Origin of the sequence: Pseudomonas sp. GD04015, from assembly GCF_029837675.1 — a bacterium.
Taxonomy (GTDB): domain Bacteria; phylum Pseudomonadota; class Gammaproteobacteria; order Pseudomonadales; family Pseudomonadaceae; genus Aquipseudomonas; species Aquipseudomonas paralcaligenes.
Map to the genome: position 1 here is coordinate 1 of NZ_JAOEEE010000033.1, position 56,734 is coordinate 56,734.

Consider the following 56,734-nt stretch of genomic DNA (forward strand, 5'->3'; position numbering starts at 1 on the left):
CCGGGCTCCAAACAGGCCACGATAGAACTCGCACCGTAAGATTAGGGGGAGGGATTATCCCCCCTTCGATTAGACGTACGGTGATAGTCCGCTGCCCCAAACGCTAGCGGAGAACTGCTAGCAGCCAGTCGCAGGCTGGTGGACAAGTAAACGTTGTCCACTCTACGTCTGACGCGCGATCTAGCTCAGCGTCTGGCCAACTGCGTCGGGCCGTCGTCGAAGCGTGACACCGCGACGAGCAGCGCCTGGATCGAGGCAATGACGATGTTCGCGTGGCTGCCGGCACCGAAGCGCGAGCCAGCCACGCCCGGCCAGGCCACCTCGACCAGCGCCAGGGCCTGGGCTCCAGCGCCACCACCCAAACTGCGCTCCTCGTAGCTGTCGACTCGGATGGGCAGGCCTAAGGCGGCCACCGCCGCGTCGATCGGGCCGTTGCCCACGCCCTGCAGATTCTGTTTGCGGCCGTTGGGCAGCGCGATCTCCAGCACCACACCCTGGTCGGCACCGTCCTCGAACAGCTGGTGGCCGATATAGACCAGATTGCCACCGGGGCGTGCCGGCGCCAGATAGGTGCGCTGGAACAGTTCCCAGAGCTCGGTACTGGTCAACTCTGTCTCGCTGCTATCCGCCATTTTCTGCACGATGGCGCTGAACTCCACCTGCATCCGCCGCGGCATCAACACGTCGTGGTCACGCTGCAGCAGGTAGGCGATGCCGCCTTTGCCCGACTGGCTGTTGACCCGCACGATGCTGTCATAGGTGCGTCCCAGGTCCTTGGGATCGATCGGCAGGTAGGGCACCTCCCAGAAACCCTCCGGGTCCTGTGCGGCGAAACCCTTGGCGATGGCGTCTTGGTGCGAGCCAGAGAAGGCGGTGAACACCAAGTCGCCGACATAGGGATGGCGCGGGTGGATCGGCAACCCGGTGCAAGCCTCGGCGACCCGTGCCACGCCGGCGATGTCGGAGAAGTCCAGGCACGGATCGACGCCCTGGGTGTAGAGGTTCAACGCCAGGGTCACCAGGTCGAGGTTGCCGCTGCGCTCACCATTGCCGAACAGGCAGCCTTCCACGCGCTGGGCGCCGGCCAGCAGCGCCTGCTCGGCGCAGGCCACGCCGGTGCCGCGATCGTTGTGCGGGTGAACCGAAAGCACCACGTGCTCACGGCGCTCCAGGCGTTCGTGCATCCACTCGATCTGGTCTGCGAAGACGTTCGGCGTCGCCACTTCCACAGTGGTCGGCAGGTTGACGATGATCGGCCGGCCGGGGCCGGCGTCCCAGGTGCGGATGGCTGCGTTACACATGCGCAGCGACACCTCCAGCTCGGCCATGCAGAAAGTTTCCGGGGAGTACTGCAGCACCCACTCGGTCTGCGGGTGCGCGGCCACCTTGTCCTTAAGCAACTGCACGTGACGCACCACCAACTGCTCCACTTCGTCCACCGAGAAGCCGAACACCACGCGCCGCCAAACAGGTGCGATGGCGTTGTACAGGTGCACGATCACCCTCCGCGCGCCGGCCACGGCGCGCACGGTCTCGTCGATCAGGTCCTCGCGCAGTTGGGTCATGACCATGGGCGTGACGTCATCGGGAATGCCGCGCTCGTCGATCAGCTGGCGGATGATCTCGAAGTCGGTGCGCGAGGCGGCCGGGAAGCCCATCTCGATCTCCTTAAAGCCCAGCCGCACCAGCTCGTCGAACAGGCGCAGCTTGCGCTCTCGGTTCATCGGCTCGAAGAGCGCCTGGTTGCCGTCGCGCAGGTCGGTGGACAGCCACACCGGCGCCTGAGCGATGCGGCGCGAAGGCCAGCGGCGATCAGGCAGGTCGATGCAGGGAAAGGGACGGTACTTGGTTTGCGGATTACGGAGCATGGGTCGGACCTCGAGCGGGAAAACGGACGATGCCGATCTCCCCTGCCCGCCATGGCGGGCTGTTCAAGGCCGGGATCTGGGGGAGATCGCAAGTCGCCGCCGCACGCGCGGCGACAGACCCCGGCCGGGGCTCAGGGCGAGTAGCGTTAGCGAGGGAAGTGGAGCGTTCATGGCGGGGTTCCGGTGAGACATGTGCCCAGCATAGGCAGCCGCGCACCTGGATATTCACGGCAAATGGTCCGTCGTTATCGCCAAATGGTCATTCCTGCGACTAAGCTGGCCAGCCACACACTCTGGACCCGCCCATGGTCGACCACAACCACCTGCCCTACGAATCCCTGACCATGCCGGTCACCGGCGTCGCAGTCGACTACCCCAGCGGCCATCAAGTGCCCGCCCACAGCCATCCGCGCGCGCAGTTGATCTATGCCATCTCCGGGGTGCTGGTGGTGGAGACCCCGGCGGGCCGGTGGGTCATACCGCCGACCCGTGGCGTTTGGCTGCAGGCCGGCGTCGAGCACTCCCTGCGCATACGCGGCACGGCGTGCATGCGCAGCTTGTTCGTCAACCCCGACGCCATCGACGGCCTGCCCACGGGCAACTGTGTGATCGACGTGTCGCCACTGCTGCGCGAACTCATCCAGGCCGCTACCCAGGTGCCGGCACAGTACAGCGCGGACAGCCGGAACGGCCGCCTGATGCGTTTCCTCCTCGACGAACTGCGCAGCAGCCTGCCGGTGCTGCCCTTTCACCTGCCCTGGCCGGACGACGAACGCATAGCTCGGGTCTGCCGCGCCCTGGCGCAGAACCCGGCGCAGCAAGGCGGCGCCGAGCACTGGGCGGAACAATTAGCTATGAGCCCGAAGACCTTCCACCGGCGCTTCCTTCGCAGCACCGGCATCACCTTCGGCCGCTGGCGGCAACAGGCGCGCCTGCTGCTCTCGCTGGAAGCCCTGGCCGAAGGCCTGCCGGTGCTGCAAGTGGCCCTGCAGCATGGCTACGACAGCCAGAGCGCCTTCGCTGCGGCTTTCCGCCGGCAGTTCGGCGTTCCGCCTTCGAGCTTCTACAGCTGAATGAACGCCTGAACGCAGCGCAGAGACTCTGGATATTGTTGGGTGTCGCCCTGAATCGCCCGTGATTTTGTAAATACTCGATGACCACTTCTGGCCGGCAGTTGCCACTCACATACGACTGCATTGGCTGGAGCGGTCGCTGGAGAGAGGCGCTTATCGGTCAACGACATGAACGGAAGTGGCCGTGGAGCAACCTCGCTTCTGAGCTAGCGTTCTAGCTTCCGCTCTGCCAAATAAGCCAGCACGGCATCGTGCTCTCCGGCGAATTCGATGCGCGCAGATTTACTCTCACGCTGGTAGACATACATTGGGTCGTAGTACTCACGCAGCAGCCCCTCGATCCAGCCACGGTGCGTGTCCACGTCACCACAACTTCGCTGCTCGTCCAGCGCCTGCTGTAGGATGGCCTGCAGGCGTTGGTAGCGCTCGCCGCCCAGGCGCTTCTGGATATTGCTCATGCTCTGCAGCATGCGCTGGGCGAACAGGGCGAAACCGCCCTCCTCGCCATGCTCGCGGGCGAACTCGGCGGCCAGGTCGATCACGTAGTCCTTGAGAATGCGCTCAACGCGGCCCTCGAAACTGTCCTCCAGCCACACCATCGGGCACTCCTGCATGCCCTGATGCAGCGCCAGCGGCAGAGAGCAGGTGCCGATCAGGCGGCTCTCGTCCTCCAGTACGAACTGCTGCTGTCCGCGCGCGCGGCGCTTGAGCAGGTCGATAGCCAGGCGGTTCTCGAAGTCGATCTGCGACGGCTGGCCGGTGGCGCGTTTGCCGAAGCTGGAGCCGCGGTGGTTGGCGTGGCCCTCCAGGTCGACACTGTTGTCCAGGGCGGCCACCACTTCGGTCTTGCCGGTACCGGTCATGCCGCCGACCACCACGAAGTCGCACTCGGCCACAGCGCTGTCCAGCGTCTCGATCAGGAAGGTGCGCATGGCCTTATAGCCGCCGATCACCCGTGGGTAGTCGACCCCGGCTTCCTTCAGCCACTGCTGCACGATCTGCGAGCGCAGGCCGCCACGGAAGCAGTACAGGTAGCCGTTCGGATTAGCCCTGGCGAAGGCGGCCCAGGCCTCGATGCGCTCGGCCTTGGTCTTGCCGGAAACCAGCTGGTGGCCCAGCTCGATGGCCGCCTGCTGGCCGTGCTGCTTGTAGCAGGTGCCGACCTTCTGCCGCTCGATGTCGGTCATCAGCGGTAGGCTGACGGCGTTGGGAAAGGCGCCCTTGGCGAATTCGACCGGGGCGCGCATGTCCATCATCGGCACATCGTGGAGAAAGAGTTCGCGGTAGTCGGTGGTGTTGCCGCGCATCACAGCACCTCTACCGCGTGGCTCTGTCGCTCGACCAGTTGGCCGATGGGTGCCAGGTCCAGGCCCAGTTCAGAGGCGACGGAGAGGAACTCGACCTCGCCCTCCGACGCCACGGCCACCAGCAGGCCGCCGCTGGTCTGCGGGTCGCACAGCAGGTCGCGCTGCGCCTCGGAGATCGGCGCGATCTTGTCGCCGTAGCTGTCGAAGTTGCGCAGGGTGCCGCCGGGCACGCAGCCTTCGGTCAGGTAGTAATCGACGCCCGGCAGGCGCGGCACGGCGGCATAGTCCAGCTGGGCGGTCAGGCCGGAACCCTCGGCCATCTCCACCAGGTGGCCGAGCAGGCCGAAGCCGGTGACATCGGTCATGGCGTGTACACCGGCCAGCTTGCCGAAACGCGCGCCCGGCTTGTTCAGGGTGCACATCCAGTCGCGCGCCAGGCCAACGTCCTCGGCGCGCAGCCTGGCCTTCTTCTCGGCGGTGGTGAGGATGCCGATGCCCAGCGGCTTGGTCAGGTACAGCTTGCAGCCAGCGGTGGCGGTGTCGTTGCGCTTCATGTGCTTTTTCTCGACCACGCCAGTCACGGCCAGACCGAAGATCGGCTCCGGCGTATCGATCGAGTGGCCGCCCGCCAGCGGGATGCCGGCAGCGTCGCACACGGCGCGGCCACCACGGATCACTTCGCGGGCCACCTCCGGCGGCAGCAGGTTCACCGGCCAGCCGAGGATGGCGATGGCCATCAGTGGATCGCCACCCATAGCGTAGATGTCGCTGATCGCGTTGGTCGCGGCGATGCGGCCGAAGTCGAACGGGTCGTCGACGATTGGCATGAAGAAGTCGGTGGTCGAGACCACCCCGCGCTCGTCGTCCAGGGCGTACACCGCCGCATCGTCGCGCGAGGCGTTGCCGACCCACAGCCGCGGATCGAGGTTCTGCGCGCCGCTGCCAGCGAGGATCACCTCCAGCACCTTGGGGGAAATCTTGCAGCCGCAGCCGGCGCCATGGCTGTACTGGGTCAAACGGATCGGCTCGGTCATCGGCAAGGCTCTCGGCAAATCGGAAAACAGGTCGCGGATTCTAGCAAAGCTGCTCTTTGCCCCGGCCGTCCCTATAATCGCCGGCTTTCTACTACCCTGACGGAGCCCGGACACAGCCTCGGCTGGCCGGCCCCTTCGAACCTTTTCCGCCATTGAACCGGAGAATCTTCATGCTCAAGCACGTCCTGGCCCTGACCGCCGGCCTGACCCTGTCCCTCTCCGCCCTGACCAGCCAGGCCGCCGACGTACTGAAGGTCAGCGCCATTCCCGACGAGGCCCCCACCGAGCTGCTGCGCAAGTTCAAGCCGCTGGGCGCCTACCTGGAGCAACAGCTGGGCATGAAGGTCAAGTTCGTCCCGGTCGCCGATTACCCGGCGGTGGTCGAGGCGCTGGCCACCGACCGTCTGGACATGGCCTGGCTGGGCGGCTTCACCTTCGTCCAGGTCCGCCTGAAGACCGGCAACGCCATCCCGCTGGTACAGCGCGAGCAGGATGCCCAGTTCACCAGCAAGTTCATCACCGCCAACCCGGACGTGAAGTCGCTGGCCGACCTCAAGGGCAGGACCTTCGCCTTCGGTTCCATCTCCTCCACCTCCGGTAGCCTGATGCCGCGTTACTTCATGCTGCAGGACGGCATCAAGCCGGAAACCTACTTCAGCCGCATCGGCTACTCCGGCGCGCATGACGCCACCGCCGCCTGGGTACAGGCCGGCAAGGTCGATGGCGGCGTGCTCAACGCCAGTGTGTGGGACAAGCTGGTCGCCGCCGGCAAGGTCGATACCGACAAGGTCAAGGTCTTCGCCACCACACCGGCCTACTACGACTACAACTGGACCGTGCGCGGTACCCTCGACCCGGCCCTGGCCGAGAAAATCAAGCAGGCATTCCTCGCCCTCGACCCGGCCAACCCCGAGCACAAGGCGATCCTCGACCTGCAGGCCGCCTCGCGCTTCATCGATACCAAGCCGGAAAACTACAAGGGTATCGAGGACGCCGCCCGCGCCGCCGACCTGCTGAAATGAGCCTGCGCCTATCCGGCGCTGAGCTGCAGCACGGTAATGGCGTCCACGCCCTGCGCGGCGTGGACCTGGCCATCGCGGCCGGCGAACGGGTCGCCGTCATCGGCCCGTCCGGCGCCGGCAAGTCCAGCCTGCTCAATCTGCTCGCCGCTGCCCTGCGCCCCTCTGCCGGCATGGTCGAACTGCTCGACGCACAACCCTGGCAACTCGCCGCGGGCGCACGCCAGCGCCTGCGTAGGCGCATCGGCCTGATCCACCAGGCACCGCCCCTGCCGCCGCGGCAGCGGGTGGTCACCGCCGTGCTGGCCGGCAAACTCGGTCAGTGGGGGCTGGGCAAGAGCTTGCTCAATCTGCTGCACCCCATCGATATCCCCGGTGCCAGGGAAGTGCTCACCCGCCTGGATCTTGCCGACAAACTGTTCGCCCAGTGCCAGCAGCTCTCCGGCGGCCAGTTGCAGCGCGTCGGCATCGCCCGTGCGCTGTACCAGGACCCTGAACTGCTGCTGGCCGACGAGCCGGTATCGGCGATGGACCCAGTGCTGGCCGACCACACCCTCAGTGTGCTCTGCCGCCACGCCGAGGCGCGCGGCGTGACCCTGGTCGCCAGCCTGCACGCGGTGGACCTGGCCCTCGCCCATTTCCCGCGCATCGTCGGCGTGCGCGAAGGGCGCATCGCCTTCGACCGCCCGGCCAGCGAGGTCACCCAGGACCTGCTCGACGCCCTCTACGTCAACGAGCAGCTGGTGTCACCACAGGCACCGTCGGCGACCCTGGTCCTGCAGATCCCGCGATGCTGAACGCACTTACTGTAGGAGCGGCCTTGGCCACGAATCTCGCGGCCAAGGCCGCTCCCACAAAGCAGTCCCACCCCAGGGCAGCTTTATGCTGAGCCGCGACACTCGCGACCCCGCCGCCCTGCCCCGGCTGCTGCTCACCGTGCTGGCAGTGGCCCTGTTGTGGCCGGGCATCCGCCTCGCCGAGTTGGACCCGGGCGTGCTGCTGCGGGCCGACAGCCAGAGCGAGATGGGCCGCTTCGTCACCGCCTTCTGGCCCCCGGCGCACACGCCCGACTTCTTCCATCTATTGCTGGAGGCCACCCTGCAGACCCTGGCCATCGCTACCGCCGGCATGGCCCTGGCGCTGTTGGTAGCGATCCCCGCCGGCCTAGCCGCCAGTCGCGCCCTGTCTCTGTCGGCGGCGTCCCGCGGCGGCCGCCCGAGCGTCCTCGGCCAGGCCCTGCGCTGGCCGGTGCGCGGCCTGCTGATCTTCCTGCGCAGCGTGCCGGAGATCGTCTGGGCGCTGCTGTTCGTCCGCGCCGTCGGCCTCGGCCCAACCGCCGGGGTGCTGGCCATCGCCATCACCTACGCCGGCATGCTCGGCAAGGTCTACGCGGAAATCCTCGAATCGGTGGACCAGCGCCCGATGCACGCCCTGCTGCAGGGTGGCAGCAGCCGGCTCGCCGCCTTCGTCTACGGCCTGTTGCCCAACGCCGCCGCCGAGCTGACCTCCTACACCGTGTACCGCTGGGAATGCGCGATCCGCGCCTCGGTGGTGATGGGTTTCGTCGGCGCCGGCGGCCTGGGCCAGCAGCTCGACCTGTCGCTGCGCATGTTCGCCGGCGGCGAGGTGGCCAGCATGCTGCTGACCTTCCTCCTGCTGGTTCTGCTGGCCGATGCGCTCAGCCGCGTGCTGCGCGGGAGGCTGGCATGAGGCGCCTGGCCGACATCGCTCTGCTGCTGGCAATCCTCTCCGCCGCGGTCTCCTCCTTCGCCTACCTGGACATGGACCTGGCCGCTCTGGGCCAGGCCGACAACCTGCGGCAGATGGGCGCCTACGCTGCGCGTTTCCTGCAGCCGGACCTGAGCGGCGGCCACCTGCTGGCCATCGGCCGCGGTGCCCTGGAAACCCTGGCCATGTCCGCCCTCGGCACCCTGCTCGCCGCCGCACTCGGCCTGTTCCTGGCCCTGCCGGCCGCAGGGCGCTTCGGCGGTGTCGCCCAGGCCCTGGTGCGCCTGCTCCTCAACGGCCTGCGGGCGATTCCCGAGCTGGTGTGGGCGGCGCTGATGGTGCTGGCCGCCGGGCTCGGCCCTAACGCCGGCACCCTGGCCCTGGCGCTGCATACGGCGGGCGTGCTCGGCCGGCTGTTCGCCGAGGCGCTGGAAAACACTCCGGCGGCGCCGGCCGAGGCCATCCGCCTGCAGGGCGGTGGCCAAGTCGCGGCATTCTGCTACGGAACCCTGCCCAACCTCTGGCCGCAGCTGCTGGCGTACACGCTGTACCGCTGGGAGAACAACATCCGCATGGCCAGCGTGCTCGGCTTCGTCGGCGCCGGCGGCCTGGGGCAGATGCTCTACGTCAGCCTCAGCCTGTTCCAGGAGGCGCAGGCCAGCACGGTGATCCTGGCGATGCTGGCGCTGGTATTCGGTGTAGATGCACTGAGCGGCTGGACGCGCCAGCGGTGGGTTCGCGTCTAGCAAAGCCGCCACAGATGAACACCAGCGGCTGGCAAAAAGCCGGCCTTTGGGACAGCGACTTCTCATAGCCCCCAAATCGTTCATCTTTTGGCATTGCTATGCAAAAAACCAAGGCAGCTCCGACTTATGAACGAATCAGACTTCAATGTTGACCGCGCCCTTTAGAAGCAAAAATCACGGAGGGGCTTTTTCAACAGAATCGGCCAATAGCGCTCATCAAGCGTCTAGGAAAACCACGGCGATTCAGAGACTAAGCGAGCCTCACCTGAACGTGTCAACAAGCCTAAGCTATGAGCGCAGTATTACCTTCAGTTCTATCTTCCACCGCTTCGTTAGATGCTCCGAGCAAAAGTGAATGTAAGCATCAATTGCGGTGTAACTACTAAGTAAGCAGTAGCTCTCTTCAAAAATCTGAATTCTGGCCCCTTGCCACCATAGAAGTGGACACTATTCCTTAGCCCAATGGCGAGGGAGCACACGCGATGATGGACTGGATGGTCATCTATAAAACAGCCGAAGGCGTCGAAAGCAGAGTTGAATTGCGAGCAGCCACTGTTCCAAACCTCAGAGCCGTGGCTTGGCATGTGATCATGAACGCATACCACCAAAAACCGCCTCGCCCGCTAGGGAATCTCTCAGCGGAACAGTGGCTGGAAGCGTGTGAGATAGAACTTGTTGACCTCGTGCTGCTTAGGCAGAAGAGCAGGAGCAGCTTCAGCTGAAAGCCAAGCGGCGCATTCTTCTCTCCTACTTCCAACCGCTCTACGAACACCTCAAACGCCACGACGGAGCGCAAGGCTCCGGCTGTCTGCTCGGATACCCATCGTGGCGTTACGAGTGCCTACCGCGGCCACAATCAGAGATCGCTCGAAAAAAAGCAGTGACCATTTTCATGGTGACCGCTCAAGCTATTGCCTTCAACTTCGAGAGGCAATTGGAGGTCACTGTTCAGGACTGGAGCCGGAACTCACCTGGCACCGTAGATAGTCCAATGAAGGAGCCTCAGCATGACAAATGATTACGAGATACGTGAGCGTGCCTATGCGCTGTGGGAGAAGAACGGCCGCCCTGAGGGCTTTGCTGATGAGTTCTGGCAACAGGCCCGGGAGCAACTGCAAGCTGAACGACATCAAAAAGATGATCCCGAGTCTTTCAGCGGAGGAATGGAGTCCAGTGTCACGCCACCGAAGCCCAAAAGCCCCCGACGCAGCCGTAAATGATCTATCGGCGAGAGCCGCCTAGTAATCAGCTCTCGCCCGCTTGCGCGCCAAGCTTTCCACTGCGCGAGTAACGGTCCTGCAATCGGTCGCATCGAGAGTGCTGTCGCTACCTAGCACTCGAACTATGACGAGCGCCCAGTAGTCACTCTTTAAGCTTGGCTTGCACGCGCAGCAGGCCTTCATCACACGCACTAGCGGCACCATGAACCGAGAGGATTATCCATGAGCGAACAAAATGTCACTGGCTGGGAACGAGCGTTATCGCTGGCCGTCGGAATCGCAGGGGTTGGAAATGGCTTCAAGCGCGGCGGAGTCAGCGGATTTCTAGAAATAGCGGCCTCGCTACTCGCGGTGAAGCGCGGCCTAACCGGGCACTGCGCCATGAAGAGCTCGTTGGCGCGAGTCTCAAGCCACCCAACCCCGACTACCTCTGGTCCGCAAGGCAACATGGACAACGAGCTGGGTGTACCGGGCGGCGCATATAACGTAAGGCCTGCCCAGCTTAATGCACCATCCGAATCACCGTTAGGATGATATCGCGGAAAGCGGGGTGTCTGGCTTCCGGCCCTGGGAAATCTAGCAGTAGCAGTTTTGGCTTTCCCGAGAAGATAGGCAGTAGCTCCGATGAAAACTGCGCAGGGGATAGGTTAAGAAGCGCCACATGTCGGCTAGGGATTTCCTACTGCGCATTTTGGTGAGTGGCATGTGCCCAAATAGGCAATTGAGGCTGGCGTCAGAGCCTTCCGAAATGGCCTCGACTCGATTCTTAAGAAAGGAGGCCTATGTTGGGCCTCCCTCCATACAGTCCACTTAGCTACGCCCCCGCCGGTGGCTGTTTTGACCTCCTTTGCGGCCTGCTTCAGAGGCCTTTGCACGGTCATTGGCAGAATTGCCCCCGCTGCTCTGACCACCTTTCTTGCCAACTTCGGAAGCCTTTTGCCGATCATTCGCGAAATTGCCAGGGTTGTTGCTCATCTTGGAATCTCCTATCGAACAGGCACGATTGCCTGTCTCAATCACGCCTCGCTAGGAAAACCTCGATGAATGGTCGCTTGTGTCTCCGTAAAGCGGCTTCCGAAAGGTCTTAGATCAAACAGCACTTGCTTGATCTGCCATCGGCCATAGTTGGCGGCTCTTAGGTGGGCTGCAGCATTCGAGGCATGTAGCGCGCCGCCGTTCGGATCGATTTCGCCTGAACCACGGGCCGGGGATGCGGCCACAACAGAAACACCCCCGTGGAGGAACCTCGACATGCTCGGCGAATTCACTCTTCTGTTCATCGCCCTCGGCGTCATCATCATCCTGCTCGACCTGTGGGCCATCGTCAGCGTGTACCGCAGCGACAAGGGCGTGGAGAGCAAGGCCCTGTGGTCGCTGGGCATCGCGCTGTTCCCGCTGCTCGGCCTGGTCCTGTGGGGCATCTTCGGCCCGCGTGGCATGGCCCATCCGCCGTCCTCGCCGGAGCACAGCAAGTGAGCCGCGGCCGTCATGGCCGCAGCACCACCTTGCGGCAGTCGTTCTGCTGCTTGTCGAACATCTTATAGCCTTCCGCCGCCTGCTCCAGCGGCAGGCGGTGGCTGATGATCACGTCCGGCTTCAGCTCGCCGCGCTCGACATGCTCCAGCAGCGTCGGCAGCAGCGGCTGCACGTGGGTCTGGCCCATCTTGAAGGTGAGGCCCTTGTCGAACGCGTCACCGAACAGGAAGCCGTGGATGAAGCCGGCATAGACCCCCGGCACGCTCACCGTGCCGCCGCGGCGCACGGCGGCGATGCATTGGCGCAGGGCCTTGCCGCTGCTGGCCTCCAGCTTGAGAGTGGTGAGGATGGTCTCGGTGGTGCTGCCCTTGGCCTCGAAGCCCACCGCGTCGATGGCCGCGTCCACGCCGCGGTGGCCGGCGGTCCGCTCGATGATGGCTTCGGCCGGGTCGTCCACCTGGTCGAAGTCGATCGGGATGACGCCGTAGGTCTGGCGGGCGAACTCCAGGCGGTAGGGCGATTCGTCGACCATGAAGATCTGCTCGGCGCCGAGCAGCCGCGCGCAGGCGGCGGCCATTAGCCCGACCGGGCCGGCGCCGTAGATGGCCACGCTGCTGCCCGGGCGGATGCCGGCGTTGACCGCCGCCTGGTACCCGGTGGGCAGGATGTCGCTGAGAAACAGCACCTGCTCGTCCTGCAGGGTGCCCGGCACCTTCATCGGCCCGACGTTGGCCTTGGGCACGCGCACGTATTCCGCCTGGCCGCCGGGCAGGCCGCCGTACAGGTGGCTGTAGCCGAACAGCGCGGCGCCGGAGGGAATCTGTTTCTTGTTGAGGATGGCGCCGCGGCCGGGGTTGGTGGTCTCACAGGCGGCGTGCAGGTCCATGGCGCAGAAGAAGCAGGTACCGCAGGCGATGACGAAGGGCACCACCACCCGGTCGCCCTTGCTCACCCGGGTCACCGCCGGGCCGGCGTCGACCACTTCGCCCATGAACTCGTGGCCGAAGATGTCGCCGTCCTTCACCTGCGGGATCTTGCCCCGGTACAGGTGCAGGTCGGAGCCGCAGATGGCGGTGGCGGTCACCCGCAGGATGATGTCGTCGTCGGCCAGCATGACCGGGTCGGCGACGGTCTCGACGCGCACGTCGTGACTGCCGTGGTAGGTGAGTGCTCGCATGGGGGTGGTCCTCGTCAGTGGGCAAGTCCTTTATCGAGGAAGGGGGCGACGCGGGAGTTCACAGAGCTGGACGGGCGGCGCACAAGCCATTTCGCCTGAGCTTTACCGGGCGGTTTCGCTTCAGCGCATCGGCGACGAAGCGCTGAAGTCGTGGCGTCTGTAGCTCACGCTCCTACCGGTCAGAATTTGATTAGAGCCTTCTTCTCCCGACCAAGGTCGGCTGATTGAACAGGTGCTGCGGCCACCGGGCCAATGGAGGCAAATATGACCATTCGATGCTTAATCACTGGTTGTACCTGGTCCGCGGGCGAGATCGCCCTCATGGGCAAAGAAACCGTCCTGTGCCAATGCTGCGGCCGCTGTGGCAGCTTCCGATACCTGCCGGAGCACTGATTTGCGTCAGATACCTTGGAGAAGCACCAGGCGTGACTCGACCTGCAGCAGTCCGTTGCGCCTCTCCTTCATACGTCAAGGCCAAGCAATAGAAGTGACAGAAACCCGGCCTTAGCCGGGCTTTCAAGTGGGGTTACCTAGTCGGGAGCGTTCAGCGGATCACCTTCGTCGGGATTGCTGGGCTGCTCGGTGCCTGGATCATTCGGATCTCGCCAGTCCTCTGGGCGCTCCTCTTCCTGTTGGCCACTACTATCGTCAGGGGTAATCCCTGGCTCTACTGGCGGAATCGGGTCGTTTGGATCATTGGGGCCCTGCGGGTTCGCTTGCTGTGTCGTATTCATGATTCACCTCGATCGGAGCCGAGAGATGGCTCCCATGAGATTGGAGAAAGCGTGCAAGCCGGCTGTTCAATGAATCGCTGAGCTGTCGGACGGATGCCTTTTACACCTACTACGTTGCCGTTCTGCTTCATTATTTTATCTGCGAGCAAAGACCTGAACTCCCCGTCGAAGCGACCTGTCGACCCTTCAGGGACACCCGTCCTTGAACATGCATCCATTCGGAGACAAGTCATGGCTCGCAAGACCATTGAAGACCTTTTCATCCACGAGCTTTCCGATATCTACAGCGCGGAAAAGCAGATCACTCGCGCGCTTCCCAAAATGGCCAAGGCCTCAACCAATCCGCTGCTCAGTCAGGCATTTCAGGCTCACCTTGAAGAAACCCAAGGACAGATTGAACGGATCGACAAAGTTGTTGAGATCACCGGTTTCAAGCTCAAGCGCATGAAATGCGTCGCCATGGAAGGGCTGATCGAAGAAGGCAAGGAACTCATTGATGAGATCGACAAGGGCCCAGTTCTAGACGCAGGTCTGATCGGGGCCGCTCAGAAGGTAGAGCACTACGAGATTTCTGGGTACGGCACGTTGATCGCGATGGCCAAGCATCTGGGTCTGAAAAATGCGGCAGTGCAGTTGCTGAAGGAAACGTTGGCAGAGGAAAAGTCTACCGACGAGAAGTTGACCCAGATTGCCGAGCAAGGCGGTAACCAAGCCGCGACGCTCGACAAGTGAAGTTCGCTGGAAATCTCACCTTCCGGTAACTGAGCATGCTCCAGCAGGGCTTGCCGGAGCATGGGGAGAGTAACCAATGAGCTTGCTTGGGTTCGACGCGGACGAAATGCGAAACAGAACTCACCCTGTGCGGGAGCACATAGGCGTCCAGAGGGTGCAGTGGAAATTGGAGCGGGCCGGTGGCTGGATTCTGCTCGGCATCATGGTGATGACGCTGCTGGGCGTGTTTTCACGTGGGCCGTTGAGCTCGACCACGGCAGTAAGCCCGAATGGAAACCTAACGGTTGAGTACGAACGGTTTCTTCGCAATGGAGCGACCTTCACCATGGTGATCAGCGTTCGAGGCAACCCAGGGGAGATGCAGCACATTGATCTGTCTGGGGAGATGCTTGAAGGCACCACCATCGAAAGTATTCAGCCATCCCCTGATCAAGTCAGCACCCATAGGCGAACCGGACTTAGCTTGGATATTCGGCCTGATGCAGAGGGATATGCGCTTGTTCATCTCTCGCTCCGGGCAGATGGGGTTGGGCCTTACCGATCTCAGGTGAGCAACGGCTCATCCAAGGTCGATCTTGCTCAGTTCATTTATCCCTAGGAGAAAGCCTCATGGACGCTGTGCTAAGGGCCGCCGCCATCTACTTCGCTCTGCTGATACTGTTCAAGTTGGCAGGGAGGCGCTCGCTATCTGAGCTGACCATTTTTGATTTTGTTCTGTTGTTGATCATCGGCGAAGCGACTCAACAAGCTCTTCTTGGCGATGATTTCTCGATCACGAATGCCATACTCGTTATCGCCACGTTGCTGGCCATCGATATCTTCCTGAACAACCTCAAATGGCGATCAGAGAGATTCGACACCTGGCTCGAAGGCTCGCCTGTAATCGTCGTCGAACATGGGCGCCCATTAGAGAACCGCCTCAAGGCTGCCCGGATAAAAACGGAGGACATTCTGGAAGCGGCGCGGGAGAAGCAGGGCATTGATCGGATCGATCAGATCAAGTTCGCCATCATCGAAAAGAATGGGGCGATTTCCGTTGTCCCGGAAGAATGACAAACTATCCCGCACCGGAGCGCTGTCTTAGGGCAACTACGTCTAAGGCGCTTCCTGGGCAAGCCACTCTTCCACTTCACCCAATAGCGGCCAGTGGTCTCTGGCCCATTTGTACTTGGGAGGTGGGGTGGTGGTAATGACATAGGCGCGTCGATTTTGGCCCTCGCCAACTACCAAGCATTCAATGGCCATACCTAGGGGCACTTCAATCCATTGTGAAAGTCGCCGCCCTCTTAAGCCCGCGCTGCTTTGGTTCTGCATGAAGCGCTCCACAATAGCCTGAGCGCGGATTGGCTGGAGGACCTCCCACGTGCCCAAGTCGATAGTAGAAAGCCTCGCCCATCCTCCTTGCGGACTACTCCCAGCCTCCCCCTTACGCCGCCCCCAGATAATCCATTCTAGGGCTCCAGCACCTGGCAACTTTACAGGCAACGCAGCCATCGCCGTTTGATAATAGATTTTCGAAGTTCGATCTCCAATTCGAACCTCCACACCGCTACACATACTGCCACCTCCTCTACGCAATTCCGGCATATGGGTCAGTAACCGCCCCTACGCTATGACCGTGAGAACCTGGTAGCGGATCAGGGTATTTACGTCTTCACGCGCGCAGGGAGAGCCTCATAATGCCCATGGTCCTGGCAGAAACTGACAGAGGCGACTAGACCAGCGTAGCTACGCTCACTCAGCCACCGTCGGCGGCTGACAAACTCATCACGAAAATAACCTAGATGAGTGATGGGGCTGCCGAATGAAGTCAGCCCCCTCGACATGGCATGGAGCTCTCATGTACCAGCGCGTGAGGCAGATCTGTAGAGGGCTCTGTCAATTGCAGCTGTGAGCAGTATGACGAGCAACAGCTAAACAAATGGAAGCGACAGAAGCCCGGCTTCAGCTGGTTTCCAAGTGAGCTCACATTGGCAGCGCGCACCATCAAGTAGCAGGCAATTCTTCGCGACGGCTGATAATGCGAGATACCAAGCCATAGATGACGGCATCCTCCGCCGGCATCCAGAGGTCACGCTCAATATCCTCGCGCACCCGCTCAAGCGGCTGGCCACTTTCGCGTGCAATGACCTGAGTGATGCGTTCGCGGGCTTTGATGATTTCGGCGGCCTGGATGGCTATGTCGCTGGCAGGGCCGCCAGCGCCGCCACTGGGTTGATGGATCAGAAAGCGTGTCTGTGGCAGGCAGAAGCGGCGTTCTCGAGGAGCGCCAAGATAGAGGTGCGTAGCAGCGCTGCCCACCCAGCCGGTGCCAACCATGTTGACCGGCGACGAAACGAAGCGCGCTACGTCATGGATCGCATCCCCCGATTCGAGATGACCGCCGGGAGACGAAATGATCAGGGTAATGGGCGCGCTAGACTCAGCATCCAGTGTAAGCAGCTTGCGCACGGTCTCGGATGCCAGTGTGTCGGTGATGGTGCCGAACACCAGAACCATCCGGGATCGGAATGCTTTTTCTTCCAGAAAAGTGTTGTCCTGAGCAGGTGTCGGCTTGGGCGAGGTGTCAGTTTCTTGTGCAAGCATCTGGATAACTCCATGGTACTAATTCATTCAATAAACGAACGATGAGGTTTTTCCGTGACATCCCCCGCTGATTCCCATCCTTTGGCCGTTGACGAAGTACTGCGCCGCCGTTTGATTGCATTGGCCCGGCAATGGCTAGACCAGAAGGAGCAAGCCGAAGACTTGGTACAGGACACATGGCTACGCACGGCAGACGGCAAACTGCCTGTCACAACCAGCAGCCGCGAGGCGTGGCTGATCACGGTGCTGCGCCATCTGTGCATAGATACCTGGCGTAGGCAGAGTCGCTATCAAGTCGTTCTTGACCAGTTTTCGGAGACCAATGCGACATCCGTTGTCGAGACGCCCGAACAACTGGCTGAACAGGCGCAACGCGTCGAGCAGGCGCTGTGCCGCCTGACCCACGCCTTGCCGGCCGACGACGTTGCGCTGGTGCTGCTCTACGAGGTGTTCGATTTCGGTCACGCTGAACTTGGCGAGTTGTCGGGTCGCAGCGAAGCGGCCTCGCGCCAACACCTGCGTCGCGTACTGCAGCGCCTGCGCCATAACGACCGAGATGATCCAATAGACAACTCTTGCTATCTGCTCGCGCTGTGCCAATTGGCAGTAGCGCAGCGTGATCCGTCTGGACTGGTCGCCGTACTGCGGACCTCCAGACTCCAAGCGATTGCGCTATCCGCACAGGCGCTGCCACTGAATTCTGGTGAAAGCGCAAGGCAGCCGACTACTCGTCTGTTCCAGATTGGTAACCTTCTTACCTTGCTGAGTCAGACTCCTTGCGGGCTTGTAGCCTTACTGCCGCTGGGCGACGCCGTCGCCGAGCCGGCCTGATGAAGTGGATTGGTCGGATGGATATCTCGTTTGCCGACATCCTCGCATCGCACGGTCACCACTTTGGCTCATCGCTGCCGGGTGGTACTGACGGGCGCGTGTAACACGCAGGCGTTCGCGCCAATCGCGCACTGGGACTGATAGCTCGCAACAATCCAAAGCCGGACATCTCATCCGTTAGCCAACGCGACAGGTCGGTCTGACCGGTTCGCAGGCCACTCTCGATACGCCCCAGCCCCCGCAGCCAATGACCGGTCTGGGCGAGCGATATCTGGACATGCCAGCTTCCGCCCTCGCGTTGCTGGCGCCACAAGGCTGCTGCCGCGCCGAAGGCCATCAGGAAGCCGCTTGCTTGGTCAAGGATCTGCATAGGCAACGCGCGTGGCTTGCCATCGCCTGCCGCCTGGCCTTCGGCATAGTTGAACCCCATGGCCGTCTGCACCAGCGAGTCGAAGCCGCGCCGCTGTACCCACGGGCCTTGGGTGCCGTAGGCAGTTAGCGATACAGCGACGATGCCGGGGCTCCGCGCAGCCAGTGCTTCCGGCGAAAAACCGAGTACCGCCAATCCGCCCGGACGGTAACCTTGCGAGAACACATGGGCTTCCTTGGCAAGCCGCCAAAGTATCTCGCGGCCGGTATCTGTACGCAGGTCGATATGCGCCGAACGCTTGCCCCGGCTGGTCTCGGCAATGGCGGCAATGTTCGGCAGGTTCGGGGAATTGACCAGCATGACATCCGCGCCGAATGAGGCCAGAGCCCGGCCCCCTACCGGACCGGCGAGAACACGTGTGAGGTCGAGCACGCGCAGGCCAGTAAGTGGCCGGGCATCATCTGCCAAAACGGGCAATGCGCGCACAGGCGCATCACCGATCCGGGTAATCGTCATCAGCGGCTGAGCAGCTACTGCCTGGCCCTGGAGCGTCGCATCCCACTCGGCGAAACTGCGTAGCGCCGTGGCTACCAGCGCGCGATCAGCCGCCGCTTGCTCGAAATCCAACGCCTTCCAGCCCAGCAGGGCATGCGCGACCTCCGCGCGCGTAGCCGATGCCGGGTCCAGCCCCAGTAGGCGCAGTGCGCCATCTCGGTGATGAGGAAAGTTGGTGTGCACACGCACATGGCCATCGACGCATCGGTACAAACCCGCCAACGAGTCCCATTGTTCAGGTGCCTGTCCGTCCACAGTGAAATAGCCCGTGCATTCGGCGGCGGCGTGGGCCATGTCCACCTTGATGAGCTGACGTGGTTGGCCGCGCGCGTGGGCCAACTCGCAGGCGGCCAGCGCGGCAGCCGCAATGCTTGCCTGCGCAGCAGTCCCCACCGCGAAGGATGACGGGAGTACCGGGTCGTGGCCCGTCAAGGCAATCTGAACCAGCGCCTGCGGCGGCATGCCACCGAGTGACCATAGGGAATTCAGGACAGTGTAAGGACTCATCGTGGCGTCTCCTCAATCGAACAAAGAGCACTCGAAATGCATGTGCTGCGCGATCTGCCTTTCCACCACCTGTTGAAGCGCTCGCTGGCCTGACAGTCTTGAAGGTTGCCACAGATCAGAGTTCAGCCAAGGTGCTCAGCACAAAGTCTGCACGCTCCGCCACACTGACTTTCGGCAAAAGCGATACTGCATACCCCAAGGCCGGATAGCTCTGTAGCAACCGCTCGTATTCCGCTAGCGCAGCATCCAGGGCATGGCGCCGCTCTGCATCCTGAACATAGATTTCCGGCCACGGTGGCGTCAGAAACACAATCGAGTGATAGCGATAGGACTGGCCTAGAGTCGCCAGTAAGGGCTCGCCTATCTGCGCCTGCAGTGCGGCCGCTGCGTCGACCAGACCACGATCAAAGAACACCCATTGAGAGCTGTTTCGCTGAACGTTGGCATGGTCATCCTGCGCCTGTTGGATGACACGGCGCAAAAATCCCACCATGTCGATCCATGGCAAGGCCTGCCCACCCTGGCTCAGCTCCTCCTGAACGATGCGCCGCCCAGGCTCTTCGATCACGTCATAGCCACGTCGCTGAAGCTCCGCGAGAAGTGTCGATTTACCTCCTCCTGAACAGCCGGAAATGATGACGTACTGGCTCGTGGGTTCTGGTCGGGTCATTGGCTACTCCCAAGCGATCTGAGTCTAAAAATTTCAATTACACATTACTGCCCTGAGATCAGCCTACCCTGGAGCCACCTCCAGGCACGCTGCCGACCTGCTCTGACGCAGGTGAGCAGCGAGCAGAAAAGACGAAACGCATCTGGTGGTGACTTCAGGGGGAGTCATTGCCAGCTCGCCCAGGCATTGCTGGGCCTGATCGATGAAGCGGCCATGCAGATCAACTGATACGCCGAGGCGACATTCATCGCCTCGACTTGACCTACGCCTGAGAGAAACCAAATACTGTTTATTCATACAGCTATTGGTTATCTATCATGGCATCCGTGGTCGCCCTTGACCGTCTGCTCGACGCGCGTCGCGTCTGGCGAGGTCAGGCCATTGCTTCCCCCTCTCCCAGCCCTCATCCAACCGGGCTCGTCGAACTGGACGCGGTCCTTCCTGGTGGAGGCTGGCCGGACTCGGCACTGAGCGAGATCCTGGTCGCCAAGACTGGTATCGGTGAGCTTCGCCTGCTGTGGCCCACCCTGGCGCGTCTGACCGCCATAGGCGAGCGAGTGGTCTTGGTAGGGCCTCCCCATCTGCCCTACCCCCAAGCCTGGCTCTCGGCCAATGTGGACTTGCGTCATCTGGCCATCGTCCAGGCTACAGGGCGCGACGCCTTGTGGGCCGCCGAACAGTGCCTGCGTTCGGGCAGTTGTGGCGCCGTGCTCTGCTGGCCACGACAGGCTGACGACCGAGCCCTTCGTCGCCTGCAGGTAGCTGCTGAAACAGGCCAGACGCTGGCGTTCGTCTACCGCCCTCTGGAGGAAGCGGTAAACCCATCGCCCGCAGCTCTTCGGCTGGCTGTCGATGCCTATCCGGCTCAGCTGCGGGTGCTCAAGTGTCGTGGCGGCCTGGCTCCAGCACGGCCGATCACAGCCGCCTGGCGGTGAGGCCGACATGCTCTGGGCCTGCATTCTGCTGCCGCAACTGGCCATGGATGGCGTGCTGCGCCACCGCACCGACACCGACGCTCCCCTAGTACTGCTCGCTGGTACGCCGCAACGTCGCGTGCTGCAGGCGGTCAACCCGGCGGCACGCGCGCTCGGCCTAAAACCCGGCCAAACCCTCACCGCGGCCCAGGCGCTCATTCGCGACTTCGTCACAGCCGACTACGATCTGGCGGCCATCGAGCATTGGCAGCGTTTCCTCGCCGCCTGGTCCTACGGCTTCAGTGCCCAGGTCAGCCTGCACTATCCGCGCTGCCTGCTGCTGGAGGTGCAGTCCAGCTTCGGGCTGTTCGGTCCCTGGCCGCGCTTCGAGGCGCGCCTGCGCGAAGAACTGACTGCACTGGGCTTCCAACACCGTATTACCCTCGCACCCAACCCAGCGGCTGCGCGGGTACTGGCCAACACCCACGACGGCCTGGCGATCACCGATACCAAGACGCTGCGCCAGACACTCGACCGGCTGCCGGTGGACCGTCTCGGCCTGCCTCACGAGATCGCGACATCCTTCACCCGCATGGGTCTACGCCATCTGCGACAACTGCTCGCCCTGCCGCGCGACAGCCTAGCGAAACGCTTCCCTGCCGAAGTGCTGATTCAGCTCGATACGCTGCTCGGTCATCGCCCGTTGGCCCTGGATTTCTATCGCCCTCCGGATGTATTCGACGCGCGTATCGAACTGAATTTCGAGGTCGAGTCGCACCAAGCGCTGCTGTTCCCACTACGCCGACTGACGGCAGACCTCGCTGTCTTTCTGGCGGGCCGCGACAGCGGGGTGCAGCGCTTCGTCCTGCACCTGGAGCACCGCGATCAAGCCGACACCCAGGTGCCGGTCGGCCTGCTCGCCGCCGAGCGTGAAGCGGCCATGCTCTTCGAGCTGACCCGGGGCCGCCTGGAACCCCTGCAACTGCCGGCACCGGTACTGGCGGTGCGGCTGATTGCGCGTGAGCTGCCGGCCTTCACGCCAGAGCATCGCCAGCTGTTCGACGACCGCCCGCAGCAATCGCTGCCCTGGGAACAGCTGCGCGAGCGCTTGCGTGCTCGCTTGGGAGACGATGCCGTGCAGGGGCTGGATGCCCGCGCCGACCATCGTCCCGAACACGCCTGGCAAACAGGACAGCGCAAACCTGGCTCTCCCCTCCCCGCCACGGGCCCTCGCCCCAGCTGGTTGCTGGCCGAGCCGCAACCGCTGCGTGAAGACTCACTACGCATCCTCGCCGGCCCAGAACGCATCGAGTCCGGCTGGTGGGACGGTGGCGGCGTACGCCGCGATTACTACCTAGTAGAGACACGCGCTGGCCAACGTGGCTGGGCCTTCCGTACGTCCGAGGGGCCGCTGTGGCTACACGGTTGGTTCGCATGACCGACTATGTCGAACTGCACTGCCTGTCCAATTTCAGCTTCCAGCGCGGCGCCTCCAGTGCCGACGAGCTGTTCGAGCGTGCCGCCCGCCTTGGCTACCGAGCCCTGGCGATCACCGATGAATGCACCCTGTCAGGCATCGTCCGTGCCTGGCAGGCCTCGAAGGACACCGGCCTGCCGCTGATCGTCGGCAGCGAGGTGCACATCGAGCATGGTCCCAAGCTGGTCCTGCTGGCCGAAGATCTCTGCGGCTATCAGGCGCTCTGCCATCTGATCACCCTCGCCCGGCGCCGTGCCGAAAAAGGCACCTACCGCCTGCTGTTCGATGATTTCGACCAGCCCCTGGAAGGCCTGCTGGCGATCTGGCTGCCGGCGGAAGATGCCCGGCATGTGCCGTGGATGCGAGTGCATTTTCCAGAGCGGTTGTGGCTGGGGGTCGAGTTGCACCGAGGCTCAGACGATGCCACGCGCCTGCGCCAACTGCTCGAGCTGGCTAAAGACTGCGACCTACCGCCCGTTGCCTGTGGTGATGTGCACATGCATGCCCGAGGCCGTCGCGCATTGCAGGACTGCATGACGGCCATCCGTCATCATCTTCCGGTAGCCGAAGCAGGCGCCTATCTGTTTCCCAATGGTGAGCACCACCTGCGCCGCCACGAGGAGCTGCTTGAGCTATATCCGCCGGAACTACTTGCCGAGACACTACGCATCGCCGCGCGCTGCACCTTCGATTTCGAGCAATTGCACTATCAGTACCCGCACGAGCTGGTACCCGCAGGCCACGACGCCACCTCCTGGCTGCGTGAGCTGGTCAGGCAAGGCGCGCAGTGGCGCTGGCCAGATGGCGTACCGGCAGATAGTCAAACGCAGCTCGAGTACGAGTTGGCGCTGATTACCGAGCTGCGCTACCAGAGTTACTTCCTCACGGTCCACGACATCGTCCGCTTCGCCCGCAACGAGCACATCCTCTGCCAGGGTCGAGGCTCTGCAGCCAACTCCACGGTGTGCTTTGCCCTGGGCATCACCGAGCTGAACCCCGCGAGCAGCAAGCTGCTGTTCGAGCGTTTTCTGTCTCGTGAGCGCAACGAGCCGCCGGACATCGATGTCGATTTCGAGCATGAGCGCCGCGAGGAAGTCATTCAGTACGTGTTTCGTCGCTATGGTCGAGGGCGTGCCGCGCTGACCGCAGTCGTGAGCACTTACCACGGTGCTGGCGCGGTTCGTGACATCGCCAAGGCACTTGGCCTTCCGCCCGACCAGATCAATGCCTTGGCCGATTGCTGCGGACGCTGGAGCAACCGCCCACCGTCGGCGGAGCGCCTGGCCGAAGCTGGCTTCGATGCGGACAACCCAGTGCTGCGCCGGGTACTGGCGCTGACTGGAGAGCTGATCGGTTTTCCTCGTCATCTGTCACAGCACCCGGGAGGCTTCGTGATCTCGGAGTACCCGCTGGAGACCCTGGTGCCAGTGGAGAACGCCACGATGGCCGATCGCACCGTGATTCAGTGGGACAAGGATGATCTCGATCTGGTCGGCCTGCTCAAGGTCGACGTGTTGGCTCTCGGTATGCTCACCGCACTGCGCCGATGCTTCAGGCTGATCGAGCGCTATCGCGGTACCCGCTGGACGCTGGCTGGGTTGCCCCAGGACGACGAGGCCACCTACGCAATGATCAGCCGCGCCGACACCATTGGTGTGTTCCAGATCGAGTCACGGGCGCAGATGGCCATGCTGCCACGCCTCAGGCCCAAGGAGTTCTACGACCTGGTGATCCAGGTGGCCATCGTTCGACCCGGGCCGATCCAGGGTGACATGGTGCATCCCTACCTGCGCCGGCGGAACGGCGAAGAGTTGGTCGAATACCCCTCCGAGGAATTGAGGCCGGTGTTCGAGCGAACCCTCGGCGTGCCGCTGTTCCAGGAGCAGGTGATGGAACTGGCCATCGTCGCCGCCGACTACACCCCGGGCGAAGCCGATGAACTGCGTCGCAGCATGGCGGCCTGGAAACGTCATGGCGGGCTGGAACCGCATCGGCTGCGGCTGACCTCGCGCATGCTCGAAAAAGGTTACACCGCCGAATTCACCGATCGCATCTTCAGGCAGATCGAAGGGTTCGGTAGCTACGGCTTTCCCGAATCTCATGCCGCCAGCTTCGCCCTGCTCACCTACGCCAGTTGCTGGCTGAAGTGTCATGAGCCAGCGGCCTACGCCTGTGCATTGGTCAACAGCTGGCCGATGGGTTTCTACAGCCCTGACCAGGTGCTGCAGGACGCTCGCCGACATGGCATCGAAGTGCGCCCGGTGGACGTGCGTTACAGCGACTGGGACTGCAGTTTGGAGCCGACCGGCCATGCACAGCCTGCCGTTCGCCTTGGGCTGCGGATGGTCAAAGGCATGCGCGAGGACGATGCGCGACGCATCGAGAACACACGCCAGGCTGGGCCCTTCGTAGACGTCGAGGATCTGAGCCGGCGTACCGGACTAGATGCCCGCGCCCGCGAACGGCTGGCGGACTCAGGAGCCCTGCGAGGTCTCGCAGGACATCGCCATCGGGCGCGCTGGGCCGTGGCCGGCGTGGAGCCGCAGCTGCCTCTGTTCGCCGGGCAGGCCTCGCCCACCGAAACACCCGTGAGCCTGCCGCTTCCCACAGTCGGCGAGGATCTGCTCACCGACTATACGACCTTGGGCACGACTCTCGGCCCTCACCCCCTGGCGCTGCTACGTCGCCAACTCAAGGCTCAGCGCTGTCGCAGCTCACGTGAGCTTGCCGCTGTCGAGCCAGGCAGACCGGTCAGCATTGCGGGGCTGGTGATTGGTCGCCAGCGTCCGCAGACCGCCAGCGGGGTAATCTTCGTCACCCTCGAGGACGAGTTCGGACTGGTCAACGTGGTGGTCTGGCACGACCTAGCTGAGCGCCAACGACGGGTGCTGGTGCAGTCACAGATGTTACGCATCGATGGACATCTGGAGGCGGCGGATGGCGTGCGTCACGTGATCGCCGGTCGGCTGAGCGACCTCACTTCCCTGCTGACCGGACTGGATGTGCGCAGCCGGGATTTTCGATGATCAGACGACAGAAATCAGCTAATAGCTGTCCCCTAAACCGGCTGAAATCAATCCATGGCAGCCCTACAGAGTCTTGGGAACGAAGTGTGATTCATTTCTGATGATGCAACCTGCCTTTACTCAAGCCTCCCAAAGCCTGCCATAGCCGTTCTGCTTCTGCACTGGACAAGGCTTATGTCGCACAGTAGCGTTTCGCCATGATCGATCTTACCCCCGGAAACTGCCATCTCAGAGGGAGTTGAAAATTGCTCGTTGAATCGCTTCGGTTGCTCAATTTCAAAAAATTCAAAGATCAACATTTTGAATTCAACGAGGATGTAAATATCTTCGTTGGTGACAACAATGCCGGCAAAAGCACGATATTGGAAGCTTTGGAAATCGTACTTAACTTCCAGTATCGTGGCCGACCGTTCAGCAATGAATTTTCTCCCGATCTATTCAACAGCGACGCGGTCGCTGCCTTCCTAGCCTCCCCAAAGACCCCAGCAGACTTGCCAGTTCTCGTGATCGAGGCGTATATGAGGAACGTGCCTGATTACCGAGGCACAAATAACAGCCTGCTGAAAGATGCTCAAGGAGTTCAGGTCAAAGCGAGCTTCGATCCAGACTTCACAGATGCGTACCGAGACTATCTGGCTGCTGGCGCCCCGATAACCAGCATCCCAGTGGAGTTCTACAAAGTCGAGTGGATGGATTTTGCTTGGAACGTCATAAAGCCAATGACCAAGCAATTTCGTGCGCTCTATATCGACCCAACCCGCATCCACCCCACCTTCGGAAAGAATCAGTACATTTCGAATGTCCTGAATACCGCCCTCAAGAAGGACGAAGAGTACCGCTTGAGCCTCAACTACCGTGAAACACTGCAGTCTTTCAACGAAACAGACGAGGTAAAGACAGTCAATAGAGACTTGGATTCCGACAACAAAATTACCGATAAGAAATTGACCATTGCCGCTAGCACGATGCCGGCCGGTGCACTTCAGAATGGTTTGCAGCTAGAGGTGAATGCCGTACCTTTCCACATGATTGGAAAGGGTGAGCAAAGCAAGGTGCAGATTAAACTAGCCCTCCACAACAAGTCAAAAGACATTGACCTTGTGATGATGGAGGAGCCAGAAAATCACCTATCCCATATCGAACTGAGCAAGCTTGTACACGACATCGAAGATCAGCGAAACGGCAAGCAACTGTTCCTTACCACCCACAGTTCGTATGTGCTAAATAAGTTGAGCATTGACAAGATCTGCTTACTCAATGATTCGTATCAGCGACTACACCTCTTAGACAAAGACGTTGTGAAAATGCTCAAACGGCTACCAGGCTACGATACTCTGCGCGTCGCGTTGTCCAAAAAGGTTGTATTGGTCGAAGGGCCGTCTGATGAGCTAGTTCTAAAAAGATTCTATCAGGATAACAATAAGGGCCGCCTGCCTGAACAGGATGGGATCGACATCATCGTAGTACGCGGCGTAGGCTTCAAGACATTCATCGAGATTGGCAAAGAGATTGGAACTGCAGTGAATATACTGCGGGACAATGATGGTGACTACGCCAATAACATCGTCAAAGCCCAGAATGAATACACAGCGCATCCAAATATCAAAATTATCTCATCTACAGACAACAATGAGTTTTCGCTGGAGCCGGCCATGATCATGGCGAACTCTACATCGGAGAAAGAGCTGGTAGCGTTTGCAAAAATCGTACTCTCGACCAAGACCTATAACTTGCTAGCTGCGGAGCCCACATTCGATGGCAAGCGTACCTTTATCGTAGACTGGTTCAAGAGCGCGGATGGCGATGGCAAGGGAAAGAAGAAGGTCGACTCAGCCATCAGGTTGTTTGAGACCACCGAACCATTCAAGTATCCCGCCTTCCTCGGTGAGGTACTGAACTTTGTCTAATACATTATGCATAGCCGGTGCCGGATCAGGGAAGACCCACAAGATCATCACCGAGTCGATTACCGAGATTGAACGTGGGGGCAAGGTGCTGGTAGTAACCTACACCACCAGTAATCAGCAGGAACTGAGAAGCCGATTTCTGTCTGCTTTTGGTAGGCACAGTGATCGGTTCGTGGTGAAAGGTCTGTTCTCGTTCTACCTAGAAGACATGGTGAGGCCGTATCAGCAAGCACTGTTTGCGCAGCGGATCGACGGAGTATTTTTCAACGACCGCAATCCTCATCTGAGGCCTGGATCAACCTATATGTTACCCGGACGCAAAGAGCAGCGGGAAGACAAGAGCTATAATCCAAACCACTTTCTAACTCAATGCTATACGAAAGTCCACACGGGCTTCTTGGCAAAGCTAGCGACACGACTCTCGAAGGCTACAAAGAATGCTGCTGCAATTCGCCTCGGCGACATCTATAGCCAAGTTTACTTCGACGAAGTGCAAGACCTAGTTGGATGGGATTACGAGGTACTCAAGGCTCTGAACAAAGCAATGAAGCCACCCATCACCTGTGTGGGCGACTTCCGACAGACTGTGTACGAGACAACGTTTGGTCACAAGGCGCCTCAAACAACTGCAGAGAAGATTGCAGAGTTCAAATCTATGGGCTTCAAGGAAGAAGCGCTCACCTTCAATTGGAGGTGCATCCAACCGATCTGTGCGGTCGCCGATGAGGTGCATAAGGGCGTCTACGAGGCAACGAAGTCAGCCGTTGACGATATCCCCCCTGAGTTCACCCACCATCTTGGCGTTTTCATCGTCAAGCAATCGGACCTCACCGACTACATCGCGACGTATAACCCAATGGTACTGCGCTGGAACGTAGCTTCTGGGACAACGATTCTTCCTACTCAGGCTCGCTGCTACAACTTTGGTGGCAGCAAAGGATTGAGTTTTGATCGTGTGCTGATTCTACCGTCGGACAGCCAGATGCACTTCGTTCTGGACGGCGCTACTCCTTTCCCTGCCGACGCTGAAACTACGCAGAACAAGCTGTACGTTGCAATAACACGGGCTAGGTATAGCTTGGGATTCATCGTGCCGGACAAGAAAGCGGAGGGCTTACGCTTCCCCGCTTGGATGAAGCCCCCCACTTGACTGTGGCTGCTCATTACTGGTCAGTGATGAGGGGGCTGCATTCGGCTGTGAGTTCAATCGGTCGCCGTAGTGGCTTGGCTAAAACACTCGACTGGTGATGCGAGCCTTCCAGGCCCCCAGTAGCTCCAGCTAGGGACAACCCACATCAAGAACTTCAGATCCCCCTCTCCCCATCTGCGGCGGAGCCTGATTTGTGACTGGCAGATCGTCAGATAGGCGCACAGGACAATGTACTGGACGCACTGGAAGACGGTGTCAGGCTAGATCGCCACGATGAAGAGACAACCATGCCCCACCCGATTACAGCGGTCAGCCTATGGTCGGTGCCGAGAGGCGTGGCACCAGCAGCAATTGCCAGCCTAAACCTCAGTCTTAAGCTGCAGATGTCACCAAGACCATCACCAGAGGGCCATTCACCGCAGCAGCACAATTCGCCTTTAGCCGCTGAAATTACTCGGCAGGACGACAATTTATAATCAGTACGCGCGTTGAGCATATAATGCACAAAGTCTGGCCATCTTCTATTACCAACATCTCAATGACCTCGCCAAATAAAATTCAGAGTCCGATGCCATCCGCCATCCGAGAAGCCCGAACCATCGCCGGGCTAACCCAAACGAAGGCAGCGCAAACAGTCCAAGCATCATTGCGTGCTTGGCAGCAGTGGGAAGCAGGAGATCGCACAATGCCTCCTGGGCTCTTCGAGCTATTTATGCTCAAGACCGGACAATGGCCACTCAACAGCAGTAGCGACATCACGCAGTGAACACCCAAGGGCTAATCGATGTTGGGCTGGACATGCACATTGGAAGACTTGCGTCCACAAGAGTGCTGGAACGAGTCAGATGGGACGAGAAGATGTGTCAAAACAGCCCCAAATTTACCCCAAAATCCAATTTAAATACTTTTAAGTGATTGATTTTAATGGATAAAAACGATTATTCATCGCACACACCGATGATGCAACAGTACTGGAGGCTGAAGAACCAGCATCCGGACCTGCTGATGTTTTACCGCATGGGCGACTTCTATGAGCTGTTCTACGAGGACGCCAAGAAGGCGGCCGCCCTGCTCGACATCACCCTCACCGCCCGCGGCCAGTCCGCCGGCCAGGCCATCCCCATGGCCGGCATCCCCTTCCACTCGGCCGAAGGCTACCTGGCGCGCCTGGTGAAATTCGGCGAGGCGGTGGCGATCTGCGAACAGATCGGCGACCCGGCCACCAGCAAGGGTCCGGTGGAACGCCAGGTGGTGCGCATCATCACTCCCGGCACCATCAGCGACGAGGCCTTCCTCGACGAGCGCCGCGACAATCTGGTCGGCGCCATCCTGGGTGACGAGAAGCTGTTCGGCCTGGCCATGCTCGACATCACCAGCGGCCGTTTCAGCGTGCAGGAGCTGAAAGGCTGGGAGAACCTGCTGGCCGAGCTGGAGCGTCTCAGCCCTGCCGAGCTGCTGATCCCCGACGACTGGCCCCAGGGCCTGCCTATAGAAAAGCGCCGCGGCGTGCGCCGTCGCGCGCCCTGGGATTTCGAGCGCGACAGCGCACGCAAGAGCCTGTGCCAGCAGTTCGGCACCCAGGACCTCAAGGGCTTCGGTTGCGAAGGCCTGACCCTGGCGATCGGCGCCGCCGGCTGCCTGCTGGTCTACGCTAAGGAGACCCAGCGCACCGCCCTGCCCCACCTGCGCAACCTGCGCCACGAGCGCCTGGACGACACTGTCATCCTCGACGGCGCCAGCCGCCGCAATCTGGAGCTGGACACCAATCTCTCCGGCGGACGCGACAACACCCTGCAATCGGTGGTCGACCGCTGCCAGACCGCCATGGGCTCGCGCCTGCTGACCCGCTGGCTGAACCGCCCGCTGCGCGACCGCGCCGTGCTGGAGGGGCGCCAGGAAGCCATCGCCTGCCTGCTCGACCGCTACCGCTTCGAACTGCTGCAGCCCCAGCTCAAGGACATCGGCGACGTCGAGCGCATCCTCGCCCGCATCGGCCTGCGCAACGCCCGTCCGCGCGACCTTGCCCGCCTGCGCGACGCCCTCGCCGCGCTGCCGCAGCTGCAGGGCGCGATGTCCGAACTGGACACCCCACACCTGGCCGAGCTGGCGGTGAATATCCGCACCTACCCGGAACTGGCCGATCTGCTGCAGCGCGCCATCATCGACAATCCGCCGGCGGTGATCCGCGATGGCGGCGTGCTGAAGACCGGCTACGACGCCGAGCTGGACGAACTGCAATCGATCAGCGAGAACGCCGGCCAGTACCTGATGGACCTGGAGGCGCGGGAGAAGGCGCGTACCGGCCTGGCCAACCTCAAGGTCGGCTACAACCGCGTGCACGGCTACTTCATCGAGCTGCCCAGCAAGCAGGCCGAGTCGGCACCGGCCGACTACATCCGCCGGCAGACCCTGAAAGGCGCCGAGCGCTTCATCACGCCGGAGCTGAAGACCTTTGAGGACAAGGCGCTGTCGGCCAAGAGCCGCGCCCTGGCCCGCGAGAAACAGCTGTATGAGGAGCTGCTGGAAATCCTCATCGCCCAGTTGGCGCCACTGCAGGACACCGCCAGCGCCCTGGCCGAACTGGACGTGCTGGCCAACCTGGCCGAGCGCGCGCTGAACCTCGACCTGAACCGCCCGCGCTTCGTCGAGGAACCCTGCATGCGCATCGAGCAGGGCCGCCACCCGGTGGTCGAGCAGGTGCTGGAAACGCCCTTCGTGGCCAACGACCTGGGGCTGGACGACAACACGCGCATGCTGATCATCACCGGCCCGAACATGGGCGGTAAGTCCACCTACATGCGCCAGACCGCGCTGATCGTGCTGCTCGCCCACATCGGCAGCTACGTGCCGGCGGCCAGTTGCGAGCTGTCGCTGGTCGACCGCATCTTCACCCGCATCGGCTCCAGCGACGACCTGGCCGGCGGCCGTTCCACCTTCATGGTGGAGATGAGCGAGACCGCCAACATCCTGCACAACGCCACCGACCGCAGCCTGGTGCTGATGGACGAAGTGGGCCGCGGCACCAGCACCTTCGATGGCCTTTCGCTGGCCTGGTCGGCCGCCGAGCACCTGGCCCAGCTGCGCGCCTGGACGCTGTTCGCCACCCACTACTTCGAGCTGACCGTGCTGCCGGAAAGCGAGCCGGTGGCGGCCAACGTGCACCTCAACGCCACCGAGCACAATGAGCGCATCGTGTTCCTCCACCACGTGCTGCCCGGCCCAGCCAGCCAGAGCTACGGCCTGGCGGTGGCACAACTGGCCGGCGTGCCGGGGCCGGTGATCCAGCGTGCGCGCCAGCACCTCGCCCGGCTGGAAACCACCAGCCTGCCCCACGACGCGCCACGCCACGAGCCGGGACAAATCGCCGCACCCTTGCAGAGCGACCTGTTCGCCACGCTGCCACATCCGGTGCTGGAGGAGCTGAGCCGGCTGGCCCCGGACGATCTCACCCCGCGCCGCGCGCTGGAGCTGGTCTATGCATGGAAGGCGCGGGTCTAACGCGAAGCGGCTCAAGCTGATAGAATCGCGCGCATTTTTATGACTGCCCGGTTTACAGCCTGAGCCGCGGCCTATATCGAGCGCCTGCAAACCCTGCGCAGACGGGGCCCAGCGCCGCCGCACGAGGAGAGAATCAGCATGACCTTCGTCGTTACCGACAACTGCATCAAATGCAAATACACCGACTGCGTGGAAGTCTGCCCGGTGGACTGTTTCTACGAAGGCCCGAACTTCCTGGTGATCCACCCGGACGAGTGCATCGACTGCGCCCTGTGCGAACCGGAGTGCCCCGCCCAGGCGATCTTCTCCGAGGACGAGGTGCCGGACGGCATGCAGGAGTTCATCGAGCTGAACGCCGAGCTGGCGGAAGTCTGGCCGAACATCACCGAGAAGAAGGATGCACTGTCGGACGCCGAGGAATGGGACGGCGTGAAGGACAAGCTGCAGCACCTGGAACGCTGAGTTCGAAGAGTGCAAAAAGGCCCGCTGAATGCGGGCCTTTTTATTGGCTATATGTCCCCCGTAATTGCTGCACGCCTTGTGGGAGTGGATTTATCCGCGAATTTCGCGGCCAATCGGAATTCCGCCCAGCCGCTCCCACAAAAGCAGGATTAAGCCACCTACAACTAACGTGAACATAGCCTTTTTATTGGAGCCGGCGATGCGCTCGGCCTACACGGATATCGGCAGCGCCTGCGGCGCTTCCACGCGAATCTCTGTGCCATCCACCAACGGCTGGCAGGCCAGGAACTCCAGCGCCGAGGCCCGCCACGACTGCCGCGCCGCGCGCTCGGCGCACTGTGCCCGGTCCAGCTGCAAGGCGCCCAGGCAGGCACGCTCCAGGCTTTCATCCATGATCCCGGTTACCCTCGCCTCCAGCACGTCCAGCGGACCGGTCACCGGGAAGGCGGCCACTGGCGTGCCGCAGGCCAGGGCCTCCAGCATCACCAGCCCGTAGGTATCGGTGCGCGAGGGAAACACCAGCACGCTGGCGCTGGCGAAGGACCGCGCCAGCGTCTCGCCCTGCTGGAAGCCGAGAAAGCGCGCATCGGGATAGTCGCGCTCCAGCACGGCCCGCTCGGGGCCATCTCCCACCACCCGTTTCTCGCCCGGCAGGTCCAGATCGAGGAAGGCGCGCAGGTTCTTCTCCGCCGCCAGGCGGCCGACATAGAGGAACACCGGCTCGGCCGGCGCCTCGCCCTGCGGGCGGAACAGTGTCGTATCCACACCCTTGCGCCACAGGCGCAGCCGGCCGAGGCCCCACGTGGCGAACTCGTCGCGCAATCGCTCGGTACTCACCAGCACCGCCTCGCTCGGGCGGTGGAAGCGGCGCAGGAAGGCATAGCCCCAGGCCAGCGGAATGCGCGGCCAGCGGGTGTGCACGTATTCGGGAAAGCGCGTATGGATCGCGCTGGAGAAGGCCAGCCCGCGCCGCTTCAGCCAGCGCCGGGCGGCCCAGCCGAGCGGGCCCTCGGTCGCCAGGTGCACGCAGTCCGGGCGGAAGTCGCGGATCGCCGGGCCGACCCGCCACAGGTCCCAGGCCAGGGGAATCTCCGGGTAGCTCGGACAGGGCACGTGGTTGAATTCCTGTGGCGACAGCACCTTGACCAGATGCCCCAGGCCACGCAGTTCCCGCACCAGCGCCTGCAGGCTGGTGACCACGCCGTTGACCTGCGGCGCCCAGGCATCGCTGACGACGAGAATCCTCATGCTGCCTGCCCGACGGTCGCCACCTCGGTCGCCTGCGTCTGGTCCTCGGCCAGCCGGTACAGCTGGATGCTGCCGTCGAGGTGCTCGATCAGCGCCGAGCAGGACTCCACCCAGTCGCCGCAGTTCATGTACTCCACGGCGCCGACCCGGCGGATCTCCGCATGGTGGATGTGCCCACAGACCACGCCATCGAAGCCGCGCTTCACGCACTCGTGGGCAATGGCTTCCTCGAAGTCGCTGATGAAGTTCACCGCCGTCTTGACCTTGTGCTTGAGGTAGGCCGACAGCGACCAGTAGCCGTAGCCCCAGCGCTCGCGCCAGTGGTTGAGCCAGCGGTTGAGGGTCAGGGTGAACTCGTAGGCCGAGTCGCCGAGGAAGGCCAGCCAGCGGTGATAGCGGGTGATCACGTCGAACTGGTCGCCGTGGATCACCAGCAGGCGCCGGCCATCGGCGGTGTAGTGCTCGGCCTCGTCCACCAGCTGGATGTTGCCGAGGATCAGCGTCGAATAGCGGCGCAGGAATTCGTCGTGGTTGCCGGTGACGTAGATCACCTCGGTGCCGCGCTTGCTCATGGTCAGCAGGCGGCGGATCACGTTGGTATGCGCCTGCGGCCAGTAGATGCCGCCGCGCAGCTTCCATCCGTCGATGATGTCGCCGACCAGGTACACCCGGCCCGCCTGGTAGCGCTTGAGGAACCCGGCCAGCCGCTCGGCCTGGCAATCCCGGGTGCCGAGGTGGACATCGGATATCCACAGGGTGCGGACATGCTGCTTGCGGCTGGGCTTGCTGCGCTCGGCGATGCTCATGGGCGGCCTCCGGCTGGGTTTAGCCGAGAGTGCGCGCAACCGGTGAAGCGACCATGACCGGCGGGTGACCGTTGCATGACAGCGCGCAGGCCGACGCGGCGTGTACACTGACCGTTCGATCAGGAGCCCGCCATGCCCCAGCTGCTCTCGCTGCGCCACTACCACCATGAACAGATCGCCCACAGCCACGACCACGCCCAGCTGGTGTTCGGCCTCAGCGGACAGCTGGACTTCGAGGTGGACGGCCGCGGCTGCCAGGTTTCCAGCCTCAGCCTCGCGGTGGTACCGCCCGGCGCCCACCACACCTGCGCCAGCCCGCGGGGCAGCCACTGCCTGGTGCTCGACGTGCCGATGGACGGCTGGCTGCAGCAGCGCCTCGGGCACCATGCCGACGCCGGGCGCCGACTGCTGGAGACCCCCGGCCGGCTCCGCCTCGATCCGGCCCAGGGGCAACTGGTCAACTGGCTGGCGGCCAGCCCCATCGACGACGACGTGATCGGCCAGCAGGGCGCCGCTCTGCTGCTGGCGAGCCTGACCAGCGCCGCTCCGCCTCTTCTTTATAAGGCCCGCCTGCCGCTGGCGCGCATCGATGCCTATATCGACCGCCATTGCGCCCATCCCCTGCAGGTGGCCGACCTGGCGCGGCTGTGCGACCTCTCGGCCGCCCGCTTCCACGCCCGCTTCCTCGCCGAGACGGGACGGACGCCGATGGATCATGTGCGCCTGCGTCGTCTGCACCAGGGCCGCGAGCTGCTGCTCGGCAGCCGGCTGCCGGTGGGCGAGATCGCCGCGCGGGTCGGCTACGGCTCGCAGAGCGCCTTCACCGCGGCGCTGGTCCGCGAGTTCGGCCTGACACCGCGCCAGCTGCGCGCCGACGCCTGACGCGAGTTCCACGACAAAGCCAGCGAGTCGCACGACAGACTGGGACGCGCTTACGCGCCTAGACTCTGCCGATCCCCTCAGGAGAGCCCACATGCAGACCATCGAATGGCAGGACTTCGAGCGCGTGGAACTGCGCGTCGGCACCCTGCTCAGCGCGCGCCTCAACGAGAAGGCGATCAAGCCAGCCTACGTGCTGGAAGTGGACCTCGGCGAACTCGGCGTGAAGACGTCCAGCGCCCAGCTCACCGCCCACTACGGTGCCGACGAACTGGTCGGCCGCCAGGTGCTGTGCGTGTGCAACTTCGCGCCCAAGCGGGTCGCCGGGGTACGCTCAGAAGTGCTGGTCACCGGCGTCCACGACCAGGACGGCAAGGTCGTGTTGGCCAGCTTCGACAAGCCACTGCCCAATGGCGCACGACTGGCCTGATCCGTAGGGCGGGTGCACCCTGCGCCACATCTTCACCACCTTTCCGGAATCCCCATGCAGCACCGCACCGCCCTCTTCGCCCTGCACCTGGGTGCCCTGTTCTTCGGCCTGTCCGGCATCTTCGGCAAGCTGGCCTTGGCCTCCCCGCTGATCATCGTGTTCGGCCGAGCGCTGTTCGCGGTCGCCGCGCTCGGGGTGTTCACCCGCCTGGGCGAACCGGCCGCCGTGCTCAGCTGGCGACGCCGCCTGGCCCTGGCCGCAGCGGGCCTGTTGCTGGGCGGGCACTGGTGGGCGTTCTTCATCGCGGTGAAGATTTCCGGCGTGGCGGTGGCTACCCTCGGCTTCGCCAGCTTCCCCGCCTTCACCGTGCTGTTGGAAGGCCTGCTGTTCCGCGAGAAGGTACGCCTGGCCGAATGGGGCGTGGTGGCCCTGGTCAGCCTCGGCCTGGTGCTGGTCACGCCGCACTTCGACCTCGGCAGCGACGCCACCCTGGGCCTGGCCTGGGCGGTGTTCTCGGGCCTGCTGTTCGCCCTGGTGTCGGTGTCCAACCGCGCCACCACGGCCGGGGTGAAGCCGGCCCAGGCCGCCCTCTGGCAGAACCTGGCCATCATGCTGGTCACCCTGCCGCTGGCCTGGACCGCCCTGCCCCACGTCCGCCCGCTCGACTGGCTGTGGATAGCCCTGCTCGGCCTGCTCTGCACGGCGCTGGCGCACAGCCTGTTCGTCGCCAGCCTGCGCGTACTCAACGCCCGTAGCGCCTCCGTGGTCTTCGCCCTGGAACCAGTCTACGGCATCGTCTTCGCCTGGTGGCTGTTCAACGAACAACCCGGCCCACGGATGCTGCTCGGCGGCACGCTGATCCTGTTGGCCACGGTGCTCTCGGCGCGCCTGAGTCGAGGCGCCAGCGGTCCGGCAGAAAGCGAACCCATCAAGGAGATCGGCCCGTCGCCACGCGGTGGCTGACCTTGAATGTGATCAATTTTAAAGAGCAAGGCCTGAACAGGCCTTGCTTGAACTACAATCTAGAACTGCGTGCAGTGAGTGAAGCTACTGCAAGTCTTGCTGACCAAATTGGTCACTTCAACGCTCCAGGCATGCGAGCTGAAAACCTCTGCCATAAAGAAGCCTTGAGAATCGAGAGGGGGAACGATGGGTGGTGTTACGTACCCATTGCCCAGGGGGGTAGGACCATTTACCGGCTCCATCACGCTTTTACCAGTCAGGTGCGACCAGCTGCCATTGGGCTGGGCCTGCCATATATCGTACGCAGTTCTATAGTTATTCGGGAACAGCACCCCGCCATAACTCGATACGACCCTCACCCGGTATTTGATACCGTCTTGAAGCTGAGGCCCTTGTGTCGATGGGCCGAATACGCAATTACCTGCATATCCGTAATAGTGTTCGATGGCAATCGTACTTTTCAGGCTTGTCTGCCCGCACGGTGAATTGGGAAATACGCCATAGCCGGATACGTTGCCAATGATGACGCCACGCCCTTCGAGGCCATTGGCGCTGTATCCCGCGCGAACGCCCACCGCGAAATGCCCGATGTTGTCCCTGGGATTGCCATTGATCGGCGCGGGAGAGAAATAGTTGGTCGACTTGAACTCGAATACGAGTTCATGCGTGGCATAGGGCGACATATAGGATTCGAGGCCTATCATGCCGTCCCATACGCCCCATGAGGTACTGATCATCGGCGTGCTCGCGCCTTCTGTCTTGGATATCAGATAATTGGCCGGCCCCGAATCGCCGTATGCAGTCACTGACAGTCCTAGCAAACAAGCCGCCATCAAACTTTTTCTCATTGCACTAGCCTCCATGTGTCATTACTGCGATCAGCATCAGATCAGATGCTTCTGATATTCTTCGAAGCAAAACAGCAGAAGAGCATCAGACATGCGGATAACTTCCTGTACTAATATTTCAGAAAAGCATCCCAGCCTATAACTTTCATACCCTGTGCGTTCTGCGCACTCCAGTGTAGACACCCGAAATCAGGCTCGCAAGTTACCAACCGCACATCAGCAAGCCACATCTATATTATGAAAATCGAACACCTGCCTCACCTGATCTAAAACAATGAACTCAACCGCAATAATTCGGTGATATTCAATTATTATTTTGATTGGGCCATAAAAAAGCCCCGCACTAGCGGGGCTTTTCACTGGCGATGACTCAGACCAACTCTGCCCAGAGATCGTACTCGTCCGCATCCACCACGCGCACACGCACCTTGTCGCCGGGCTTCACTTCAGTGGAGTCGATGAACACGCTGCCGTCGATCTCCGGGGCGTCGGCCCAGGAGCGGCCCACGGAGCCTTCGTGGTCGACTTCGTCGATCAGCACTTCGATCTCGGTGCCGACCTTGCGCTGCAGGCGCGCGGCGCTGATGGCCTGCTGGTGGGCCATGAAGCGCTCCCAGCGGTCCTGCTTCACATCGTCCGGCACCGGCTCAAGGCCCAGATCGTTGGCCGGGGCGCCGTCCACCGGGCTGTACTGGAAGCAGCCGACGCGGTCGAGCTGGGCTTCAGTCAGCCAGTCGAGCAGGTACTGGAAGTCTTCCTCGGTCTCACCGGGGAAGCCGACGATGAAGGTGGAGCGGATGGTCAGCTCCGGACATATCTCGCGCCAGGCCTTGATGCGGGCCAGGGTCTTGTCCTCGAAGGCCGGACGCTTCATGGCCTTGAGCACCTTCGGGCTGGCATGCTGGAAGGGGATGTCCAGGTACGGCAGCAGCTTGCCGGCGGCCATCAGCGGGATCACGTCGTCCACGTTCGGGTACGGGTAGACGTAGTGCAGGCGCACCCACACGCCCATGCTGGAGAGCGCTTCGCACAGTTCCTTCATGCGGGTCTTGACCGGTTGGCCTTCCCAGAAGTCGGTCTTGTACTTGAGGTCGACGCCGTAGGCGCTGGTGTCCTGGCTGATCACCAGCAGTTCCTTGACCCCTGCCTTGACCAGGCGCTGGGCCTCGCTCAGCACGTCGCCCACCGGACGGCTGACCAGCCTGCCGCGCATGGAGGGGATGATGCAGAAGGCACAGCTGTGGTTGCAGCCTTCGGAAATCTTCAGGTAGGCGTAGTGGCGCGGGGTGAGCTTGATGCCCTGCGGCGGCACCAGGTCGACGTAGGGGTTGTGGTCAGCCTTGGGCGGGATCACCTCGTGCACGGCGTTGACCACCTGCTCGTACTGCTGCGGGCCGGTCACGGCCAGCACGCTCGGGTGCACGTCGCGGATGGCGTCCTCGGACACGCCCATGCAGCCAGTGACGATCACCTTGCCATTCTCGGCGATGGCCTCGCCGATGGTGTCCAGCGACTCGGCCTTGGCGCTGTCGATGAAGCCGCAGGTGTTGACCACCACCACGTCGGCGTCCTCGTAGGTGGGCACGATCTCGTAGCCCTCCATGCGCAGCTGGGTGAGGATGCGTTCGGAGTCGACGGTGGCTTTCGGGCATCCGAGCGAAACGAACCCGACTTTCGGGGTGGCGATGGACATCGGTGGCTAACCTCAAACGGGCGCTCGGCAGGCGCCTCTGATCAAAAAGTGCGCAATTCTAGCGGCAGGCTACGAGCTTGAACAGCCTGGCCTGACAACTGATCGGGGCAATCGGATGAAGACTGTGTACGGACAGGTAGATGGGAGATTCCGTCGTTGGCGTGAAGGTGGGGGCCATGTGTAGGTCGATACACCGCGTCTCTGGGTCCCCGCCTTCGCGGGGACGACGGAGGGTGGGGATGTGCGTACGGCTGCTGTTTCGCTCGATTGTCTTGGGTGGGAGGCCCTGCATGGATAAGGTAGATCAGCAATTCCGTCATTCCCGCGAAGGCGGGAGTCCATGTCTAGGTCCGTACACCGCGTCCCTGGGGCCACGCTTTCGCGGAGACGACGGGGGACTGGGCAATGGACGTACAGCCGCTCTCCACCCGCTGGCCCCAGGCAACTGATCTATGCTCTGCCGGGCGGCCCGGCCGCAGCGCCCGCATACCCCCTCCTCCGATGGAACCGTCCATGACCGCACCCGCCGACGAGCGCGCCAAGCCTTCCCATGCCTCCTCGTCCATCGGCCTGCTGGTCGGCGCCGTGGGGGTGGTCTACGGCGACATCGGCACCAGCCCGCTGTACACGCTCAAGGAGGTGTTCAACGGCGGCTACGGCGTGCAGGTGAACCACGAAGGCGTGCTCGGGGTGCTGTCGCTGATCTTCTGGGCGCTGGTCTGGGTGGTGTCGGTCAAGTACGTGCTGTTCGTGCTGCGCGCCGACAACCAGGGCGAAGGCGGGGTGATGGCGCTGACGGCCCTCGCCCGCCGTGCGGCCGCGTCCCATCCTCGGTTGCGCACGGTGCTGGTGCTGCTCGGCCTGTTCGGCGCTGGGCTGTTCTATGGCGACAGCATGATCACCCCGGCCATTTCGGTGCTGTCGGCCGTGGAGGGCCTGGAGATCGCCCTGGACGGCGTGGAGCACTGGGTGGTGCCGCTGGCGCTGATCCTGCTGGTGGGGCTGTTCCTGATCCAGAAGCACGGCACAGGGCGCATCGGCATCCTGTTCGGGCCGGTGATGCTGGCGTGGTTCGCCGTCCTGGGCGCGCTGGGCCTGTACGGCATATTCCATCAGCCGCAGGTGCTGCAGGCGCTCAACCCCTACTGGTGCGTGCATTTCTTCATCGCCCACCCGGGCATCGGCGTGGCCATCCTCGGCGCGGTGGTGCTGGCGCTGACCGGCGCCGAGGCGCTGTACGCGGACATGGGCCACTTCGGCCGCAAGCCCATCGCCCGCGCCTGGTTCCTGCTGGTGCTGCCGGCCCTGGTGCTGAACTACTTCGGTCAGGGCGCGATGCTGCTGGAAAATCCGGCCGCCGCGCGCAACCCCTTCTACCTGCTGGCGCCGGCCTGGGCGCTGCTGCCGCTGGTGGGCCTGGCCACCTTCGCCACCATCATCGCCTCGCAGGCGGTGATCTCCGGTGCCTTCTCGCTGACCCGCCAGGCCATCCAGCTCGGCTACATCCCGCGCATGCACATCCAGCACACGTCCGACGCCGAGCAGGGGCAGATCTACGTCTCGGCGGTGAACTGGGCGCTGATGGTGGCCGTGGTGCTGCTAGTGATCGGCTTCGGCTCGTCCGACGCGCTGGCCTCGGCCTACGGCGTGGCGGTGACCGGCACGATGCTGATCACCACCCTGCTGGCCGCGGCGGTGGTCCTGCTGTTGTGGAACGTGCCGCGCTGGATCGCCGTGCCGCTGCTGCTGGCGTTCTTTCTGGTGGACGCACTGTTCTTCGCCGCCAACGTGCCGAAGATCTTCCAGGGCGGCGCCTTCCCGGTGATCGCCGGGCTTGCGGTGTTCGTCCTGATGACCACCTGGAAGCGCGGCCGGCAGATGCTGGTCGAGCACCTGGACGACAACGCGCTGCCGCTGCCGGTGTTCATCTCCAGCCTGCGCGGCCAGCCGCCGCACCGGGTACGCGGCACCGCGGTGTTCCTCACCGCGCGCTCGGACGCCGTGCCCCACGCGCTGTTGCACAACCTGCTGCACAACCAGGTGCTGCACGAGCAGGTCGTGCTGCTCACCGTGGCCAGCGAGGACGAACCGCGGGTGGCGCCGGAGCGGCGCTTCGAGGTGGACGCCTACGGCGACGGCTTCTTTCGGGTGATCCTGCACTTCGGCTTCATGGAGGAGCCTGACGTGCCGGCGGCCCTGCGCCTGTGCCACCTGGACGAACTGGACTTCAGCCCGATGAGCACCACCTGGTTCCTCAGCCGCGAGACGGTGGTCGCCAGCAAGCGCTTCGGCATGGCGCGCTGGCGCGAGGTGCTGTTCGCCTTCCTGCTGCGCAACGCCAACAGCAACCTGCGCTTCTTCCGGCTGCCGCTGAACCGGGTGATCGAGCTGGGCACCCAAGTGGAGATCTAGCGCCGCTCAGTGCCCCGTCTGCCGCCGCCGCACGTCCTGCAGCAGGCGCTCGGCCAGCGCCGGGTAGTTCTCGTCGAAGTGATGCCCGCCGGGCAGCTCCAAGCGCTCGCCGACCGCGCCCGGCTGGGTGCAGCCGCTCTCCCCGGCCTCGTCCTTGCCGTAGATGCACAGCACCTTGGCCGCCGGCAGCCTGCTCAGCTCGGGGCCGGTGGGCGCTTCCTGGCCGGCCTTGCCCAGCCAGCCCTGGACTTCGATCTCGAAGCTGCCGCTGCGTGCCAGGGCCAGCAGGTGCACGGCGTCGACCTGTTGCTGGTCGCTGGCCGGCAGGCGGTTGTAGATCGCCGGCAACACGTCGGCGCCGAACGAGTAGCCGGTCAGCACGAAGCGCCGCGCGCCCCACTTGTCGCGGTAGCGCTGCATCAGCCGGGAGAGGTCGGCGGCGCCCTGCTCCGGGGTCTTGTGCTGCCAGAAGTAACGCAGCGTGTCGATGCCGACCACCGGGTAGCCGCGCTTGGCCAGCTCGTCGGCGACGTCGCGGTCGAGGTCGCGCCAGCCGCCGTCGCCGGAATAGAACAGGATCAGGGTCTCGCCCGGCCCGCTCGCCGGCACTTCGACCACCGGCATGTCGTCACCGTCACCACGCAGCAGGCGTTGCAGCTGTTCGTCGAGCAGGCCGGTGAGCGACGTGTCGTAGTCGCCGATGATGGTCTCGGCATTGCCCTGGCCACGGGCGAAGCGCGCGCTGGCATCGCTCGGGTTGTCGTTCCAGGCGGCCAGCCAGCGGCCGTGGTCGGCCCTGGCCGGCAGCGCGGTGGCACAGTGCTCGGCGTCGAGATCGAAGCCCACCGAGAGGGCACGGGCCTGGTCGCTGTCCTGGCCGGCGAGCCAGCGCCAGGCGAGGCTGGCGCCCGCGCTGATACCGGCCAGCAGGTCGGGGCGCGCGTCGAATTCGGCGAGCGCCGCATGCAGGCGCCGCTGCTGGGCCGCGCAGTCGCCGTCGGCAGCCAGGAAGAACTGGCCGATACGCGCCTGGCCGCCCTGGCTGAGCGCGAGCAGCTGCGCGTCGCTGAGCGCCTGTTCGCCCGGCACCGCGACCAAGACCTGGTGGCGCGGGGCGACGCCGGGTGCAACCAGAAGCATCGGGCTGCCATCGGCGAGCGTGCGCCGCTCGACCTTCGGCTGGCCGGACATCCGGCTCCAGAGCAGCAGGACCGCGCCGACCAGCACGGCGACGAGGATGATCAGGGCATGGCGCCGGTAGCGTGCGAGCATCAGCGTTTCACCAGTCCGGTCAGGCCGCCGGCGATCAGGGCGGCGGTGTCGGCCAGCGCCACCAGCGGGTCGAGCCCGGCGGGGACGGCCATGTAGCGTGGCTCCCAGTCCGGCTGGAACTTGTCCTTGAAGCGGCGCAGGCCCTGGAAGTTGTAGAGCTGTTCGCCGCGGCGGAACACCAGCGAGCCGAGGCGCTGGGTCAGCGGCGCACCGCGTCGCGGCTGCAGGCCGGAGAGCGGCACCATGCCGAGGCTGAAGCGCTGGTAGCCCTCGCCCTTGAAATGCAGGATCAGGCCGAGCATGAGGAATTCCATGGTCAGCTTCGGCGCATCCGGCGCCGAGCGCATCAGGTCGAGGCTGGCCAGCTCGCGGCTGTCGGTCTCCAGCAGGTTGGCGAAGGCCACCGCCCTGCCCTGGAAACGCACCACGGCGATGCGGAAGTGCCCGAGGTAGCCGGCGTCGAAGCGGCCGAGGGAGAAGCCCTTCTCGCGCACATTCTTGCCCAGCAGCCAGGCGTCGGAGATCGACCGCAGCTCGTCCAGTGGCGCCTCGCCGCGCGGATGGATGTGCAGCTCCAGGCCGTCGCGCTGGCCGCGGTTCCAGGTGTAGCGCAGGTCCTTCATCTCCTTGCCCTTGGCGTCGAGGTCGAAGCGCGACAGGTCGACCCTGGCCTCCTCGCCGAGCTTGATCGCAGTGAGACCGATGTCCATGTAGAACGGCAGGCTCTCGGCGCGCACCTGGTAGAACACCGGGCGGGCGTGGTGCAGGTCGCAGAGGTCGCGGAACCGCCAGATCAGCTCGGCGCGCTGGAGCGGCGGGCCGACCGGGTCGAACAGCGCGACCATGCTGCGCCCGCGGCGCGAATACATCAGGAAGGCCTCGTCGCCCTGATCCCCGGTATGGAACAGCAGCGCCTTGTCGCCGGTCAGGGCCAGGCCGCCGTCCGGCTGGTCGGAGCGGCGCAGGATCGCGGCGGCCCGTTCGAGTTCGGCCGCGTCCGGCGGCGCGATGGCCGGTGGCGCCGCGCGCAGCAGCCAGGCCAGCGCCAGCACGGCGAGCAGCAACGCGCTGCCGAGGGCGGCGCGCAGCGCCCGCGGCGCCGAGGCATCGAGAGCGAACTGCCACCACAGCTCATGCTCGTAGGGCACGTCGCGGTAGGCGAACAGCAGCAGCCAGAGCGAGGCCGCGAGCACCGAGGCGGCCGCCGCCAGGTACAGCCAGGAGAACGGCAGTTCGAGCAGCCGGCTCGGCCGGTAGAACGACTTGCGGAACAGCGCCAGCAGGCTGGCGGTGAGCACCAGCAGGCTGGCCTCCTCCCAGTCGAAGCCCTTGAGCAGCGACAGCAGCGCGCCGACCAGCAGCAGCACCAGGGTCAGCATCCAGGCCGCCGACAGGCGCCGGCGCAACCCCTGGGCGAGCAGCAGGCAAAGCACGCCGACCAGACTGGCGCCGAGGTGCGATGCCTCGATCAGCCGGTGCGGGACGAGGAAGCCCAGGTGTTCGAGGCGGGTGTCGACCGCCGGGGTCGCACCGGAAAACAGCAGCACCACGCCGGAGATGAACACCAGCAGCGCCAGCACCGGCGCGCCGAGCCCGGACGCGACCCGGATGGCCTGGTTGCCGGCAAGCATGCGCCGGGCCTCGACCGCCAGCAGCAGCACGCAGGCCACCAGCAGCGGCAGCACCACGTAGATCAGCCGGTACAGCAGCAGCGCGGCGGCCAGCGGCGCAGCCTCGATCTGCCCGCTGAAGGCGGCCAGCATCACCGCCTCGAACACCCCAACCCCGCCCGGCACGTGGCTGAGCACGCCGGCGGCCAGGGCCAGCAGGTAGACCAGCAGGAACACGCCGAACGGCGGCGCGGTCGGCAGCAGCAGGTAGAGCACGGTGGCGGCGGCGCAGACGTCCAGCGCGGTGATCAGCAGTTGCAGGCCGCTCAGCCGCCAGTTCGGCAGGCGCAGGCTGCGGCGACCGATCCGCACCTGCATGGCGTGCGCCAGCGGCTGCCCGGGCAGATGCCGGCGCTGGATCAACAGGACGGCGCCGGCATAGCCGAGCAGCACCAGCCCGGCGATGGCGCCCAGCACGCCGGGCGGCAGGCGCAGCGCCAGGGCGGCGTCCGGCAGGTCGCTGAGCATCGCCAGCGCGGCCAGCAGCGGCAGCGTGCAACCGAGCGAGAGGCTGGCGAACAGGGTCATCCGCGCCACTTCGCCGGCACCGAGGCCGAGGCGGGTATACAGCCGGTAGCGCACCGAGCCGCCGGAAAGCATCGACAGGCCGACCGCGTTGCCGATGGCGAAGGCGCTGAAGCCGCCGAGTGCCAGGCTGGCGGCCGGCAGGCGCACATCGGCGTAGCGGCTGGCGGACCATTCATAGCCGAGCAGCACCGCGAAGCCCGCGAGGGTAGCCGCCAGGGCGCCGGCCAGGGCGCCCGGCGGCACGTCCAGCAAGGCCGTGCGCAGGGCGCCCGGGTCGAGTTCGTCGAGCAGGTGCTTGCAGGCCACCAGGGCGAGGACGAACAGCCCCAGGCCAAGGGCGAGGCCGATGGGCTGCCGGTAGGCGCTGATGCGGTCGAACCAGGCGAGACGGCGGGGATGAACCTGTGAAGCGGGAGGCGTGGAGGCTGGCGCAGTCATGGAAACCTCGGCGTGGTGCGTCACAGGTTGGGGCGAAACTGCGGTTGCCAAGTGCGCGCGGAAAAAATCTTTTGGCACCATCGCCGAAGCGCCGGCGCCCCTCAGCCCGGGCCGAGGAACTTGCCGAGGAACTGGCGGGTGCGCTCCTCCCGCGGCGCGCTGAACAGCGCCCTGGCCTCGCCCTGTTCGACGATCACCCCGCGGTCGATGAAGATCGCCCGGTTGGCCACGTCGCGGGCGAAGCTCATCTCGTGGGTGACGATGACCATGGTGCGCTTCTCCTCGGCCAGGCCGCGGATGGTCGCCAGCACCTCGCCGACCAGTTCCGGGTCGAGCGCCGAGGTCGGCTCGTCGAACAGGATCACGTCCGGCTGCATGGCCAGCGCGCGGGCGATGGCCACGCGCTGCTGCTGGCCGCCGGAGAGGCGCTTGGGATAGGCGTCCTCCTTGCCGGCCAGGCCGACCTTGGCGAGCAGCGCGCGGCCCCGCTCCAGGGCCTGGGCGCGAGGTTCCTTCTTCACCTGCACCGGGCCTTCGATGACGTTCTCCAGGGCGGTGCGATGGGGGAACAGGTTGAAGTTCTGGAACACGAAGCCAACGTGCTGGCGCAGCTGGCGGATCAGCTTCTGCTGCGCCTTGAGCGGTCGGTCGGCGTCGATCTCGATGCTGCCCACCGTGATCCGCCCGCCGTCGGGCTGCTCCAGCAGGTTGAGGCAGCGCAGCAGGGTGGTCTTGCCCGAGCCACTGGGGCCGATGATGGCCACCACCTCACCGGGAGCGACGTCCAGGTCGATGCCCTTGAGCACATCCTGGCCCTTGAAGGCCTTTCTCAGGTTGCGGACGGAAATCATCAGGAATCCTGCTCGTGGCGGTTGACCCGCGCCTCCAGGCGCGACTGGAAGTGCGCCAGGATGCTGGCCAGCACCCAGTAGATCAGCGCGGCGGCCAGGTACATGGTGAAGATCTCGAAGGTGCGCGCGGTGATCAGCTGTGCCTGGCGGAACAGTTCCGGCACCTGGATGGTGGCGGCCAGGGCGGTGTCCTTGACCAGCGAGATGAAGCTGTTGCCCAGCGGCGGCAAGGCGGTGCGCGCCGCCTGGGGCAGGATGGCCCGGTACAGGGTCTGCGCCCGGCCCATGCCGATGCTCGCCGCCGCCTCCCACTGGCCGCGATCGATGGAGGCGATGGCGGCGCGGAGGATTTCCGAGGTGTAGGCGCCCATGTTCAGCGAGAAGCCGATCAGCGCGGCGGTCAGCGGCTCCAGCTGGATGCCCAGCTGGGGCAGGCCGTAGTAGATCATGAACAGCTGGACCAGCAGCGGCGTGCCGCGGAAGAACGACACGTAGATCCGCGACAGCCACTGCAGCGGCCAGTAGCCGTACAGCCGAAGCAGGGCCAGGGCGAAGCCGAGCAGCAGCCCGAAGAACATGCCACCCAGGCTCAGCACCACCGTCCACAGGGTGCCCTTGAGCAGGAAGGGCAGCGAGTCCAGCGCGAGCTGCAGGCTGGTTTCGATCATTGGGTGACGTCAGCCTTGAACCATTTCTCGGACAGTTGCTTGAGGGTGCCGTCGGCCTTGAGCTTGGCCAGCGCCGTGTCGATGGCCTCCAGCAGCTGCGGATTGCCCTTGCGCAGGGCGATGCCGGACTCCTGCCGGGAGAAGGCGTCGCCGGCCACGGCCAGGCGGCCGCCGGTCTTCTCGACCATCTCGAAGGCGGCCAGGCGGTCCACTAGGATCACGTCGATGCGGCCGACGTTGAGGTCCTGGAACTTGGTCGGGTCGTCGTCGTAGGTGCGGATGTCGGCCTGCGGCACGTTCTCCTTCAGCCACTGCTCATAGTTGGTGCCGAGGCCCACGCCGACCTTCTTGCCGGCCAGGTCCTGGGCGCTCTTGATGCTGTCGCCGTCGGCCTTGCGGGTCAGCGCCTGGATGCCGGAGACGGTGTAGGGGGTGGAGAAGTCGTACTTCTTCCTGCGCTCGTCGGAGATGGTCACCTGGTTGATCACCACGTCCAGGCGCCTGGATTCCAGGGCGGCGAGGATGCCGTCCCACTTGGTCGGCTGGAACTGGGCCTCGACGCCCAGCTCCTTCGCCAGCGCCTGGGCGAGTTCGACCTCGAAGCCGGTCAGCTTGCCGCTCTCGTCCTGGTAGTTGAACGGTGGGTAGGTGCCTTCCAGGCCGACCTTGATAGCGCCCTTGGCCTTGATGTCGTCCAGCAGGTCGGCGGCGAAGCCCGGGGTGGCCAGGCTGGCGCCGAGCAACAGGCTCAGGCTGCCGAGGAGGAAGTGGCGACGCAGCGTGGTGAATGTCATGGCGGGCTCTCCGGATGGGTAGGCGGGCAACTCTAGGAGCAAATATTTATTCGATAAAATATTGAAAAATTATCTGCTTATTCCTTTTCAGCCTTGTGCGTGCTTCGACTGCTCCGCTGGATGATAGGCGAACAGCGCCGGGGCGCCGCCGGTGTGCAGAAACAGCAGAGGCCCCGTGCCGGGGAAGGCGCCGGTGGCGATGCCGTCGAGCAGGCCGGCGAAGGCCTTGCCGGTGTACACCGGGTCCAGCAGCAGCCCTTCGTATCCGGCCAGCAGGCGTATCGCCGCCAGCGTCCCGGCGTTCGGCTCGCCGTAGCGCGGTGCGAAGTAGCGGTCCCAGAGTTCGATGCGCAGACCGGCCGGCACGTTCACTCCGAGCAGTTCGGCGGTGCGCCGCAGTAGCCCCTCGACCTTCGGGCGCTGGGTCTCGTCCGGACGCGACACGGTCACCCCGACCACCCGCGAGCCCGGGCGCTCGTGCTCCAGCGCCAGGGCCAGGCCGCTGTGGGTGCCGGCGCTGCCGGAGGCCAGCACCACGGCGGCGAAGTCCTGCCCGCTGCGCGCCATCTGCTCGGCCAGCTCCAGGCCGGCGCGCACGTAGCCCAGCGCGCCGAGGGCGTTGGAGCCGCCGATGGGCACCAGGTAGGGCCTGCGCCCGGCGCCGCGCAGGCGCTCGCAGGCGGCGGCCAGCTGCGCATCGGCGTCATCGAGGTTGGCCACCGCCTCCACTTCGGCGCCGAACAGGTCCAGCAGCAGACGGTTGCCGTTGCCCAGGTAGTTGCCGTCGGCGGTGCCGATGGGGTTCTCCAGCAGCGCCAGGCAGCCCAGGCCCAGCCTGGCGGCAACTGCAGCCGTCTGGCGCACGTGGTTGGACTGGATCGCCCCGGCCGTCACCAGCACGTCGGCGCCCTGGGCCAACGCGTCGGCGGCGAGGAATTCCAGCTTGCGCGCCTTGTTGCCGCCGAGGGCCAGCGGGGTGAGGTCGTCGCGCTTGACCCAGATGTCCCGCCCCAGGTGCCGGGACAGGCGTGGCAGGTGTTCCAGCGGCGTGGCGCTCGGGACCAGTTCGAAACGGGGAAAGCGGGCAAGGGCTTGGCGAAGCATGACGGATACCCTGGAGGGAAAGCTGTCACTTTAGGATGCTCCGAGCCCTTGCGCACAGCCCGTCGTCCCCGCGCAGGCGGGGACCCAGCGACGCGGTACCGGGCCTCCGTCTGGATTCCCGCCTGCGCGGGAATGACAAGGGGGGTTGGTCGTATACGACCTTCACCTGATCACCCCGCCTGCGCCAACTGCACGCCCCACTCCGTCGTCCCCGCGCAGGCGGGGACCCAGCGACGCAGTACCGGGCCTCCGTCTGGATTCCCGCCTGCGCGGGAATGACGAGGGTTTGGCCGTATGCGACCTTCACCCGATCACCCCCACCTGCACCGACTGCACGCCCCACCCCGTCGTCCCCGCGCAGGCGGGGACCCAGTGACGCAGTACCGGGCCTCCGTCTGGATTCCCGCCTACGCGGGAATGACGAGGAGGTTTGGTCGTATACGACCCTCACCTAATCGCCCCGCCTGCGCCGACTGCACATCCCACCCCGTCGTCCCCGCGCAGGCGGGGACCCAGCGACGCGGTTCCGGGCCTCCGTCTGGATTCCCGCCTACGCGGGAATGACGAGGGGTTTGGCCGTATACGGCCTTCACCCGATCACCCCGTCTGCGCCGACTGCACGCCCCACTCCGTCGTCCCCGCGCAGGCGGGGACCCAGCGACGCAGTACCGGGCCTCCGTCTGGATTCCCGCCTACGCGGGAATGACGAGGGGTTTGGCCGTATGTGACCTTCACCCGATCACCCCCACCTGCACCGACTGCACGCCCCACCCCGTCGTCCCCGCGCAGGCGGGGACCCAGTGATGCAGTACCGGGCCTCTGTCTGGATTCCCACCTACGCGGGAATGACGAGACTTCCTGCCGGCCACACCCGCATGACGTCAGAACAGCTCAAGCTGGCGATCCACCAGGCTGGCGAAGTCGCCGCCCACGAACGGCAGGATCGCGTCCGCCACCGGCTGCAGCTGGCGGCTCAGATAGTGCTCGTAGTCGATGGCGCCAGTGCGGTTCTCCAGCGGCTCGGGGCCCGCCACGGTGATCAGGTAGCTGATCCAGCCGCCCCGCTGGTACTGGCGCGGACGGCCCAGGCGATCGTTGTGCTCGTCGGCCAGACGCGCGGCGCGCACGTGGGGCGGGACGTTGCGCTCGTAGTCGTCGAGCTTGCGGCGCAGGCGCTTGCGGTAGACCAGCAGTTCGTCCAGTTCGCCAGCCAGGGTGCGGCGCACGTAGTCGCGCACGTAGTCCTCGTGGGGCCGGTTGTCGAACACCAGCCGGTACAGTTCCTGCTGGAAGCGCTGGGCCAGCGGCGACCAGTCGGTACGCACCGTCTCCAGCCCCTTGAACACCATTTCCTCGTTGCCATCGGCGCGCCGCACCAGGCCGGCGTAGCGCTTCTTGCTGCCCTCCTCGGCACCGCGCACGGTGGGCATCAGGAAACGCCGGTAGTGGCTCTCGAACTGCAGCTCCAGCGCGCTCTCCAGGCCCATCTCGGCGCGCAGGTGCTCGCGCCACCACTGGTTGACCCGGGCCACCAGCTCACGACCGATGCTTGCAGCCTCCTCCTCGTTGTGCTCCCGACCAAGCCAGACGAAGGTGGAGTCGGTGTCGCCGTAGATCACCTGGTATCCCTGCGCCTCGATCAGCTCGCGGGTGCGGCGCATGATGGCGTGGCCGCGCAGGGTGATGGACGAGGCCAGGCGCGTGTCGAAGAAGCGGCAGCCGCTGGAGCCGAGCACGCCGTAGAAGGCGTTCATGATGATCTTCAGCGCCTGCGACAGCGGCGCGTTGCCCTCGCGCTTGGCCGCCTCGCGGCCCTGCCAGACCCGCTCGACGATGGCCGGCAGGCAGTGCCGGGTGCGCGAGAAGCGCGCCTCGCGGAAGCCCTCCACCGAGTGCTCGTCGTCCGGCTCACGCAGGCCCTCGATCAGGCCCACCGGGTCTATCAGAAAGGTACGGATGATCGACGGGTACAGGCTCTTGTAGTCGAGCACCAGCACCGACCGGTAGAGCCCCGGCCGCGAATCCATGACGAAACCGCCGGGACTGGCCTGGGGCATCTTCTCGCCGAGGTTGGGCGCGACGAAGCCCATGCGGTGCATCGGCGGCAGGTACAGGTGGGTGAAGGCCGCCACCGAGCCGCCGCTGCGGTCGGCGGGTAGGCCGGTGACGGCGGCGCGTTCGAGCAAGAAGTCGATCACCCGGGTGTGGGCGAAGATGCGGGTGACCAGCTCGCAGTCCTTGAGGTTGTAGCGGGCCAGGGCCGGCTTGTCCTCGGCGAACATGCGGTTGATCTCGTCCATGCGCTGGTACGGCGTGTCGATCGCCTTGCCCTCGCCGAGCAGGGTCTGGGCCACGCTCTCCAGGCTGAACGAGGGGAAGCTCCAGGTGGCCGAGCGCAGCGCCTCGATGCCGTCGATGATCAGGCGCCCGGCCGCCGCCGCGAAGTAATGGTTGTGGCTGGCGTGCTCGCGCCACTCCATCTCCTCGTCGCCGCGCCCCAGGCGCAGCGGCACCTTCAGCTCGGCGGCGTGGCGCTGCAGCACGCGCAGGTCGAACTGCACCAGGTTCCAGCCGCTGATGGCGTCCGGGTCGTGCTCGGCCATCCAGGCGTTGAGCCGCTCCAGCAGCTCGGCGCGGCTGGTGCAGTAGTCGAGGTCGAAATCCACCTCGGCATCGCCCTCGGCAGCCGCACCGAGCATGTACACCTGGCGCTGGCCGCAGCCCTCCAGGGCGATGGAATACAGCTCGCCGCGTTCGCTGGTCTCGATGTCCAGCGACACCAGGCGCAGCCGCGGCCGGTAGCCCTCGGCCGGCTTCAGGCGGGCGTCGAGCAACACCCCGCCCTCGCCCGGCGTGCCGCCGAAACTGACCGGCGCGGTGATGAAACGCTCCATCAGGAAGCGCTCGGGGGGGCGGATGTCGGCCTCGTAGACATCGACGCCGGCCTTGCGCAGCTGCTTGTCCAGCTTGATCAGCTGGCGGTGGGAACGGCAGTACAGGCCGAGCATCGGCCGGTGGCGGAAGTCGCGCAGGCCCAGCGGCCGCAGCTCCACCTCGCGCTCGCCGCGCAGCTGCGCCTCGGCGCGCTCGCGCTGCGCTTCCGGGATGAAGGCGACGGAAGGCTGGTACGGCAGGCGCACCCGCCGGGGACCGGCGTCGGTGGCCAGCCAGAATTCGACCTCGGTGCCGGCCGGCGTGTCGCGCCAGTGCCGGGTCAGGACGAAGCCCTGCTGTAGATCCACGCCCTTGCCTCGGGAAAGCTGTACGGGTCGGCATTCTACCGGGCGGAGTCGGCCCGGCACCACGCGGGCCGACCTATAGCAGCGTCTGCTGGCGCATCGGGGTGAGCACGCCTTCCAGTTCCAGCAGCGCCTGCTTGCGGTGCAGGCCGCCGGCGTAGCCGGTAAGGCTGCCGTTGGCGCCGATGATGCGGTGGCAGGGCACGATGATGGCGATCGGGTTGACCGCGTTGGCCCGCCCCACTGCCCGCGCCGAGGTGTTGCGGTCCAGGCGCAGGGCCAGCTGGCCATAGGTCAGGGTGGTGCCGTAGGGCACCTGGCTCAGGTGCTTCCAGGCTTCATATAGAAAGGCGTTGCCCAGCGGCGCCAGGGCCAGCTCGAACACGCGGCGGCGCCCGGCGAAGTATTCGTCCAGCTGGCGCGCCACCGGCGCCACCAGCGCGGCGTCGCGCTGCAGCTGGTAGCCGCGCCAGATCAGCGGCTCGTGCACCTCGTCGTCGAGGAACTCCAGGCGCTGCAGGGCACCCTGGCCGTCCACCAGGGCGATCATCGTGCCGAGCGGGGTGTCGATCAGGTCGCCGCGTACCGGAGTGGGTTCGCCGCCTCGCTGCCTTTCCATGGTTCTCGATGCCTCGATGGGAGATACCGCGACTATCGCCGCCCTCCCCGGTGCGATCAAGTCGAAACGGGCGACGCCCGGTCGAGCAGCGGCACCCAGACCTCGACGTGGCCGGTGCCGGCCGTGGGATCGAAGTCCGCGCTGTAGCGCTCGAATTCCGGCGCGTCGGCGGCCTGCAGGCCCGAGGCCGGCAGCCAGCGCTGGAAGATCGCGGCAAAGGTCTCGTGGATGCTGGAGATGTGCCCCGTGTGGCGAAACACCGCGTAGCGCCGCGCCGGCAGGTGCTGGCAAGTGAGGCCGGGCGGCAACTCGCCGATATGATCGACGCGAACGCCGGCGATGTACTCGAAGCCGCCGTCGTCGTCCGGGTTGCAGCACAGGCCGAAGGTCTCCCAGCCCTGCTGCCCCGGCACCTTGCCAATCCAGGGTACGAAGCGCTGCCAGAGCGCGCTGATGCCCTGGGACTTGTCGAAGGTGAAGCGTTCGCCCAGCCCGGCGATCAGCAGCTCCTCGCCGTGCTCGAAGCGCGGTTCGGCGAGCGGGTAGGTGGTGGTGGGTTGCATGCGCATGGCCTCTCTCAGTTCGATGCCTTCCAATCGGCCGCTCGCCCGCAGGGCCTCCGGCGTGACGCCGAACTGCTCGCGGAACGCGCGGGTGAACGCCTCGTGGGAGCCATAGCCCGCCTCCAGCGCCAGGTCGAGAATGTCCCGGGCACCCTCGGCCAGACGAGCAGCCGCGCGGCTCAGGCGCCGCGCCCTGGCGTAGCGCATCACCGGCCAGCCGGTGGCGAGCGCGAAGGCCCGTGCCAGGCCGAAGCGCGACAGCCCGCAGGCATCGGCGATGCCCTGCAGGTCCAGGCGTCCTTCGAGGTCGGTCTCGATCAGCCAGAGGGCCTTACCGATGGGGTCCATGTTCGCTCCTCACGAGTCGCCAGGCAGTATCGGCGCCCAGTATGCCGGGCGCTTGATCGTTCTTGCGCGCGCCCTCGCCCCGCGAACACAGGCTGAACGTGGCAGACGAGGTGGCGGTCTGTACGGAAAGCACCCGCACCCGACGCCCCAGGAGCCCGCCACCGTGTTCGCCCGCACCACCTGCCTCGCACTGCTGCTCGCCGCCCCGCTGGTCCATGCCGGCGACGCCCTGCGCATCACCCAGCTGCAGCGCTGCGGCGACCTGCTCGACGACGCCTCGCAGTACTGCGTGGGCACCACCGGCCTGGGCGACGGCGAGCTGCGGGTGCATCTCGGTGACCAGACCCTGGATACGAACCGCGTCCAGCGCGACGGCCAGAGCCTGCGCCTGAAGCTCGGGCGCGAACCCAGCGCCCCGCTGTGGCTGGAGCAGGACGAGCGCAGCAGCAACCCGGTGTGGCTGTCGCGCGGGCGCAGCCAGGTGCTGGCCGCCGGCCCCGACGAAGTGGCGAAGAACATAGACGGCCTGACCACCTACCTGGACCTGGTCAGCCTGCTGATCGAGGAAAAGCACGACGGCCGCCAGGAGGCCGAACGCCTGGCCAAACGCTATGGCGCCCAAGTGGTCGGCGCCATTCCGCCGCTGAACATCTACCAGCTGCGCCTGCCCGCCAAGGACCTGGTCCAGCGCGACGCGCTGATCCTGCGCCTGGGCAGCGAGACCAGCGTGGACGCGGTGATCATCGAGGAATCCGCCCCCGAGAAGGGCGAGGAAAGCGAAGGCAACAAAGTGCCAAACAAGCCCAGCGCGGACGAATGGGCGGCCAACCGCTTCGCCGACGCGGTGAACTACTACCAGCGACGCATCCCCGCCAAGGAAGCGCCGGTGGAGACCCGGCCGGTGCGCATCGGCGTGATCGAGCGCAACGTCGACTTCGACGCGCCGGACTTCGCCGACCACCTCGGCGGCTGCCGCCCGGAGCAACGCACCTGCCTCTACGCCCGCGACGCGGACAAACCGGACAACCACGGCAGCACCGTGACCGGCATCTTCGCCGCCCACGCCAAGCGCGGCGGCAATAGCGGCTTCCTGCAGGCCCTGGACGGCGCCGGGCCGGGATTCGAAGTCATCGTCGAACGCAACTCGGACGCCGGCATCACCGCCAACATCGCCGCCTCGGTCAACCTGGTCGAGGACGGCGTGCGGGTGCTCAACTGGAGCTGGGGCATCCACCGGGTCGGGGCGAAGAACGTCGAGGGCGACGAAGTGGACTCGCTGATCCGCTCCGGCCTCGCCATGAGCGGCTACGAAGAACTGCTGGAAGAATTCTTCCTGTGGCTGCGCCGCGAGCACCCGGACGTGGTGGTGATCAACTCGGCCGGCAACGGCGCGGCCTTCTCCGGCACCGACGAATACCGCCTGCCCTCCTCCTTCATCACCGACCAGCTGCTGGTGGTCGGCGGCCACCAGCGCAGCCAGAAGAGCGGCGTGTCGGTGGACGACCCGGCCTACGTGGTCAAACGCAGCTCCTCGAACATCGACATGCGGGTGGACATCACCGCCTCGGCCTGCACCCACGCCTCGACCCTGCGCGACGGCGAACGCGGCGAAGTGCATTGCGGCACCTCCTACGCCACACCGATGGTCGCCGGGGTGGTCGCCGCCATGCTCTCGATCAACCCCGAACTGCAGCCGGACCAGCTGCGCATGCTGCTGCGACGCAGCGCCATGACCATCGGCGGCGACTACGACTTCGAGCCGATGGACGCCGAGGACCTCACCGCCCCCATCCTGCCCTCCGAGCGCAACTACCAGCTGGACGACAAGGACGTCGGCCGCTCCGCCCGTCTCGACATGCAGAAGGCGCTGGACCTGGCCGTGCAGAGCCTCGATCGGGTGCGCTGAGCGGCGACTTGTCAGAGGTGGTGATCATTACGCCGATCTTCCCAATCGGCGAGCAGCCCGTTTGCCAGCAACGCCAGCCCCGCGATGAGCGAGGCAATCCAGAAATCGATCTGGAAAAGGTGGCTGCCCAAGAGACCGGCCAATAAAGACATGCCAAGCCAGATGAGTGTGTAAAACACCCTGCTCATGAGAGATCACTCTCTATCGTCAATGTACGTAATGGAGTCATTGCGCGACGCTTATCGTCTCTCCAATGCCCTCTTAAGCCCGTAGAGTCAACGACGTGGGGCGAGGCAACCACGCCCTGGCAACCGGCTCCGCATTAAGAAAAACAGGGTACATCCCTTATATTTTCAGGTACGCCCTGTATCTGAGGAAATGTCTACAGCCAGCAAGGATTTATATTTCCAAAGCACATAGAGATAGACAATATCAACCACAACTATAGCCAGCATCCATACATGTTTCTTTTGATCACTTAGGCCTGACTCGTCATAGCCAGAATACAGCCCAACAGCGGAAAACAAGCATGCTAAAGTTAGTATTGCCCCAGCAAAATTCAAAGGAAAAATTTTCTTCCTCGCCGTCATCCCCGCCAAAATAAAGCATGCAAAAGCAGCAAAAATATCAAACACTTGATTAACATTAGAAAACACATATCGCCAAGAGAAAAACACACCAATCACACTATATAGCACAACCATAGTCGTTCTAAATATCACGGGCATTTGCATGGCACTCCAAACAATCCATCTTGACTTCCCATATGTCCCGCCAACATCTCATCATAAGAAGGCGGGGAACCTCTGTATGGAGAATGGTCTCCTCCAAGCAAGTTCGTATAGAATTTTGTTACATGATACCCAGTTGTCATCAAATGCATCACCCCCCAGTTATAGGAGTTATCTCTAACCTCTGAAAGTGCAAATAAGTAATGCTCTGCATTTCGATCCGCCTCTCTTAGTCCCCGGTACGTATATCGATGCTTACGTATATCGTGCCACGCCTTGTTCGCATCACAGTCATTATTCTTCAATACTTCCATAGCCCGGCGCTCACCATAAAATCTCTCATCACTTAAGACAGGATCTTGTGAGCTCGGTGAAAGCCCCAACACATCTAGTATTTGCGCTGGATTAACTGGATAAAGATATGGATTATTTCCGCCCAATAGCCCAATCGGGTCCTGCGTCACATACCGCCCCAACTCCGGTGCGTAATACCGATAGCGGTTGTAGTACAGCCCACTCTCTTCGTCCCGATACTGCCCCTGGAATCTAATGGGCTGGTTGGTCTCGCCCTGTTCGTGGTCGATAGCGCCCCAGTCGTCCGCCTGGCCTTGCCAGAGTGTTTTTCCCTGTTCGCCCGTGAGCCTCAGAGGGGTACCC

49 protein-coding genes and 1 pseudogene are annotated in these 56,734 nt (G+C 64.0%); 25 read left to right on the forward strand and 25 right to left on the reverse strand.

Going from position 1 to position 56,734, the window contains the following annotated elements; translation table 11 throughout:
• Positions 1–185: 185 nt before the first annotated feature.
• Entirely contained in the window at positions 186–1,868 is a 1,683-nt protein-coding gene (locus N7640_RS20910; protein WP_279905488.1) for a 2-isopropylmalate synthase, read from the reverse strand.
• 305 nt (positions 1,869–2,173) lie between these two features.
• On the opposite strand from N7640_RS20910, the gene N7640_RS20915 reads away from it, so the two are divergent.
• The gene (locus N7640_RS20915; RefSeq protein WP_279905487.1) at positions 2,174–2,941 is read left to right on the forward strand and encodes a helix-turn-helix transcriptional regulator; all 768 of its coding nucleotides are present in this window, start codon (positions 2,174–2,176) and stop codon (positions 2,939–2,941) included.
• A 206-nt stretch (positions 2,942–3,147) separates the two neighbouring features.
• On the opposite strand, the gene mnmH is transcribed toward N7640_RS20915, so the two are convergent.
• Together mnmH and selD are read right to left on the reverse strand one after the other, a co-directional pair.
• Positions 3,148–4,248 (reverse strand): tRNA 2-selenouridine(34) synthase MnmH, encoded by a 1,101-nt coding sequence (mnmH, locus tag N7640_RS20920; protein WP_279905486.1) that lies wholly within the window; start codon positions 4,246–4,248, stop codon positions 3,148–3,150.
• Positions 4,248–5,282: a selenide, water dikinase SelD gene (gene selD, locus N7640_RS20925; RefSeq protein WP_279905485.1), complete on the reverse strand. Its 1,035-nt coding sequence runs from the start codon at positions 5,280–5,282 to the stop codon at positions 4,248–4,250. The genes mnmH and selD overlap by 1 nt, the downstream gene beginning before the upstream one ends.
• A 170-nt stretch (positions 5,283–5,452) precedes the next feature.
• Here selD and N7640_RS20930 point away from each other — a divergent pair, with 170 nt between their 5' ends.
• The 6 genes from N7640_RS20930 to N7640_RS20955 all read left to right on the forward strand — a co-directional run bounded on the left by N7640_RS20930 (position 5,453) and on the right by N7640_RS20955 (position 9,995).
• Positions 5,453–6,304, forward strand: coding sequence for a putative selenate ABC transporter substrate-binding protein (locus N7640_RS20930; RefSeq protein ID WP_279905484.1), 852 nt, complete (start codon positions 5,453–5,455; stop codon positions 6,302–6,304).
• Positions 6,301–7,098, forward strand: a complete 798-nt coding sequence (locus tag N7640_RS20935) for an ATP-binding cassette domain-containing protein (protein WP_279905483.1) — start codon at positions 6,301–6,303, stop codon at positions 7,096–7,098. The genes N7640_RS20930 and N7640_RS20935 overlap by 4 nt, the downstream gene beginning before the upstream one ends.
• An 85-nt stretch (positions 7,099–7,183) precedes the next feature.
• Positions 7,184–8,011 carry an ABC transporter permease gene (locus tag N7640_RS20940; RefSeq protein WP_279905482.1) on the forward strand — a complete coding sequence of 276 codons (828 nt, stop codon included), beginning with the start codon at positions 7,184–7,186 and terminating at the stop codon, positions 8,009–8,011.
• Entirely contained in the window at positions 8,008–8,775 is a 768-nt protein-coding gene (gene phnE, locus N7640_RS20945; RefSeq protein ID WP_279905481.1) for a phosphonate ABC transporter, permease protein PhnE, read from the forward strand. The genes N7640_RS20940 and phnE overlap by 4 nt, the downstream gene beginning before the upstream one ends.
• A gap of 482 nt (positions 8,776–9,257) precedes the next feature.
• Positions 9,258–9,497, forward strand: coding sequence for a hypothetical protein (locus N7640_RS20950; protein ID WP_279905480.1), 240 nt, complete (start codon positions 9,258–9,260; stop codon positions 9,495–9,497).
• A 285-nt stretch (positions 9,498–9,782) separates the two neighbouring features.
• A complete protein-coding gene (locus tag N7640_RS20955; protein WP_279905479.1) occupies positions 9,783–9,995 on the forward strand; it encodes a DUF2934 domain-containing protein in 213 nt (70 codons plus the stop codon).
• A gap of 810 nt (positions 9,996–10,805) precedes the next feature.
• On the opposite strand, the gene N7640_RS20960 is transcribed toward N7640_RS20955, so the two are convergent.
• Positions 10,806–10,970, reverse strand: coding sequence for a KGG domain-containing protein (locus tag N7640_RS20960; protein WP_279905478.1), 165 nt, complete (start codon positions 10,968–10,970; stop codon positions 10,806–10,808).
• 276 nt (positions 10,971–11,246) lie between these two features.
• Between N7640_RS20960 and N7640_RS20965 the strand changes: the two genes are divergently transcribed.
• Positions 11,247–11,471 carry a PLD nuclease N-terminal domain-containing protein gene (locus tag N7640_RS20965; RefSeq protein WP_279905476.1) on the forward strand — a complete coding sequence of 75 codons (225 nt, stop codon included), beginning with the start codon at positions 11,247–11,249 and terminating at the stop codon, positions 11,469–11,471.
• Positions 11,472–11,481: 10 nt separating this feature from the next.
• On the opposite strand, the gene N7640_RS20970 is transcribed toward N7640_RS20965, so the two are convergent.
• Positions 11,482–12,648, reverse strand: coding sequence for a glutathione-dependent formaldehyde dehydrogenase (locus tag N7640_RS20970; protein WP_279905475.1), 1,167 nt, complete (start codon positions 12,646–12,648; stop codon positions 11,482–11,484).
• 264 nt (positions 12,649–12,912) lie between these two features.
• Here N7640_RS20970 and N7640_RS20975 point away from each other — a divergent pair, with 264 nt between their 5' ends.
• The 4 genes from N7640_RS20975 (at position 12,913) to N7640_RS20990 (ending at position 15,167) form a co-directional block, all read left to right on the forward strand.
• Positions 12,913–13,041, forward strand: coding sequence for a PSPA7_2676 family Cys-rich small protein (locus N7640_RS20975; RefSeq protein WP_279905473.1), 129 nt, complete (start codon positions 12,913–12,915; stop codon positions 13,039–13,041).
• Positions 13,042–13,613: 572 nt separating this feature from the next.
• Entirely contained in the window at positions 13,614–14,114 is a 501-nt protein-coding gene (locus tag N7640_RS20980) for a ferritin-like domain-containing protein (protein WP_279905472.1), read from the forward strand.
• Positions 14,115–14,268: 154 nt separating this feature from the next.
• On the forward strand, positions 14,269–14,712 hold the full coding sequence (locus tag N7640_RS20985; RefSeq protein ID WP_279905471.1) for a hypothetical protein: 444 nt from the start codon (positions 14,269–14,271) through the stop codon (positions 14,710–14,712).
• 11 nt (positions 14,713–14,723) lie between these two features.
• Complete coding sequence (locus N7640_RS20990; protein WP_220814334.1) at positions 14,724–15,167, forward strand: YetF domain-containing protein; 444 nt, start codon at positions 14,724–14,726, stop codon at positions 15,165–15,167.
• A 656-nt stretch (positions 15,168–15,823) separates the two neighbouring features.
• Here the strand turns inward: N7640_RS20990 and N7640_RS20995 are convergent.
• A pseudogene (locus tag N7640_RS20995) lies at positions 15,824–15,931 on the reverse strand (chromate transporter); the annotation flags it as partial.
• A 169-nt stretch (positions 15,932–16,100) separates the two neighbouring features.
• Positions 16,101–16,700, reverse strand: a complete 600-nt coding sequence (locus N7640_RS21000) for an ATP-dependent Clp protease proteolytic subunit (protein WP_279905470.1) — start codon at positions 16,698–16,700, stop codon at positions 16,101–16,103.
• Positions 16,701–16,754: 54 nt separating this feature from the next.
• On the opposite strand from N7640_RS21000, the gene N7640_RS21005 reads away from it, so the two are divergent.
• Positions 16,755–17,531, forward strand: coding sequence for a sigma-70 family RNA polymerase sigma factor (locus N7640_RS21005; protein ID WP_279905469.1), 777 nt, complete (start codon positions 16,755–16,757; stop codon positions 17,529–17,531).
• A 55-nt stretch (positions 17,532–17,586) separates the two neighbouring features.
• Here the strand turns inward: N7640_RS21005 and N7640_RS21010 are convergent, their stop codons facing one another.
• Complete coding sequence (locus tag N7640_RS21010) at positions 17,587–18,963, reverse strand: CoA transferase (protein WP_279905468.1); 1,377 nt, start codon at positions 18,961–18,963, stop codon at positions 17,587–17,589.
• Between the two features lie 115 nt (positions 18,964–19,078).
• Positions 19,079–19,633: an AAA family ATPase gene (locus N7640_RS21015; RefSeq protein WP_279905467.1), complete on the reverse strand. Its 555-nt coding sequence runs from the start codon at positions 19,631–19,633 to the stop codon at positions 19,079–19,081.
• 317 nt (positions 19,634–19,950) lie between these two features.
• On the opposite strand from N7640_RS21015, the gene imuA reads away from it, so the two are divergent.
• The 7 genes from imuA (at position 19,951) to fdxA (ending at position 32,067) form a co-directional block, all read left to right on the forward strand.
• A complete protein-coding gene (gene imuA, locus N7640_RS21020; protein ID WP_279905466.1) occupies positions 19,951–20,568 on the forward strand; it encodes a translesion DNA synthesis-associated protein ImuA in 618 nt (205 codons plus the stop codon).
• Positions 20,569–20,575: 7 nt separating this feature from the next.
• Positions 20,576–21,985, forward strand: a complete 1,410-nt coding sequence (locus N7640_RS21025) for a DNA polymerase Y family protein (RefSeq protein WP_279905465.1) — start codon at positions 20,576–20,578, stop codon at positions 21,983–21,985.
• Complete coding sequence (locus N7640_RS21030) at positions 21,961–25,050, forward strand: error-prone DNA polymerase (protein ID WP_279905464.1); 3,090 nt, start codon at positions 21,961–21,963, stop codon at positions 25,048–25,050. The genes N7640_RS21025 and N7640_RS21030 overlap by 25 nt, the downstream gene beginning before the upstream one ends.
• A gap of 245 nt (positions 25,051–25,295) precedes the next feature.
• On the forward strand, positions 25,296–26,957 hold the full coding sequence (locus N7640_RS21035) for an AAA family ATPase (protein ID WP_279905463.1): 1,662 nt from the start codon (positions 25,296–25,298) through the stop codon (positions 26,955–26,957).
• Entirely contained in the window at positions 26,950–28,107 is a 1,158-nt protein-coding gene (locus N7640_RS21040) for a UvrD-helicase domain-containing protein (protein ID WP_279905462.1), read from the forward strand. The genes N7640_RS21035 and N7640_RS21040 overlap by 8 nt, the downstream gene beginning before the upstream one ends.
• Before the next feature lie 924 nt (positions 28,108–29,031).
• A complete protein-coding gene (gene mutS, locus N7640_RS21045; protein WP_279905461.1) occupies positions 29,032–31,605 on the forward strand; it encodes a DNA mismatch repair protein MutS in 2,574 nt (857 codons plus the stop codon).
• Between the two features lie 138 nt (positions 31,606–31,743).
• Complete coding sequence (gene fdxA, locus N7640_RS21050) at positions 31,744–32,067, forward strand: ferredoxin FdxA (protein ID WP_220814322.1); 324 nt, start codon at positions 31,744–31,746, stop codon at positions 32,065–32,067.
• A 210-nt stretch (positions 32,068–32,277) separates the two neighbouring features.
• Here fdxA and N7640_RS21055 read toward each other — a convergent pair whose 3' ends face one another.
• Both N7640_RS21055 and N7640_RS21060 read right to left on the reverse strand, forming a co-directional pair.
• Positions 32,278–33,315, reverse strand: coding sequence for a glycosyltransferase family 1 protein (locus N7640_RS21055; protein WP_279905460.1), 1,038 nt, complete (start codon positions 33,313–33,315; stop codon positions 32,278–32,280).
• Entirely contained in the window at positions 33,312–34,121 is an 810-nt protein-coding gene (locus tag N7640_RS21060; RefSeq protein WP_279905459.1) for a UDP-2,3-diacylglucosamine diphosphatase, read from the reverse strand. The genes N7640_RS21055 and N7640_RS21060 overlap by 4 nt, the downstream gene beginning before the upstream one ends.
• A gap of 132 nt (positions 34,122–34,253) precedes the next feature.
• On the opposite strand from N7640_RS21060, the gene N7640_RS21065 reads away from it, so the two are divergent.
• The 3 genes from N7640_RS21065 (at position 34,254) to N7640_RS21075 (ending at position 36,393) form a co-directional block, all read left to right on the forward strand.
• Positions 34,254–35,003 (forward strand): AraC family transcriptional regulator, encoded by a 750-nt coding sequence (locus tag N7640_RS21065; RefSeq protein WP_279905458.1) that lies wholly within the window; start codon positions 34,254–34,256, stop codon positions 35,001–35,003.
• Positions 35,004–35,094: 91 nt separating this feature from the next.
• Positions 35,095–35,430: a tRNA-binding protein gene (locus N7640_RS21070; protein WP_279905457.1), complete on the forward strand. Its 336-nt coding sequence runs from the start codon at positions 35,095–35,097 to the stop codon at positions 35,428–35,430.
• Positions 35,431–35,484: 54 nt separating this feature from the next.
• Positions 35,485–36,393, forward strand: coding sequence for a DMT family transporter (locus N7640_RS21075; protein ID WP_279905456.1), 909 nt, complete (start codon positions 35,485–35,487; stop codon positions 36,391–36,393).
• Between the two features lie 59 nt (positions 36,394–36,452).
• Here the strand turns inward: N7640_RS21075 and N7640_RS21080 are convergent, their stop codons facing one another.
• Together N7640_RS21080 and rimO are read right to left on the reverse strand one after the other, a co-directional pair.
• Positions 36,453–37,241, reverse strand: coding sequence for a hypothetical protein (locus N7640_RS21080; protein ID WP_279905455.1), 789 nt, complete (start codon positions 37,239–37,241; stop codon positions 36,453–36,455).
• A 370-nt stretch (positions 37,242–37,611) separates the two neighbouring features.
• Complete coding sequence (rimO, locus tag N7640_RS21085; protein WP_279905454.1) at positions 37,612–38,934, reverse strand: 30S ribosomal protein S12 methylthiotransferase RimO; 1,323 nt, start codon at positions 38,932–38,934, stop codon at positions 37,612–37,614.
• 513 nt (positions 38,935–39,447) lie between these two features.
• Between rimO and N7640_RS21090 the strand changes: the two genes are divergently transcribed.
• Complete coding sequence (locus N7640_RS21090) at positions 39,448–41,346, forward strand: potassium transporter Kup (RefSeq protein ID WP_279905453.1); 1,899 nt, start codon at positions 39,448–39,450, stop codon at positions 41,344–41,346.
• Positions 41,347–41,352: 6 nt separating this feature from the next.
• On the opposite strand, the gene N7640_RS21095 is transcribed toward N7640_RS21090, so the two are convergent.
• From N7640_RS21095 to N7640_RS21135, 9 genes are all read right to left on the reverse strand, one after another.
• On the reverse strand, positions 41,353–42,618 hold the full coding sequence (locus tag N7640_RS21095) for an AcvB/VirJ family lysyl-phosphatidylglycerol hydrolase (protein WP_279905452.1): 1,266 nt from the start codon (positions 42,616–42,618) through the stop codon (positions 41,353–41,355).
• Complete coding sequence (gene mprF / locus N7640_RS21100) at positions 42,618–45,254, reverse strand: bifunctional lysylphosphatidylglycerol flippase/synthetase MprF (protein WP_279905451.1); 2,637 nt, start codon at positions 45,252–45,254, stop codon at positions 42,618–42,620. Before mprF ends, N7640_RS21095 begins: the two co-directional genes overlap by 1 nt.
• A gap of 101 nt (positions 45,255–45,355) precedes the next feature.
• A complete protein-coding gene (gene tcyN / locus N7640_RS21105; RefSeq protein ID WP_279905450.1) occupies positions 45,356–46,105 on the reverse strand; it encodes an L-cystine ABC transporter ATP-binding protein TcyN in 750 nt (249 codons plus the stop codon).
• Positions 46,105–46,773, reverse strand: coding sequence for a cystine ABC transporter permease (tcyL, locus tag N7640_RS21110; RefSeq protein ID WP_220813708.1), 669 nt, complete (start codon positions 46,771–46,773; stop codon positions 46,105–46,107). Before tcyL ends, tcyN begins: the two co-directional genes overlap by 1 nt.
• Positions 46,770–47,567, reverse strand: a complete 798-nt coding sequence (tcyJ, locus tag N7640_RS21115) for a cystine ABC transporter substrate-binding protein (RefSeq protein ID WP_279905449.1) — start codon at positions 47,565–47,567, stop codon at positions 46,770–46,772. Before tcyJ ends, tcyL begins: the two co-directional genes overlap by 4 nt.
• A gap of 87 nt (positions 47,568–47,654) precedes the next feature.
• A complete protein-coding gene (locus tag N7640_RS21120) occupies positions 47,655–48,671 on the reverse strand; it encodes a D-cysteine desulfhydrase (RefSeq protein WP_279905448.1) in 1,017 nt (338 codons plus the stop codon).
• 881 nt (positions 48,672–49,552) lie between these two features.
• Positions 49,553–51,913, reverse strand: coding sequence for a DNA polymerase II (locus N7640_RS21125; protein WP_279905447.1), 2,361 nt, complete (start codon positions 51,911–51,913; stop codon positions 49,553–49,555).
• Positions 51,914–51,986: 73 nt separating this feature from the next.
• Positions 51,987–52,529, reverse strand: coding sequence for a methylated-DNA--[protein]-cysteine S-methyltransferase (locus tag N7640_RS21130; RefSeq protein ID WP_279905446.1), 543 nt, complete (start codon positions 52,527–52,529; stop codon positions 51,987–51,989).
• A 56-nt stretch (positions 52,530–52,585) separates the two neighbouring features.
• A complete protein-coding gene (locus N7640_RS21135) occupies positions 52,586–53,440 on the reverse strand; it encodes an AraC family transcriptional regulator (RefSeq protein ID WP_279905445.1) in 855 nt (284 codons plus the stop codon).
• Between the two features lie 163 nt (positions 53,441–53,603).
• On the opposite strand from N7640_RS21135, the gene N7640_RS21140 reads away from it, so the two are divergent.
• Positions 53,604–55,346 (forward strand): S8/S53 family peptidase, encoded by a 1,743-nt coding sequence (locus N7640_RS21140; protein ID WP_279905443.1) that lies wholly within the window; start codon positions 53,604–53,606, stop codon positions 55,344–55,346.
• Positions 55,347–55,357: 11 nt separating this feature from the next.
• Here N7640_RS21140 and N7640_RS21145 read toward each other — a convergent pair whose 3' ends face one another.
• The 3 genes from N7640_RS21145 to N7640_RS21155 all read right to left on the reverse strand — a co-directional run.
• Positions 55,358–55,534, reverse strand: coding sequence for a hypothetical protein (locus N7640_RS21145; protein ID WP_279905442.1), 177 nt, complete (start codon positions 55,532–55,534; stop codon positions 55,358–55,360).
• Between the two features lie 165 nt (positions 55,535–55,699).
• Positions 55,700–56,080 carry a hypothetical protein gene (locus N7640_RS21150; RefSeq protein WP_279905441.1) on the reverse strand — a complete coding sequence of 127 codons (381 nt, stop codon included), beginning with the start codon at positions 56,078–56,080 and terminating at the stop codon, positions 55,700–55,702.
• Positions 56,065–56,734, reverse strand: a 670-nt coding sequence (locus N7640_RS21155) for an RHS repeat-associated core domain-containing protein (RefSeq protein ID WP_279905440.1), incomplete at its 5' end; no start/stop codon positions are given. The genes N7640_RS21155 and N7640_RS21150, both read right to left, overlap by 16 nt.

Bases quoted from the DNA above. Each gene is read 5' to 3' on its own strand.
- N7640_RS20910 (WP_279905488.1), bottom strand. From the start codon at position 1,868: ATGCTCCGTAATCCGCAAACCAAGTACCGTCCCTTTCCCTGCATCGAC.
- N7640_RS20915 (WP_279905487.1), top strand. From the start codon at position 2,174: ATGGTCGACCACAACCACCTGCCCTACGAATCCCTGACCATGCCGGTC.
- mnmH (WP_279905486.1), bottom strand. From the start codon at position 4,248: ATGCGCGGCAACACCACCGACTACCGCGAACTCTTTCTCCACGATGTG.
- selD (WP_279905485.1), bottom strand. From the start codon at position 5,282: ATGACCGAGCCGATCCGTTTGACCCAGTACAGCCATGGCGCCGGCTGC.
- N7640_RS20930 (WP_279905484.1), top strand. From the start codon at position 5,453: ATGCTCAAGCACGTCCTGGCCCTGACCGCCGGCCTGACCCTGTCCCTC.
- N7640_RS20935 (WP_279905483.1), top strand. From the start codon at position 6,301: ATGAGCCTGCGCCTATCCGGCGCTGAGCTGCAGCACGGTAATGGCGTC.
- N7640_RS20940 (WP_279905482.1), top strand. From the start codon at position 7,184: ATGCTGAGCCGCGACACTCGCGACCCCGCCGCCCTGCCCCGGCTGCTG.
- phnE (WP_279905481.1), top strand. From the start codon at position 8,008: ATGAGGCGCCTGGCCGACATCGCTCTGCTGCTGGCAATCCTCTCCGCC.
- N7640_RS20950 (WP_279905480.1), top strand. From the start codon at position 9,258: ATGATGGACTGGATGGTCATCTATAAAACAGCCGAAGGCGTCGAAAGC.
- N7640_RS20955 (WP_279905479.1), top strand. From the start codon at position 9,783: ATGACAAATGATTACGAGATACGTGAGCGTGCCTATGCGCTGTGGGAG.
- N7640_RS20960 (WP_279905478.1), bottom strand. From the start codon at position 10,970: ATGAGCAACAACCCTGGCAATTTCGCGAATGATCGGCAAAAGGCTTCC.
- N7640_RS20965 (WP_279905476.1), top strand. From the start codon at position 11,247: ATGCTCGGCGAATTCACTCTTCTGTTCATCGCCCTCGGCGTCATCATC.
- N7640_RS20970 (WP_279905475.1), bottom strand. From the start codon at position 12,648: ATGCGAGCACTCACCTACCACGGCAGTCACGACGTGCGCGTCGAGACC.
- N7640_RS20975 (WP_279905473.1), top strand. From the start codon at position 12,913: ATGACCATTCGATGCTTAATCACTGGTTGTACCTGGTCCGCGGGCGAG.
- N7640_RS20980 (WP_279905472.1), top strand. From the start codon at position 13,614: ATGGCTCGCAAGACCATTGAAGACCTTTTCATCCACGAGCTTTCCGAT.
- N7640_RS20990 (WP_220814334.1), top strand. From the start codon at position 14,724: ATGGACGCTGTGCTAAGGGCCGCCGCCATCTACTTCGCTCTGCTGATA.
- N7640_RS21000 (WP_279905470.1), bottom strand. From the start codon at position 16,700: ATGCTTGCACAAGAAACTGACACCTCGCCCAAGCCGACACCTGCTCAG.
- N7640_RS21010 (WP_279905468.1), bottom strand. From the start codon at position 18,963: ATGAGTCCTTACACTGTCCTGAATTCCCTATGGTCACTCGGTGGCATG.
- N7640_RS21015 (WP_279905467.1), bottom strand. From the start codon at position 19,633: ATGACCCGACCAGAACCCACGAGCCAGTACGTCATCATTTCCGGCTGT.
- imuA (WP_279905466.1), top strand. From the start codon at position 19,951: ATGGCATCCGTGGTCGCCCTTGACCGTCTGCTCGACGCGCGTCGCGTC.
- N7640_RS21025 (WP_279905465.1), top strand. From the start codon at position 20,576: ATGCTCTGGGCCTGCATTCTGCTGCCGCAACTGGCCATGGATGGCGTG.
- mutS (WP_279905461.1), top strand. From the start codon at position 29,032: ATGGATAAAAACGATTATTCATCGCACACACCGATGATGCAACAGTAC.
- fdxA (WP_220814322.1), top strand. From the start codon at position 31,744: ATGACCTTCGTCGTTACCGACAACTGCATCAAATGCAAATACACCGAC.
- N7640_RS21055 (WP_279905460.1), bottom strand. From the start codon at position 33,315: ATGAGGATTCTCGTCGTCAGCGATGCCTGGGCGCCGCAGGTCAACGGC.
- N7640_RS21060 (WP_279905459.1), bottom strand. From the start codon at position 34,121: ATGAGCATCGCCGAGCGCAGCAAGCCCAGCCGCAAGCAGCATGTCCGC.
- N7640_RS21065 (WP_279905458.1), top strand. From the start codon at position 34,254: ATGCCCCAGCTGCTCTCGCTGCGCCACTACCACCATGAACAGATCGCC.
- N7640_RS21070 (WP_279905457.1), top strand. From the start codon at position 35,095: ATGCAGACCATCGAATGGCAGGACTTCGAGCGCGTGGAACTGCGCGTC.
- N7640_RS21075 (WP_279905456.1), top strand. From the start codon at position 35,485: ATGCAGCACCGCACCGCCCTCTTCGCCCTGCACCTGGGTGCCCTGTTC.
- N7640_RS21080 (WP_279905455.1), bottom strand. From the start codon at position 37,241: ATGAGAAAAAGTTTGATGGCGGCTTGTTTGCTAGGACTGTCAGTGACT.
- rimO (WP_279905454.1), bottom strand. From the start codon at position 38,934: ATGTCCATCGCCACCCCGAAAGTCGGGTTCGTTTCGCTCGGATGCCCG.
- N7640_RS21090 (WP_279905453.1), top strand. From the start codon at position 39,448: ATGACCGCACCCGCCGACGAGCGCGCCAAGCCTTCCCATGCCTCCTCG.
- N7640_RS21095 (WP_279905452.1), bottom strand. From the start codon at position 42,618: ATGCTCGCACGCTACCGGCGCCATGCCCTGATCATCCTCGTCGCCGTG.
- mprF (WP_279905451.1), bottom strand. From the start codon at position 45,254: ATGACTGCGCCAGCCTCCACGCCTCCCGCTTCACAGGTTCATCCCCGC.
- tcyN (WP_279905450.1), bottom strand. From the start codon at position 46,105: ATGATTTCCGTCCGCAACCTGAGAAAGGCCTTCAAGGGCCAGGATGTG.
- tcyL (WP_220813708.1), bottom strand. From the start codon at position 46,773: ATGATCGAAACCAGCCTGCAGCTCGCGCTGGACTCGCTGCCCTTCCTG.
- tcyJ (WP_279905449.1), bottom strand. From the start codon at position 47,567: ATGACATTCACCACGCTGCGTCGCCACTTCCTCCTCGGCAGCCTGAGC.
- N7640_RS21120 (WP_279905448.1), bottom strand. From the start codon at position 48,671: ATGCTTCGCCAAGCCCTTGCCCGCTTTCCCCGTTTCGAACTGGTCCCG.
- N7640_RS21130 (WP_279905446.1), bottom strand. From the start codon at position 52,529: ATGGAAAGGCAGCGAGGCGGCGAACCCACTCCGGTACGCGGCGACCTG.
- N7640_RS21135 (WP_279905445.1), bottom strand. From the start codon at position 53,440: ATGGACCCCATCGGTAAGGCCCTCTGGCTGATCGAGACCGACCTCGAA.
- N7640_RS21145 (WP_279905442.1), bottom strand. From the start codon at position 55,534: ATGAGCAGGGTGTTTTACACACTCATCTGGCTTGGCATGTCTTTATTG.
- N7640_RS21150 (WP_279905441.1), bottom strand. From the start codon at position 56,080: ATGCAAATGCCCGTGATATTTAGAACGACTATGGTTGTGCTATATAGT.